The 57671-nt window shown below is 44.1% G+C and carries 52 protein-coding genes, 2 tRNA genes and 2 other annotated features (1 of these 56 cut by a window edge); of the genes, 3 read left to right on the forward strand and 51 right to left on the reverse strand.

Annotated elements, in window-relative coordinates; genetic code table 11:
* From B3L97_RS05760 to B3L97_RS05805, 10 genes are all read right to left on the reverse strand, one after another.
* On the reverse strand, positions 1-396 hold a 396-nt coding region (locus B3L97_RS05760), incomplete at its 3' end, for a hypothetical protein (RefSeq protein WP_286934529.1).
* Positions 397-442: 46 nt separating this feature from the next.
* Positions 443-1441 (reverse strand): PhoH family protein, encoded by a 999-nt coding sequence (locus tag B3L97_RS05765; RefSeq protein ID WP_286846294.1) that lies wholly within the window; start codon positions 1439-1441, stop codon positions 443-445.
* Positions 1442-1458: 17 nt separating this feature from the next.
* On the reverse strand, positions 1459-2934 hold the full coding sequence (locus B3L97_RS05770; protein WP_286846295.1) for a pyruvate carboxylase subunit B: 1476 nt from the start codon (positions 2932-2934) through the stop codon (positions 1459-1461).
* An 18-nt stretch (positions 2935-2952) separates the two neighbouring features.
* Positions 2953-3801: a nucleoside triphosphate pyrophosphohydrolase gene (gene mazG, locus B3L97_RS05775; protein WP_286934531.1), complete on the reverse strand. Its 849-nt coding sequence runs from the start codon at positions 3799-3801 to the stop codon at positions 2953-2955.
* Complete coding sequence (locus tag B3L97_RS05780; protein ID WP_286934533.1) at positions 3798-6938, reverse strand: DEAD/DEAH box helicase; 3141 nt, start codon at positions 6936-6938, stop codon at positions 3798-3800. The genes mazG and B3L97_RS05780 overlap by 4 nt, the downstream gene beginning before the upstream one ends.
* Positions 6939-7004: 66 nt before the next feature.
* Positions 7005-7607, reverse strand: coding sequence for an aminoacyl-tRNA hydrolase (pth, locus tag B3L97_RS05785; RefSeq protein ID WP_286846298.1), 603 nt, complete (start codon positions 7605-7607; stop codon positions 7005-7007).
* 6 nt (positions 7608-7613) lie between these two features.
* Positions 7614-8279: a 50S ribosomal protein L25 gene (locus B3L97_RS05790; RefSeq protein ID WP_286846300.1), complete on the reverse strand. Its 666-nt coding sequence runs from the start codon at positions 8277-8279 to the stop codon at positions 7614-7616.
* Between the two features lie 49 nt (positions 8280-8328).
* A complete protein-coding gene (locus B3L97_RS05795) occupies positions 8329-9297 on the reverse strand; it encodes a ribose-phosphate diphosphokinase (RefSeq protein WP_024822435.1) in 969 nt (322 codons plus the stop codon).
* Positions 9297-10700, reverse strand: a complete 1404-nt coding sequence (gene glmU / locus B3L97_RS05800) for a bifunctional UDP-N-acetylglucosamine diphosphorylase/glucosamine-1-phosphate N-acetyltransferase GlmU (RefSeq protein ID WP_024822436.1) — start codon at positions 10698-10700, stop codon at positions 9297-9299. The genes B3L97_RS05795 and glmU overlap by 1 nt, the downstream gene beginning before the upstream one ends.
* Positions 10701-10776: 76 nt before the next feature.
* Positions 10777-10851: transfer RNA gene (locus B3L97_RS05805), tRNA-Gln, on the reverse strand.
* Between the two features lie 164 nt (positions 10852-11015).
* Here B3L97_RS05805 and B3L97_RS05810 point away from each other — a divergent pair.
* Positions 11016-11282, forward strand: a complete 267-nt coding sequence (locus B3L97_RS05810; protein ID WP_024822437.1) for a hypothetical protein — start codon at positions 11016-11018, stop codon at positions 11280-11282.
* On the opposite strand, the gene ade is transcribed toward B3L97_RS05810, so the two are convergent.
* Positions 11259-12986, reverse strand: a complete 1728-nt coding sequence (gene ade, locus B3L97_RS05815; RefSeq protein WP_286934535.1) for an adenine deaminase — start codon at positions 12984-12986, stop codon at positions 11259-11261. The genes B3L97_RS05810 and ade overlap by 24 nt on opposite strands.
* A gap of 105 nt (positions 12987-13091) precedes the next feature.
* Between ade and B3L97_RS05820 the strand changes: the two genes are divergently transcribed.
* Entirely contained in the window at positions 13092-14162 is a 1071-nt protein-coding gene (locus B3L97_RS05820; protein ID WP_286934536.1) for a hypothetical protein, read from the forward strand.
* 90 nt (positions 14163-14252) lie between these two features.
* On the opposite strand, the gene glmS is transcribed toward B3L97_RS05820, so the two are convergent.
* From glmS to B3L97_RS05935, 23 genes are all read right to left on the reverse strand, one after another.
* The gene (gene glmS, locus B3L97_RS05825; protein WP_286934617.1) at positions 14253-16085 is read right to left on the reverse strand and encodes a glutamine--fructose-6-phosphate transaminase (isomerizing); all 1833 of its coding nucleotides are present in this window, start codon (positions 16083-16085) and stop codon (positions 14253-14255) included.
* A 220-nt stretch (positions 16086-16305) separates the two neighbouring features.
* Positions 16306-17211, reverse strand: a complete 906-nt coding sequence (galU, locus tag B3L97_RS05830; RefSeq protein WP_286934537.1) for a UTP--glucose-1-phosphate uridylyltransferase GalU — start codon at positions 17209-17211, stop codon at positions 16306-16308.
* A 42-nt stretch (positions 17212-17253) separates the two neighbouring features.
* Complete coding sequence (glmM, locus tag B3L97_RS05835; protein WP_286934539.1) at positions 17254-18621, reverse strand: phosphoglucosamine mutase; 1368 nt, start codon at positions 18619-18621, stop codon at positions 17254-17256.
* Between the two features lie 29 nt (positions 18622-18650).
* Positions 18651-19880, reverse strand: a complete 1230-nt coding sequence (locus B3L97_RS05840) for a CdaR family protein (protein ID WP_286934541.1) — start codon at positions 19878-19880, stop codon at positions 18651-18653.
* A gap of 24 nt (positions 19881-19904) precedes the next feature.
* Positions 19905-20714, reverse strand: coding sequence for a diadenylate cyclase CdaA (cdaA, locus tag B3L97_RS05845; RefSeq protein ID WP_024822444.1), 810 nt, complete (start codon positions 20712-20714; stop codon positions 19905-19907).
* Between the two features lie 39 nt (positions 20715-20753).
* On the reverse strand, positions 20754-21833 hold the full coding sequence (locus B3L97_RS05850; RefSeq protein WP_286934543.1) for an alanine/ornithine racemase family PLP-dependent enzyme: 1080 nt from the start codon (positions 21831-21833) through the stop codon (positions 20754-20756).
* 8 nt (positions 21834-21841) lie between these two features.
* A complete protein-coding gene (locus B3L97_RS05855) occupies positions 21842-22684 on the reverse strand; it encodes a deoxyribonuclease IV (RefSeq protein WP_286846306.1) in 843 nt (280 codons plus the stop codon).
* On the reverse strand, positions 22675-23280 hold the full coding sequence (locus B3L97_RS05860; protein ID WP_286934544.1) for an NUDIX hydrolase: 606 nt from the start codon (positions 23278-23280) through the stop codon (positions 22675-22677). Before B3L97_RS05860 ends, B3L97_RS05855 begins: the two co-directional genes overlap by 10 nt.
* A 13-nt stretch (positions 23281-23293) precedes the next feature.
* The gene (gene pyk, locus B3L97_RS05865; RefSeq protein ID WP_286934545.1) at positions 23294-25045 is read right to left on the reverse strand and encodes a pyruvate kinase; all 1752 of its coding nucleotides are present in this window, start codon (positions 25043-25045) and stop codon (positions 23294-23296) included.
* Positions 25046-25086: 41 nt separating this feature from the next.
* Entirely contained in the window at positions 25087-28518 is a 3432-nt protein-coding gene (dnaE, locus tag B3L97_RS05870; RefSeq protein WP_286934548.1) for a DNA polymerase III subunit alpha, read from the reverse strand.
* Positions 28515-30335: a DNA polymerase III subunit gamma/tau gene (gene dnaX, locus B3L97_RS05875; RefSeq protein WP_286934551.1), complete on the reverse strand. Its 1821-nt coding sequence runs from the start codon at positions 30333-30335 to the stop codon at positions 28515-28517. The genes dnaE and dnaX overlap by 4 nt, the downstream gene beginning before the upstream one ends.
* A gap of 88 nt (positions 30336-30423) precedes the next feature.
* Positions 30424-31506: a M48 family metalloprotease gene (locus B3L97_RS05880; RefSeq protein ID WP_024822451.1), complete on the reverse strand. Its 1083-nt coding sequence runs from the start codon at positions 31504-31506 to the stop codon at positions 30424-30426.
* Between the two features lie 13 nt (positions 31507-31519).
* Positions 31520-31984 (reverse strand): flagellar export chaperone FlgN, encoded by a 465-nt coding sequence (flgN, locus tag B3L97_RS05885; protein WP_084043916.1) that lies wholly within the window; start codon positions 31982-31984, stop codon positions 31520-31522.
* On the reverse strand, positions 31971-32438 hold the full coding sequence (gene fliS, locus B3L97_RS05890; protein WP_286934554.1) for a flagellar export chaperone FliS: 468 nt from the start codon (positions 32436-32438) through the stop codon (positions 31971-31973). Before fliS ends, flgN begins: the two co-directional genes overlap by 14 nt.
* 71 nt (positions 32439-32509) lie before the next feature.
* Positions 32510-32962 (reverse strand): HPP family protein, encoded by a 453-nt coding sequence (locus B3L97_RS05895; RefSeq protein WP_286846314.1) that lies wholly within the window; start codon positions 32960-32962, stop codon positions 32510-32512.
* Positions 32963-32975: 13 nt separating this feature from the next.
* Positions 32976-33908, reverse strand: coding sequence for a 1-phosphofructokinase family hexose kinase (locus B3L97_RS05900; protein ID WP_286934556.1), 933 nt, complete (start codon positions 33906-33908; stop codon positions 32976-32978).
* 69 nt (positions 33909-33977) lie between these two features.
* The gene (trxB, locus tag B3L97_RS05905) at positions 33978-35165 is read right to left on the reverse strand and encodes a thioredoxin-disulfide reductase (protein WP_286846315.1); all 1188 of its coding nucleotides are present in this window, start codon (positions 35163-35165) and stop codon (positions 33978-33980) included.
* A 73-nt stretch (positions 35166-35238) separates the two neighbouring features.
* Entirely contained in the window at positions 35239-36105 is an 867-nt protein-coding gene (gene prmC, locus B3L97_RS05910; RefSeq protein ID WP_286934618.1) for a peptide chain release factor N(5)-glutamine methyltransferase, read from the reverse strand.
* Positions 36098-37174 carry a peptide chain release factor 1 gene (gene prfA, locus B3L97_RS05915; protein WP_024822458.1) on the reverse strand — a complete coding sequence of 359 codons (1077 nt, stop codon included), beginning with the start codon at positions 37172-37174 and terminating at the stop codon, positions 36098-36100. Before prfA ends, prmC begins: the two co-directional genes overlap by 8 nt.
* Positions 37158-38099 (reverse strand): DUF1385 domain-containing protein, encoded by a 942-nt coding sequence (locus B3L97_RS05920; RefSeq protein WP_024822459.1) that lies wholly within the window; start codon positions 38097-38099, stop codon positions 37158-37160. The genes prfA and B3L97_RS05920 overlap by 17 nt, the downstream gene beginning before the upstream one ends.
* Positions 38100-38103: 4 nt before the next feature.
* The gene (gene thyX, locus B3L97_RS05925) at positions 38104-38799 is read right to left on the reverse strand and encodes an FAD-dependent thymidylate synthase (protein ID WP_024822460.1); all 696 of its coding nucleotides are present in this window, start codon (positions 38797-38799) and stop codon (positions 38104-38106) included.
* Positions 38800-38849: 50 nt separating this feature from the next.
* The gene (gene rpmE / locus B3L97_RS05930; RefSeq protein ID WP_024822461.1) at positions 38850-39089 is read right to left on the reverse strand and encodes a 50S ribosomal protein L31; all 240 of its coding nucleotides are present in this window, start codon (positions 39087-39089) and stop codon (positions 38850-38852) included.
* Between the two features lie 82 nt (positions 39090-39171).
* The gene (locus B3L97_RS05935) at positions 39172-39738 is read right to left on the reverse strand and encodes a HutP family protein (protein ID WP_024822462.1); all 567 of its coding nucleotides are present in this window, start codon (positions 39736-39738) and stop codon (positions 39172-39174) included.
* A 259-nt stretch (positions 39739-39997) separates the two neighbouring features.
* Between B3L97_RS05935 and B3L97_RS05940 the strand changes: the two genes are divergently transcribed.
* A complete protein-coding gene (locus B3L97_RS05940; protein WP_286934558.1) occupies positions 39998-40963 on the forward strand; it encodes a TAXI family TRAP transporter solute-binding subunit in 966 nt (321 codons plus the stop codon).
* Positions 40964-41043: 80 nt separating this feature from the next.
* Here the strand turns inward: B3L97_RS05940 and B3L97_RS05945 are convergent, their stop codons facing one another.
* From B3L97_RS05945 to B3L97_RS06025, 17 genes are all read right to left on the reverse strand, one after another.
* On the reverse strand, positions 41044-42228 hold the full coding sequence (locus B3L97_RS05945; RefSeq protein ID WP_024822464.1) for an alanyl-tRNA editing protein: 1185 nt from the start codon (positions 42226-42228) through the stop codon (positions 41044-41046).
* A 5-nt stretch (positions 42229-42233) separates the two neighbouring features.
* Positions 42234-43601: a sodium:solute symporter family protein gene (locus B3L97_RS05950; protein WP_286934559.1), complete on the reverse strand. Its 1368-nt coding sequence runs from the start codon at positions 43599-43601 to the stop codon at positions 42234-42236.
* 76 nt (positions 43602-43677) lie between these two features.
* A tRNA-Arg gene (locus tag B3L97_RS05955) sits at positions 43678-43753 on the reverse strand.
* Between the two features lie 88 nt (positions 43754-43841).
* A complete protein-coding gene (locus tag B3L97_RS05960; protein WP_286934561.1) occupies positions 43842-46190 on the reverse strand; it encodes an endonuclease MutS2 in 2349 nt (782 codons plus the stop codon).
* Positions 46177-46722, reverse strand: a complete 546-nt coding sequence (locus tag B3L97_RS05965) for a CvpA family protein (RefSeq protein WP_024822467.1) — start codon at positions 46720-46722, stop codon at positions 46177-46179. The genes B3L97_RS05960 and B3L97_RS05965 overlap by 14 nt, the downstream gene beginning before the upstream one ends.
* Positions 46719-46973, reverse strand: coding sequence for a cell division protein ZapA (gene zapA, locus B3L97_RS05970; protein WP_024822468.1), 255 nt, complete (start codon positions 46971-46973; stop codon positions 46719-46721). The genes B3L97_RS05965 and zapA overlap by 4 nt, the downstream gene beginning before the upstream one ends.
* A gap of 17 nt (positions 46974-46990) precedes the next feature.
* Positions 46991-47290 carry a hypothetical protein gene (locus tag B3L97_RS05975; RefSeq protein WP_024822469.1) on the reverse strand — a complete coding sequence of 100 codons (300 nt, stop codon included), beginning with the start codon at positions 47288-47290 and terminating at the stop codon, positions 46991-46993.
* Positions 47291-47320: 30 nt separating this feature from the next.
* Positions 47321-49723 carry a phenylalanine--tRNA ligase subunit beta gene (pheT, locus tag B3L97_RS05980; protein ID WP_286934564.1) on the reverse strand — a complete coding sequence of 801 codons (2403 nt, stop codon included), beginning with the start codon at positions 49721-49723 and terminating at the stop codon, positions 47321-47323.
* On the reverse strand, positions 49717-50763 hold the full coding sequence (pheS, locus tag B3L97_RS05985) for a phenylalanine--tRNA ligase subunit alpha (RefSeq protein WP_024822471.1): 1047 nt from the start codon (positions 50761-50763) through the stop codon (positions 49717-49719). Before pheS ends, pheT begins: the two co-directional genes overlap by 7 nt.
* The gene (locus B3L97_RS05990; RefSeq protein WP_286934566.1) at positions 50760-51455 is read right to left on the reverse strand and encodes a potassium channel family protein; all 696 of its coding nucleotides are present in this window, start codon (positions 51453-51455) and stop codon (positions 50760-50762) included. Before B3L97_RS05990 ends, pheS begins: the two co-directional genes overlap by 4 nt.
* Before the next feature lie 10 nt (positions 51456-51465).
* Complete coding sequence (locus B3L97_RS05995; RefSeq protein WP_286934567.1) at positions 51466-52785, reverse strand: TrkH family potassium uptake protein; 1320 nt, start codon at positions 52783-52785, stop codon at positions 51466-51468.
* Positions 52786-52787: 2 nt separating this feature from the next.
* Entirely contained in the window at positions 52788-53147 is a 360-nt protein-coding gene (gene rplT, locus B3L97_RS06000) for a 50S ribosomal protein L20 (protein ID WP_024822474.1), read from the reverse strand.
* A gap of 62 nt (positions 53148-53209) precedes the next feature.
* Positions 53210-53407, reverse strand: a complete 198-nt coding sequence (gene rpmI / locus B3L97_RS06005; protein WP_286934569.1) for a 50S ribosomal protein L35 — start codon at positions 53405-53407, stop codon at positions 53210-53212.
* A gap of 43 nt (positions 53408-53450) precedes the next feature.
* The gene (gene infC / locus B3L97_RS06010) at positions 53451-54074 is read right to left on the reverse strand and encodes a translation initiation factor IF-3 (protein ID WP_024822476.1); all 624 of its coding nucleotides are present in this window, start codon (positions 54072-54074) and stop codon (positions 53451-53453) included.
* A gap of 19 nt (positions 54075-54093) precedes the next feature.
* Positions 54094-54218: a sequence feature (ribosomal protein L20 leader region), on the reverse strand.
* A 34-nt stretch (positions 54219-54252) separates the two neighbouring features.
* Positions 54253-56157: a threonine--tRNA ligase gene (gene thrS / locus B3L97_RS06015; RefSeq protein WP_024822477.1), complete on the reverse strand. Its 1905-nt coding sequence runs from the start codon at positions 56155-56157 to the stop codon at positions 54253-54255.
* Between the two features lie 44 nt (positions 56158-56201).
* Positions 56202-56431: a binding site (T-box leader), on the reverse strand.
* A 61-nt stretch (positions 56432-56492) separates the two neighbouring features.
* Positions 56493-56933 (reverse strand): dUTP diphosphatase, encoded by a 441-nt coding sequence (dut, locus tag B3L97_RS06020; protein WP_286846327.1) that lies wholly within the window; start codon positions 56931-56933, stop codon positions 56493-56495.
* On the reverse strand, positions 56930-57671 hold the final stretch of the coding sequence (locus B3L97_RS06025; RefSeq protein ID WP_286934571.1) for a polyribonucleotide nucleotidyltransferase. It continues 1535 nt past the right edge of the window; only the last 742 of its 2277 coding nucleotides appear in the window; its start codon lies beyond the right edge, outside the window — the gene reads right to left on this strand; the stop codon is at positions 56930-56932. The genes dut and B3L97_RS06025 overlap by 4 nt, the downstream gene beginning before the upstream one ends.

Raw genomic sequence — 57671 nt, forward strand, 5'->3', positions numbered from 1 at the left:
CAAAAGCTCCTGGCCTATTTTAAAAGTGGATCGCAATACTATAGTTTTTTTTCGCTCTGAAAGTTGTGCTAAAAGGTCCTTAAGAGCCGCAGAGATCGTTGCCATTTGAAGGTCTCCTTGTTCCAAGGCCTCTAAACGACTCTTCATCCCCCTGACTGCAGAGGAATCCTTCACAAAAACTCCAGCTATGGTATCTTCCACTTTGGAGCGAAGCAACTGTGTTTTCTCTTCGTCAATATATCCCATAGGAGCTATGGCAAAATATGTACGAGGCGACGGCTTGCCTAAGAGAAAGCCCGATCGTCCTGTGTCAAAAAACCATCGAACGAAAAGCAGAAAGCAAGCAAAACAAACAAGCAAAACCACTGATGTAAAACGATAGAATCCATTTCCCACCAGTAGTTTCGCCTTCGTTTTTTTAAACTTGCGAGAAAGCTTAAGGTTATTGACGACGTTGTTCATATTCTTCGTAAGCTTTAACTACCCGTTGCACAATTTCATGGCGCACAACGTCTTTATTTGTCAGTTCAAGAAATGCTATGCCTTCAATCCCCTCCAAAATGTCTCGGACTTCGATCAACCCGGATTTTTTCCCCGAGGGAAGATCAATCTGAGTTATATCTCCAGTCACTACTGCTTTAGACCCAAAACCTAAACGGGTCAAAAACATTTTCATCTGTTCGGGAGTTGTATTCTGCGCCTCATCCAAAATAATAAAACTATCATTTAAAGTCCGCCCCCTCATATAGGCTAAAGGAGCTATTTCTATAACATTTTTGTCAACATATCTTAGGAAACGCTCTGGAGAAAAAAGATCATAAAACGCATCGTAAAGAGGTCTAACATAGGGCTCCACTTTTTCTCGCAAATCACCTGGCAAATAGCCGAGACTCTCTCCTGCTTCCACTGCTGGACGGACCAGAACGATACGACTAATAGCTCCTGCTTTGAGCAGGGACACAGCATGACATACCGCCAGATAGGTTTTCCCCGTTCCTGCCGGACCTATAGCAAAGACAATATCGTGAGTTCTCATGGCTTCAATATAAAGCTTTTGTCCTGCCGTTTTAGGACGCACAGGTTTGCCGCGATTCGTAGTACAGATAACATCATTGTAAAGAGAGGTAAGGTCAACCCGCCCTTCTATGGAAATCATATCCATCCCGTAACGAACATCAGCAGCAAGAATCTGGTGACCTTTTTTAGCGACTTTAAGCAACTCTTCCATGTAATGATATACCGTTTCTACTACATCGTTATCTGGACCCTGAACAGTCACCTTCTCTCCCCGTACTAAAATTCTTACAGGGAATCGTTCTTCTATCGTTTTAAAATTTTCATCGTTATTACCAGCAAAGCGCGCTAATATGTCCTGATCCGACACGATTATTGTTTCTGAAAAAGATTTTGGTTCTGATGCTTTTAAATGATTTTCACTCATATAGTTTTTTGATCCCTCTACACAGGATATCCAGCTCCATCAACAAAAGTCTCAAGACCTATATCCCTCTTCGTTTTCTTTGCATATTTCTTCATAAGGAAATCCTTCGCTACAGCTGGAAACATAACGTAAGAAACAGCATCTTCCGGCTGAAGCGCCCAAGGAGCCACCGCTTCCCTTGCTTCCTCCATCTCTGGAGCGATTTTTTCTCCGGGACGACACGTAATAGGAGCCTCATCGCCAATGGCTTTCTTTTGTATCTCAGGGTCAACATCTGCTGGAGGGCGCCCATAATAGCCGAGGAAGTAGTTCCGAACCTCTTTAGGAATGATTTTCCAGCGCTCTCCCACTAATACATTGAGAGTCGCCTGAGTTCCTACTATCTGACTCGTCGGAGTAACGAGAGGAGGATATCCCATTTCTTTCCTCACTTTCGGAACTTCCCGCAACACCTCTTGTAAACGCCCCAACGCATTTTGTTCTTTAAGCTGACTTACCAGATTCGAGTACATTCCGCCAGGAATCTGATAAATCAAGACATTTATATCTACGCCGGATAATCCCACAAAAATATCTTTATACTTTTCCTTAATAGACTTAAAGTGGTTTGCCACCGGCACTAATTTGTCCAAACTTAATCCTGTATCATATTCCCCGCCAGCCAGAGCTGCGGCAATAGATTCTGTAGGGGGTTGGCTTGTCCCCATTGAGAAGGGAGATATGGCACAATCCACTACATCTGCTCCAGCTTCGATGGCAGCCAGATACGCCATGGAAGCCATGCCGCTCGTATAGTGGGAGTGAATCTGAATGGGAAGTCCCGTCTTCTTCTTTATGGCTTTCACAAGTCTCGAAGCGTCAACAGGACTCAATAAACCAGCCATATCTTTAATACAAATAGAGTCTGCGCCCATCTCTTTCATTTGAGAAGCTAGCTCAGCAAAGGCGGAAAGGGTATGAACTGGAGATAACGTAAAAGACATGGATAATTGGAGATGAGCCCCCTCTTTTTTGACCTGATCAGCAGCTATCTCCATATTTCGCAAGTCATTTAAAGCGTCAAAAACACGAATGATATCAAGGCCATTTCCTACAGCTCGTTTAACAAACTCCCTCACTGTATCATCTGCATAATGGCGGTACCCCACAACATTTTGCCCCCGAAGCAGCATCTGCAACTTCGTTTTTTTGAATCTCTTCCGAAGCATTCGCAATCTTTCCCACGGATCTTCGTCTAGGAAACGCATACATGTATCGAAGGTAGCTCCTCCCCAGACTTCCAAAGAATGGTACCCGATTTCATCCATCTGTTCAGCAATAGGAAGCATATCTTCAATCCGCATCCGGGTAGCCATAAGGGATTGGTGAGCATCACGCAAGGCGGTCTCAGTAATTCCCACCTTCTGGGCATTTAATACTTCAAGCCCTTGAACCGTGGGGTTCTTCGTACTTTTGCCGTTCTTGACAGTATTTTTTCCATTTCCATCTTTCATGACTCCACACAGCCTCCATTACAGTAATGATGAGTCGCTTGCCTTTTTGTTCTTATCCGTAGCGGAATTGGAACCTTTTACATCACGCCAAAATCGATCCAGCTCTTCTAAATTATAATCGTTCCACTCTTTCCCAGCCTCATGAACCATATTTTCTACTTGACGGAATCGAAATTCGAATTTTTTATTAGCTCGCTGCAAGGCTACGTCGGGGTTTACCCCTACATGCCTTGAGAGATTCACTACGGCGAAGAAAAGATCTCCGACTTCTTCTTCTACCCTCTCTTGACTTTCCTTTAAAGATAGGGCATCACTCACTTCTTGAAGTTCTTCTTTCACCTTTTCTTGTAAGGGAAGCACATTTCCCTGCTCCCAATCAAACCCCACATGGGCGACCTTAGCCTGTATACGATATGCTTTAAGTAAAGGAGGTAAACTCTCTGGGATACCTGCTAAAATCGAAGTGTCCTCTCGTTTCTGAATATCCTTCTCTGTCGCTTTTATCTTCTCCCAGTTAGCTAAAACATCGGCACTCCCTTCCACTTTTGTTTTTCCAAAAACATGGGGGTGCCTGCGTATGAGCTTATCACAAATTTCGGATATTACATCTTTTATATCAAAAAATCCTTCCTCCTGGGCGAGCTGAGAAATGAAAACTATTTGAAGGAGTAAGTCACCTGACTCTTCTTTTATATCGTCCATATTTTTATTCGTGATAGCATCAACTAACTCATACGCTTCCTCTACTATATGGCTCCTCAGACTCTCAAAAGATTGCTCTCGATCCCAAGGGCAGCCTTCAGGAGAGCGAAGCTGTGCCATAATATGTACCAATCGGTCAAATGCTACGTCAACAGAAGTGTTCATGCTTGTACCTCCATATCCTCTCTACGTTCAGACAAGAGAGCTTTTATGGCTTTTGATACATCTGCCATTCCTCTATACCCACCTGGTCCAATAAGACGTTGTTCGAAAAGAGCCCATCCCTTACAATTCTTCAGAAATTTACGAAGCTTTTCAGCCTTCAAGATAACAATCGTCTGCTCCAAATCTGATATTATTGAAGAAATACCTGCTCGACTTCCGGCAATTCTGACCATTGTCATATCTATAAGGAAGGAGAGCGGATCTGGCAAAGGGCCAAAACGGTCACGGACTTCTCGCCGGATATGTTCCAATTCTAGCCAATCATTTTCTTTCAACAATCTTCTATAAAGAGTGATACGAATATTTTCTTGCGGAATGTACTCTGAAGGGATTGCCCCTGTAAGCTCGCTTTCCAAAGAAACTTCAGGGAAAAATTCTCCACGGACCCTCGCTATTTCTTCTTCAAGCATCTTATAATAAAAATAATACCCAGTCCTCTCCTCTTGCCCATGTTGCGAGGTCCCTACTAAATCTCCCCCGCCACGTATCTGCAGATCCTGTAGAGCTAACGAGTACCCCGAACCTACATCTGAAAAGGTCGAGATAGCATCAAATCGCTCCCTCGTCTCCTTTTGCAATGCGAGATGCTCTGGATAGAAAAAGTATGCAAAAGCTCCTTCTTCCCGCCTACCTACTCTTCCCCTAAGCTGATACATCTGGGCTAATCCTAATTCTTGAGCATCATCAACTATAAGTGTGTTTGCTCGAGGAATATCCAAACCACTTTCTACAATAGTAGTACAAAGAAGGATGTTTATTTTTCCATTATAAAAATCGAGCATTGTCTTTTCCAACTCTTTTTCCACCATTTGGCCGTGAGCCAACGCTATGGAAGCATCAGGAAACATGCTTTTTAGTTCAGAGAATTTTTCTGAAAGGCGATAGATACGATTAGAGACATAAAAAATTTGTCCCCCTCTATTCAACTCTCGTAAAACAGCACGTCTCACTGTTTCCCGCCGTCTTGGCCCCACCATCGTTACTACAGGCAAACGATTATGGGGAGGGGTCGCTATAACAGAGAAGCTCCGTAATCCTCGCAACGAGAGGGAAAGTGTGCGTGGAATAGGGGTTGCTGAAAGAGTGAGAACATCTATTCCTTCCCTCGTATTTTTTAGCTTTTCTTTGTGCATAACACCAAACCGATGTTCCTCATCTATAATCAACAAGCCAAGATTCGCAAATTCTATATCCTTTTGAAGGAGACGTTGTGTCCCAATTAATATATCTACAACTCCCTTTCGAGTATCCTCCAAAATCTTTTTCTGCTTTGATGAAGAAATAAAGCGGGATAAAACCTCCACTCGAATGGGGAACCCGCTCATACGACTACGAAAAGTATGGTAGTGTTGTTGAGCTAAAATTGTTGTAGGAACAAGTACTACCACTTGCTTCCCGGCCTCTGCCGCTTTAAAAGCAGCTCGCATAGCCACTTCGGTTTTGCCGAATCCCACATCCCCTACTAAAAGTCTATCCATAGGATAGGGACTCTCCATGTCTTCTATAATATCTTCTTCTGCCTTAAGTTGATCTGCCGTTTCTATGTAAGAAAAAGCCTCTACAAATTGACGATACATATCAGTAGATGGAGGGAAAGCAAAACCTTTTACCATTTCTCTTTTTGCATAAAGCCGAATAAGGGCTCGAACTTCCTCTCGAACTCTCTCCTTCGTTTTCTCTACAGCTTTTTTCCACCTTGTTCCTCGCAGAGAATCAAGAACTACGTCAGAAGTGGCATCTTCTGGAAGCGGCGATATTTTATAGACTTGCATAAAGGGAACAAGAAGCCTTTGATCATTGGCAAATTCAAGCACAAGAGAGTCCAAGGATTCTCCCCCAGACGTAATTTCCTCTACCCCCCTATAAATGGCTACTCCATAGTCTTCATGGACTACTAGCTGGTTCTCAGTGAGCCTTTCTTTCCATTCAGAGGGGACAGATCTCCAGGGTTTACTACTTCTAGTAGCAGTCATGCCAGCTATCTCAAAATCGGACACAACCACTATCTTTTTTCCAGAATCTATAAAGCCTCTTGAGAGAGCACCGTCTTCAAAATGAGCTATAGATTGAATTTGAGGATCATTTTTCAAGGCAGTGCCGGTAGAAAAGACATAAATAGAAAAACCTTCAGTCTTCCAATATTGGCAATTCCATCGGAATTTCTCTGCATCTCCTCTAAAATGCGGGCATTCTTGAACAGGTACGGGCACCTCTGACAAAGCTACAGCTGAACTTACTCTTATCTTAGGCCATTTCGAAAGGGATACAAGCAAATCTGTCCACTCTGAAAGGGGCATTGTGCGCGCTTCTTCCCTTAGATCCTCCCACAACCAACGATAGGATTCAGCTTGGTTTTCGAGTTGCATTGGTTCAAAAAGAACAATATGACACTCTTCTGGAAGGATAGCATCTATAGGAATTTCTCGAGCGGTACGTATACTATGAATGCTAACACTCTCGAGTCTCGCTGCGCTTATCTGGCTCTGGGGATGAAAAGAACGCAAACTTTCGACAGCTTCATCAAAAAACTCTACGCGTATGGGAAAAGCATACGACGGATCATAAATATCTACAATAAAACCTCGAACAACAAATTGACCGGGAGCCCATACCAAATCCACTCTCTCATAACCAGCCCCTTCAAGCCATCGGATAAGAGTACTTCGTATCTGATCACTCTTGACATCGATCGGGAAAAAATCTCTTCCTGTCAGGAAGGGGCACAGCAAACTCCCAGGAGAAGCCACCAAGACCCCTCCTTCTTTCTTCCATTGCAACAACACCTCTCCTCGCTGAAGGCGAAGAGATTGGCTTCGTACCCCCTCTACACTGAGGGGAGGCTCATAAAGAAGATGGCTCTTTTCTCCCCCCCACAAACAGTCCCAATCCGCTACAAAATCTTCAGCTTGACGCTGATCAGGACATACGACAAGCAGAGGTACCTCCGCACCACCAAGAACCCAGGGACGAGCTCCGCCTTCTAGCGGCAAATGTACCTGGGCTCCTCTTTTCCATACCCCTTCATTGAGACTCCATAAATACCCACTTTGATGACTACAGGTAGAGGAGAACATCATTATTCAATCTCATCCTTTTCCCAAACAAAAACAAAGAAGTGGCGAGACCAAGGCCCCGCCACTTCGCTACTTCTCTTCCAGCCCCTTGATGGGGTTTATGTTATCCCTAGAATTGATTTGGCTCATGGCCAATTGACTCTCTTCTGTCAACCAGAGTTCCACTGCATTCGCAGCTTTATGAAGGAATTCTGGCAACTGTTCTCGCTCATGTGAAGGGAATGTTCCCAAAACCCACGAAACCATATCTCGTCCCATCGGAACAGCTCCAACACCTAGACGAAGACGTGGTACGTCAAGAGTTCCAAGCGCACCAAGCACCGAGGCAAGGCCATTATGCCCTCCAGCCGAGCCTTTCATTCTCAACCGCAAACGGCCAAAAGGCAAGGCTACGTCATCACTAACCACCAAAACAGATTCAGGTTCAATGCGATAATAATGACATACCTGAGAAACCGATTTGCCACTTAAATTCATATAGGTAAGGGGTTTTAAGAACAAACAATCCATCACCCCTACTTTTTGTGGCCCCCAAAACATACCATCATACTTCAAAGAAGACTTGCCAAGAGAAAAACGTTGAATGACCTGGTCAAGCGCAAGCCACCCTATATTATGACGTGTCCAAGCATATTCTGGCCCTGGATTACCTAAACCAACGACGAGACGCAAAGGATTCTACTCCTCTTCTTCCTCCGCTTCCTTGGCCTTACCCTTAGCCACCACTTCAACTTCACCGGGAGCCACTTCTTCCTCGACTTCGGGCTCTTCTTCTATCTTGGGTAAGCCTACGGTAACTACCATATCTTCAGGGTCTACAAGCAACTCAGCACTTTCCGGAAGAGGAAGCTCTTTTAAGTAAACACCCTCGTTCAAATCAAGATCTTTCACGTTTATAACGATAGAATCAGGAATTTCCTGAGGCAATACATCTATCTCCACCTCATATAACAGCTGCTCTACTACTCCGCCAGATTTCAAGCCAACACAAACCTCTCGTCCCTCAAGAACGATAGGAACATTAATACTAACCTTGCGGCCTCTCATGAGCTGGAAGAAATCCACATGAAGAATATCGTCATTCAGGAAGTTCTTCTGCACATCTCTCATTAAGCACATTTCCTCTTTGCCATCAGGAAGAGTTACATTAAAACGAACAGTTTCCCAATGTCCCGAACGGACGATTGCCGCAATATCCAAAGCTTTTACCTTAACAGGAACAGACTCCTTATATTCGGGGCCATAAAAAACAGCCGGAATGTATCCTGTCGGCCGAAGTTTCTTTACGGCTTCTTTCCCTTTCTCATTTCTCGCCTCGAGAACTAACTTGACCATGTCAGCCATCTACAAACATCCTCCTTCTACAAAACAAATCGCTGCTGCGAACAAATAATTAGCTGAACAAACTGCTCACAGAGCGGTCACTATGCACTCGGGCTATAGCTTCTGCAAACAATGGAGCAATGGACAACTGTGTAATTTTATCTAACTTTTTGCTTTCAGGCAACGGGATTGTATCTGTAAGAATAACCTTATCGATATCAGCTTTTTCCAATCTTTCAATAGCAGGCCCTGACAAAACGCCATGGGTAGCACACGCATACACTTTATCTGCTCCTCGCTCTTTCAAGGCAGCCGCAGCATTGCAAATAGTACCAGCAGTATCGATAATATCGTCAATAAGGATAGCTACTTTTCCCGTTACATCTCCTATGATCTCCATCACTTCACAAAGGTTGGCCACATCATGGGATCGTCGTTTATCCACAATAGCCAAGTCAGCATTGAGAGTCACTGCAAAACGACGTGCACGAACCACTCCTCCAACGTCTGGAGCTACAACTACTACTTCTTCCCTCTTTATCTCGCTGGGGAACTTCTCTTTAAAATAGTTAGCCAGAAGGGGAACGCCAGTAAGATGATCCACAGGAATATCAAAAAAGCCCTGGATCTGCCCTGCATGTAAATCAGCCGTGATTAACCGACAAGCACCGCTATGCTCCATCAGGTTAGCCACGAGTTTGGCAGATATAGGATCACGAGCCTTTGTCTTACGATCTTGACGAGCGTATCCAAAATAAGGAGTTACCACGTTAATACGATAAGCAGATGCCCTTTTCAAAGCATCTAACATAATAAAGAGTTGCATAAGATTATCATTCACCGGTTCACACGTAGGTTGAACTACAAAAACATCTGCTCCTCGAACACTTTCTTCAATCGATAGCCCTATTTCTCCATCTGAAAAGCAGTAATGTTTGGCCCGGGAAAGCTCTACCCCCAGCTCCGCGCAGATTCTTCTGGCGAACTCCGGATGGGCGGTTCCCGAAAAGATTTTTAGATCCCTGGAACTGGAACCCATCACTCCTTACCCCCTTCTTTTCTGTTGCCTTGACGGCGTACAACCCAGTCCTCTACGTTTTTCTGTCTAGCTCTAGCAACAGCCAAAGCCCCCTCGGGCACATCTTGTGTAATAACAGATCCTGCTGCCGTGAAGGAGTTGTCGCCAAGAGAGACAGGGGCTACAAGCATTGTATCGCTACCTACAAAGCATCTATTTCCTATATGCGTCGGGTTTTTGTTGGTTCCGTCATAATTACATGTTATAGTTCCTGCCCCAATATTAGTATCGCAACCAATTTGAGCATCGCCAATATAAGAAAGGTGCGGAACCTTGCTCCCAGAACCAATGGTGCTTTTCTTTATCTCAACAAACTTACCTACAAAAGCTTTTTCACCAACACAAGCATTATCTCGAATAAAAGCAAACGGGCCAATTGTAGCATGATCTTCTACACAGCTAGACTGAATTGAAACAAAGTGAATAATATCTACAAATTGACCTATTTTCGTATCGCGAAGAATTGTGTGGCTGCCAATGTAGCTCCCTTCTCCTACTTCAGTGGAACCATAAAGTTGAACAAAGGGATCTATCCAAACGTCCCCTTTAAAAGAAACCCGCGGTCCGATAAAAACAGTATCCGGACTGGGACATTTTACCCCTAACTCCATCCAATAGTGCACTATGCGTTTTCTTACAATAGCAGTAACCGCTGCTAATTGTACAGGGCTGTTGACTCCTTGAAAATCTTCTTCATTGTCGAAACAAACAGCCTCTACATGCTGCTTTTGATCTGATAGAAGTCCTACCACATCAGGAAGGTAATATTCTTTTTGCGCATTCTCATTTGCCAAAGAGTCTATATGAGAAGCCAAAGCCAAAGTATTAAAGAGGTATATCCCGCTATTGACTTCAGTTATTTTTCTTATCTCTGGAGTTGCATCTTTTTCTTCTATGATCGAAATAGCACCGTTAGTACGGGTAACTCTTCCATATCCGGCAGGATTTTTAGCGTGAAAACTGGCAAAAGTGCACAGAGAAGAAGACTCAAGATGGGTACGAACTAAAAGGGATAAGGAATCAGGCTGTAACAGAGGGGCATCGCCAGGTATAACCAGTACGTCTGAAAAAGAACTCCACCACTCTCTAGCTACTTGAACAGCATGCCCAGTTCCTAACTGCTCATGTTGCCAAATGGAACAAACGTTTGGACATGCTACAGAGAGATACGACTCCACGTTCGTACCACCATGTCCAATAACTACTGCTACGTCAGAAAGACCTGCGTTATGCACTGCCCGAAGAGGATAAAAAAGAAGGGGCTCTCCTAAAATTGGTTGCAGCACTTTGGGTAAATCACTTTTCATTCTCGTTCCTTTCCCCGCAGCGAGAATTAATACCCCTATAGAGCGATGATTAGACACGTCCCCATCCCCTTTTCTGTCGGTTAAAAAGCACAAAAGAGGGGAACCAACGGTCCCCCTTGCTGAAATCCTAAAATGGCTGGGGTGGCTGGATTCGAACCAGCGATCACGGATCCAAAGTCCGCCGCCTTGCCGTCTTGGCTACACCCCAGTATGAACGCCGGTAAATATACTAGCAGAGGTTTCTGTCATGTCAAGAACTGGTTTCAAAAGTTTCTCTTTTTTTATAAGAAAAACATTATCTTTCTTGAATGTCAATACACAAAGTTAGCTATATACTAAAAGAGAATTCTGCTCTTACCTGGGGGGACAATTATGTTTAGAGCTTTCAACTCTTTTTTAATGCCTGCAAAAACATTGCTTATTTGCAATGTTGCTTTTTTTATTCTATCACTTATTCTCGCAACTATAGGTTATCGATCTAAAGGTAAAGGGAAAATGCTTATTTCCATAGCCCTTTTCCTCTTTTTTGCGGGGCTTGCTACCACTTCTTTTTATTTATTCATCTACGTAGCAAAATGGATTGCCTGGGCTCCCCTCATCCCAGGTTTGCTTCTTCTACTTATCCTCCGCAAAAAGTGACATTGCCCCTCCTCTATTAAGATCCACATATCCCTGGTCAGTAATTTTTAATTCAGGAATGACACTAAGCGATAAAAAACTCATGGCCATAAAAGGATGGGGCAGCTTTGTTCCAAGAGAAAGAGCCCCTTTCTCCACTTCATTCAAACCATTAATAACATCTCTGGCAGAACCATCGCTCATCAGACCTCCTACTGGAAGAGGGAGATCTGCTATCGTCTTTTGTCCACGAACGGCTAGCAACCCTCCCCCCAGATAGGATAACTCGTTAAGGGCATAGCGTATGGATATATCATCCATACCAGCAGCAATATAGTTATGAGCGTCATGCGCGACAGAAGATGCAATAGCCCCCTCTTTAATACCAAGTCCCATAACAAACCCTACAAAAAAGCGATTGCTCCCACTATTTTTATCTACAACCACTATCTTCGCCAGATCTCTATTTGCATCAGCTACAATCTGCCCTTTGTGAACAGTAGGGGTCTCTATACGATGATCTGTAACTACTTGTCCTGCTTTGAGTCCCAATACCCGTATTTGAGAGGATAAAGACGATTTTACGCGAATTTCTTCAAGAGATGGGATGTGTAAAGCTCTTGACGCTAACGGATACGAATGACATCTGGGAAATGGCACATTCAACAGGGCGGAGTTACGCACAACAAACTCTCCATTTTTCCAAACATGTATAGGCTGACAATTTTCCAAACTATCTAGTAATACCATATCTGCTTTATAGCCTGGTGCAATTGCGCCTCGATCCCATAGCCTAAAATATTGCGCTGGTGATAAGGTAACCATACGAAGAGCTGTGAGAGGAGAAAGCCCTGCTTCTATCGCAAGGCGGACCTTTTGATCCAAGTGACCACATGTTTCTATGTGGTTCGCTGTAAGATCATCACTTACAAACATGGCATGAGAGGATCGAGCTTCGTTCTCTTTGATAATAGGTAGAAGTTCTTGAAGGTTATGCTCAGTCGCTCCTTGACGAATCATAAGCCACATTCCCCTTCGCAACTTCTCTACGCCCTCTTTACAAGTAGAACTTTCGTGATCACTAGCGCATCCACTTAACAGATATGCACACAAATCCTTTCCTGTCACACCGGGAGCATGTCCACTTCGTACCTTATTCCATGATACCAAAATTTTCCCCCAAACGCTCTCTTCTCCATGAATAACTCCTGGATAATTCATCACTTCGCCTAATGACTTGCACCAGCCTTCCTCATAAGAGTTTTTAATAGCGAGTGCGTCCAATGGCTCTTTGGGGGTTTCAAAAGGAGATGCCGGTACACAAGAAGGCGCCGCAAAATAAATATCGATAGGAAGGTCACGAGATTCAAGGTACATGTATTCTAATCCCTTCATACCGCAGGTATTAGCTATTTCATGAGGGTCAGCCACTACCGTTGTTGTGCCGCAAGGCAACACCATCTCGGCAAATCCAGCTGGAGTAAGCATCGTGCTTTCTATATGGCAATGCCCTTCAATAAAGCCCGGAGCTAAAACGGCCCCCTCTGCATCGACTTCCATTAAACCTTTATACCCCTTACCTACCCCCACGATGGTACCATCATATATAGCTACATCGGCTTGTTCATAATCTAAGCTGAACACATTAGCGATGCGGCTATTTTTGATTACAAGGTCGCATGGAAGCTCTCCTCGTGCCGCCGAAAGCATCTTTTGAATGTTCATTTTAAAAATCACCTCTCAAATAGTCTTCTAAAAAGCTGTTTATCTTTTGATATTTCCTTATAATAGACTATAACAACGTTAACGGTGAAAGAAGGGATAGAATATATGCGTCATCTCAAAAAAATATTCGTTATGACTTTTTCTCTCTATCTATTAGCTACCCTCCCCTCCTGTGTTGCAGCAGAAACGTTACTATACACACTTTACATACCCTGCAAAATTGGCGCTTCTGCATATGCTATAAGACCTGACGGCTCCAAAACAGACTTGGGAACCATTTCGTCCATACCAGAAACAACCCGATGGCCCAGTTACACAGCCAGCGGGTGGGGTAAGCCAGGGACAGTATGTGCTTCAGCTGTTAATGCTATACATTTACTCTGCTCCATCGAAGATGAGAAAGGCCGGACCATCAGCATTTTACCTCAGACTACTGTAGCTCCAGCGGCAGGGAAAAAAACTTTTTTTACTGTACGTTCTGATGCCGGTACAGGAATTTTCGGCGGATGGGCACCACCTGTAGGTACAAAGGTTTATGTCCGCCGCCCAGACGATAGACAGGCTCTTCTCTCTTGTGAGAATATGCCCGTAGAGGGCGATATTCTTGTTATTCCTGTGGAAGAAACAGCCTCTCTTCCGTACATCGTGGATATAGAAAATCGTCCAGGTGGTCGTATTATCGCTTGGTACTCTCAAGGACCTCAAATCATAGCTAGAGTCATTCGTCCAATTTACGGGACCGGCCGTTTTGAAGGAACCCTCTTCCAACGAGGAAGTCGCATACGAGCTAACCATACAGGAGTCATCGATATAAGCACATCACCTCGGGGAGAAATTGGAGGGTTTCAGATCATGCCTCTCCTTCACGGTGCCTCTTCTGAAATGGCTTCTGCTTGGCAATTGACCCAATGGATGATTATTGCTTCTACGAGTCATAATATCCTAGTGGGTACGACACCTCTTTTCTCAGACGGTCTAATCCCTGGCACGCAACTTCAAGACAAGCTTTGGGATATATGGTCCACCTATGAACGCCGACCTCTCATTCTCTGCCGTTTAGATGGTGGCCCATGGCAATTTTTCCCTTCTGTTTCTGGTCGGCAAGATAAGGCTCTTTACAATATGACTCACATTAGAATATATTACCCTGCTACCAAAGAGCCTCTACAAAAGTAGTCTCCACAAAGAAAAGATAGGTATATAACAAAAAGGCTTCTACCTAAATACACGAGGCAGAAGCCTTTACTTTACTGCAAAAGAGCTTTATTACTCGACTGTAACGCTTTTGGCCAAATTACGAGGTTGATCGATGTCGCATCCCCGTACACGAGCCATATAATATGCAAAAATCTGCAACGGAATAACCGTCATAAAAGGAGTTAGCTCCTCTTCTGTTTGAGGCACAGAAAAAACATGATCTGATATTTCATCTACGTTTTTATCCCCCAAAGTACCTATAGTAAAAATTGGAGCCTTTCTGGCTTTCGCTTCTAAAATATTCGAAAAAGCTTTTTCATAAAGTTTATCCCGTGGAGCAATCACTACCACTGGTACATCCTTTTCAAGCAGAGCTATAGGACCATGTTTCATCTCGCCGGCAGCGTAAGCTTCAGCATGCACATATGATATTTCTTTTAACTTCAACGCCCCTTCTAACGCTATGGGGAAAGAACGGCCACGACCGAGATAGAGAAGATCCCGAGATGTTGCATATCTCTCAGCTATACGTCGAAGCTCTTCCTGTCGTTCCAGTATCCCCTCTATCTGATATGGCAATTTCTGAAGACCATCTACAAGCCTTTTCTCCTCAACTGAAGAGAGAGTCCCACGCAGTTTAGCAATATAGATAGCGAGCACGTATAGCACCGCAAGCTGCCCGGTAAACGTTTTCGTAGCTGCTACTCCTATTTCAGGGCCTGCTTTCAGCAAGAGGACATCGTCTACTTCTCGAGCCAAAGATGATCCTTGAGCATTCGTCACCGCCAAACATCGGGCTCCTCGACTTTTAGCCATCCGCTCTGCAGCAAGAGTATCCGCTGTCTCTCCAGATTGAGATACAAAAATCGCCAACGTATCTTCTCCTATAGAAAGAGGTCTGTATCGATACTCAGAAGCCACATCCACACGAATATCTAGGTCCGTAATCTCCTCAAGAAGCCTTTCCGCTACCAGTGCCGCATAAAACGAAGTACCACATGCCACGATATGGAGGCGCCTCCACTTTTGAACCGAAGAAGCGGGAACATGGAGCTCCTTGGAAAGATCCACTTTTGAATTGTAGATACGCCCCTCTAGAGAACTCCTTAAAACAGCACCCTGCTCATTGATTTCTTTAAGCATAAAGTGCGGATAGCCACATTTATCTACCATGGAAAGATCCCATTCTATACGATGGAATTCTTTTTTTATAATTGAACCAGACTCATCCCAAAAGGACACTCCCTTTGGGGAGAGACAGGCAATATCCCCGTCGTTCATATAGTACACATTTTGCGTATATGGCAGGAGAGCAGGGACATCGGAAGCACAAAAAGCCTCTCCCTCACCGTTACCCACAATGAGAGGAGAACCCTTTCTAACACAATAGATCGTATCTGGCATGTCCTTAACGAGAATAGCTAGCGCAAAAGAACCCCTTAACTGAGCTCCTAGCTCCACCAAAGCCTGAACCATATCTTTTTTACTTCCATAAATTTTAGCAAGAAGCTGGGCAACTACTTCCGTATCTGTTTCAGTTAAGAAAGAAACGCCCTCTGATTCAAGTGCTTTTCTTATTTCAATATAGTTTTCGACAATTCCATTATGTACTAAAACAATCTGCCTTTTGCAGTCGCTATGAGGATGAGCATTGACCTGAGTTACACCACCGTGGGTAGCCCAACGAGTATGGCCAATGCCAAGATGCCCACCGATACTACGGGTAGAGATAGCCTTTTCAAGCTCAGAAACCTTTCCCACCTCTTTGAGCACCTGAATATCTTTACCGTTGTTTACAGCAATTCCAGCCGAATCATACCCTCGATACTCCAAGCGCTTCATGCCATCTATAAGAATATCTGGCGCATTACGCTGCCCTACATATCCAACAATCCCACACACTGAACAGTGCACCGCCTTTCGTACAGGCACACGAAAACCATCTGTTCTTATTGTCCCGGAGATCGCTCCCCGGTTTTGTAGAACAGTTTATTGGCTTGGCTTTCAGAGCCATGGGGGCATCCGCCGAATATTCGATAATCCCCCAACCTCGTCAACTGGCCATAAAAACCAGTCCTGGCGCTACCTTCTCCCGCAATAATTTTTTATTGCCTCAGCACGTTTATTTGTTTTCGCTATTTGTACATTTCTCACCCCTTTCATAGTTTTCCACACTTTCTAACACTAATTTCCGCAGGTCTGGGTCTTTGAGAGCCATCTCCACGTTAGCCTTGAGCCAGCCCTTTTGTGTTCCACAATCAAGCCGTTGCCCTTTATACACGACACCCCATAACTGTTGTTCTTTTGCTAGCTGTCTTAATGCATCTGTAAGTTGAATTTCACCTCCTGCACCAGGTTTTGTATTCTTAAGAATGGAGAAAATTTCTGGAGCAAGAATATAACGCCCCATAATCGCCAAATTGCTCGGCGCTTTTTCAGGCGAGGGTTTCTCCACAAGATCGTGAATTTTGAAGAGGCCTTCTGACACTTTTTCTGCCTGAACAACTCCATAGCGAGCTGTCTCCTCAGAAGGAACTTCTTCCAAGGCTATAACACTTCCACCCCATTTTTCATGGACAGCAATCAACTGGGAAAGAACTGAAGGCTGGGCTACCATCACATCATCAGGAAGTATGACTCCGAAATACTCCCTGCCACAGAAAGGTTCCCCACACAGAACCGCATGCCCTAACCCTAACGGTTCAGGTTGCCTCGTATATACGACCCTAGCCATTTCAGGTATTTTTCGCACAAGACGGAGCATATCCATCTTTCCTCGTTCTTCCAATATCTTTTCTAATTCCCAAGTTCGATCAAAATAATCTTCAAGAGATCTTTTTGACCGGCTGGTTATAAGGACAACGTCTGTACACCCAGCAGCTACTGCTTCCTCTACCCCAAAAGAAATAATCGGCCGGTCTACAAGCGGTAACATTTCTTTAGGAATATCTTTTGTTGCGGGTAAAAATCGTGTCCCCAATCCCGCAACTGGGAAAAGACATTTTCTAACTGTTTGGAATTCACCCATAAGAAAAAATTTCTCCTTCCAGCCTCTATCAGACAAGAAATGCTAACAGCACTTCAACTGTATCTGATCCACTAGATCCTTTGAAACTTCTCGCATTAATTGAGGATCTTTAGCCTCCACAAGAACCCTCATGAGAGGCTCAGTCCCTGACGGTCGAATGAGGACTCTGCCCTGCCCCATCAGCTTCTGATTTGCTTCCTGAGATATATGGGATATAAAAGCTGGATCTACCGAACGACTCCTAGAAATTTCTACATTACGAAGGAGTTGGGGATAGCGATCAAACGTATCAACAAGTGAATCTATGTTTTCTCCTAATTCGCTACATGCCCTCAGGAAAATAAAGCCTGTACAAATTCCATCTCCTGTAGATGTAAACTCGCTAATTATAACGTGCCCAGACTGTTCGCCTCCAAGGCAAGAATCCCTATGTTTCATCATTTCAAGTACATAACGATCCCCTACCGGACAACGGAAAACCTGAATCCCATCCTTCTTCAAATGCTCTTCAAGAGAGAGGTTGCTCATAACTGTAGCAACAACGCCACTACCCAATTCCCTTTGAGAAGCAAGCCAGCGAGCTAAAACCCAAAGGATAATGTCTCCATCCAAAACTCGCCCTAAAGAATCGGTAAGCAAAACTCGGTCGGCATCACCATCATACGCTATTCCTACCTGAGCATTTTCCTCTTTCACTACTGAAGCAATATGGGCCATATTCATAACGCCCACTCCTTCATTAATGTTTAACCCGTCTGGAGCATCGCCAGTAAGCATCCAAGAGGAAACGCCTCTATTTTTATTGATAACATGTAAAATGTCGGAAGCCGCACCATGAGCACAATCAAAGGCGATCCGACTATCTAGGAGGGGAATAGACGAGGCAAGAGAAGCGAGCCACCGTGCATACGATTGCGCGATATCAGGACGCTCTACAACCTCCCCAATAGAAGCTCCTGTAGGACGCCAGTCATCTATAAGATTATCGCCAAGGTATTCCTCAATGGAAGCTTCAGCATCATCGCATAACTTGTGCCCATCACTGTTTAAAAACTTAATGCCGTTATATTCTGCTGGATTATGAGATGCGCTCACAACCACACCGCCTTGCGCTTTTACCTGTTTTATTGCAAAACTCACTCCAGGCGTAGGTATAACACCTAGGGACAAAACCTGCGCTCCCGCAGAAAGCATTCCTGCCACAAGAGCATTCACAAGCATATTCCCTGACCTACGGGTATCCCGTCCAATAACAATCCGGGGACGAGGAACACCCCTTTCCGTTAAATACAGCACGTAAGATCTTCCTAGACGCAATGCCATTTCTGGAGTCATGACCCCTCTGTTGGCTACATCCCTAACACCGTCTGTACCGAAAAGGCAGCGAACCTTTTTTTCACTCTCTTCCAAACCTGTTCACCTTCCCCGCTCCTCTTTTCTTACTCCACGTCCGCCCGCACTGTTACGCGAGAAGGTTCAACCTTGACAACATGAATGCTCCGTGAAGTATTTCTAACCTGTACAGGAACCATTAATTTTCTTGACACAATATTCGTTACATTCACATAGGGCTGAATAGGGAAATTCGATTCGTCTATTTTTTCTACTTCCGACGGCGTCCCCTCAATAGTAATATTCACAGCAGAAGGATCCACTTTCCACCCTGGATAGATACTATTCCCTTCCACCTCTACAGCTACATTTGTCAAAAGTTTTGAGACCGTAAAAGGCTTAAGTAATATATTTACCCGTACAGAAGATGCACCCGCATATTTTAAAGTTCCATCGTCAATAGGCTTGAGCGGCACAATCATACTTTGTTCCTGAGACAACCCTGTGATATCAATGGTCTCGGTCTCAACCTTCGGCAAAGCTTCTAATTTATTATAGGGCCCTTCAACCTCCACTTCCGAAGGCTCTACTATTATGGCCTTTACTGAGAAGTCCGAATTCGGCTCTCCTATAACTTGGACATTAACTGGAACTTTCTTCTTCGGAAGCCCTTTGGCTAGTACAGCTGTCAAGTGAACTTCCTTGGGATCTATATCAATCTGGTCTTCAAAAACTTCAGATTTGTTTACTTCCACCGGCAAAACAACATCCTCACCACTCTTTAATTGATCAAGGGTAGGGGTAATACGAACACCCTTAATTCGCGCTAAATCTTTTTCCACCCCTCGTACTGTTACATCCTTAGGTGTGATGTGGACCGATTCAAGATAAAGACCTGGAGGCAATCCATCTTTTACGACAACATCTACTGGGATCATACGATCGATATATCGTACCATCTCTATAGCTATTTGTGCTGGATTAATACCCACGACTTTAACATCTTTAGGAACTATAGCACGAACAGCAAGTCGATATTTTCCAAGGGAAAGCCCTTTTGTGTCTACCTCACAAAGAATTGATCCTTGCTTAAGCCCATCAAGCATAGTTCGGCTACCGGACACGCTTACTTCCACTTCCCGAGTTTCTGCTCTCAATATAGTTTGTTGAGGAACATTAGAAAAATCCACCGGGCAACGGAAGGTTCTAACAACTTCTCCTCCCCGATCTCCTGCTACATAGAACCAGAGAAGTATAGCTATAACCACAGAAATAATCCTCAGGAAATGAGGAGAAGTTAAGAGAACATCAATTTTTTTTGATTCTGGCGCCAACATACAACGACCTCCTTATTCCCATCCCTATTGCCACAAAGAACGAATATCTTCTTGTACCCGATCAAGGATAGATCGTTTCTCTTTCTCTTCTGCGCCAAAGTAGTGGAGAAGAAGTTTATACACTTGATTCTCTTTTAAATTTCTGGAGAGATGCCCATTAATAGCTAGAGATATCTCTCCTCGCTCTTCTGAAACCACCAAAGCTATAGCATCAGATACCTCCGACACTCCAAGAGCAGCTCTATGACGAGTCCCTATCCAACGAGAAAGATCTGTATTTTCAGTTAAAGGGAGGTAGGTCCCTGCAGATATAATCATGTCTCGATCCACAATAACAGCCCCATCATGGAGGGGGTTATCCGGCCAAAAAATAGCTATAAGAAGTTCCTGCGAAATTTCAGCATTCAATTTAACAGCCGTACTCCAGAAATCTTTCAACCCTGTTTCTCTCTGAAGCACCATAAGTGCTCCGATTTTCTGTCCTTTAAGATACCCTAATGCACGAGTGATTTCCTGACTCAAAGCCTCAGCTCTCTTTTGAGCCCTTTTGCGTCTCCATATATTGCCTCGTCCCAATTCTTCCAACATTTTACGAAGTTCCGGTTGAAACACGATCGGGATAGCTATGATCAATACTCCTAAAACTTTCCCCAAAAACCACGACAACGTTTTCAGTTCAAAAAACCTGGCCAAAGAAGCTACGACTCCTAATATAAGCAACCCCTTCACAAGCTGCATTGCGCGGGTGCCGACCAGAAGCAATAAAAGGCGATGAATAATCACCGCTATAATAATTATGTCTAAAAGATCGTGCCAACGAAAAAAATCGAGCATCCTTTTTCCTCCACTCTCAACCTGAGATGGCAAACAAAATTACCTTATCATATGTACAGAAACATAGGGAGACGTGGTAAGAGCTAACATAGCACTATAATCGACAGAAAAATGGAGCCTGTCTCCAACATGCAGCTGTCGTTCAGATTCTTCTACATCAAGCACCATATGGTCACTGGTAGCCCCAAGAATCTCTATCCCCTTTTCCAGAGGAGCTAATCCCTCGATTTTAACATCTTGTCTTCCTACCGCAGTTATTGCTCGCAACCGCCATCCTCTATCTGTAAAAGCAGGGATCTCACCGAAAGCATTGGCCATCGCCCTGCCCTGTGGCAAACTAGGTTTGCGTTTTATTTCTATTATCTCTGTCTCAAGAACCATTGTTCCCTGATGCAAATAAGGAATTACTCTCATCCCTGAGGAATCTGTCCCTAAAAATATACCTTCGCCAATACGGAGCGAATTAACACATCGAGGCATCGTCCCATCCTCCAGCAAAAACAAGGATGAAGTTGCTCCACCAGAACAAAGCTTCATAGGATAACCCAATTGGCCTTCCAACTGCTGGGAGAGGCACCCTAATTCCCGTAGCTTATCCGAAGAGGGTAAGATCCCTCCAAAACAGGCAAAGTTTGCTCCCACTCCCATACAGTGTACATATCGACATTTTTTAAAAGCAGCGGTTATATTCTCTAATTCATCCGGCCAAATGCCCTCCCGTAGATCCCCTAGATCAATCATCAGAAGGACTTTATAATCTTGCTTCCCATGAAAACTACATTCCTGGTCCAAGGCTCTAATTGTCTCGACCTCAGATACAACGGAACTATCGCAATATTCCACAACCTCGCTAACTTCATTTAACATCGGGGTCCGGAGCATCATAATTGGGATAGTAACACCCATTTCTTTTTTCATACGATAGACATTCTCTATACGGCTATCTGCCACGCCTTCACACCCATTTTCCAGAAGGATTCGTACAATGTCTTTCTGTGCGCATATCCCTTTCGTAACCCCATAAATGCCAATATTCCATTGGCGACACAAGGAAACTATCCTTGCCGCATTATGAGCTATTTTATCGTGATATACCATAAGGCGGGGCCAGAGGCTCATGAGAATCCCTACCTTCCCCTTAATTTACGTAAGATTGTTAAATTCCCCTCATTTCCTATTCCATTTTGGGGCGTCTCAAGAAGAGCCGGAACATGGTCCCAGCGAGGATCGTTCACTATAAAAGAAAAAGGGGAGAGCCCTAACTCTCCGTCTCCTATATGCTGGTGCCGATCTAAGCGGCTTCCCTTTACATGTTCACTATCATTTAAATGCCAGCAACCAATACGTTCAAGTCCTATTTTGCCCATAAGAGTTGCGACAAACCGCCCATATGCCTCTTCTGTTCTGAGTTCGTGTCCCGCTGCAAAGAGATGACACGTATCAAGACATACCCCCAATTTTTCAGTATACCCTATTCTATCTAAAACAAACTGTAATTCATCAAGAGAGCTTCCAAGTATACTTCCTTGCCCCGCCATAGTTTCAAGCAAAATTCTAACTCTCATCATAGACGTGGCATGAATAACTTCTTTAAGACTTTTTGCCAGGCGTTCCAAACCATCTTCTTTGGGTGTTCCCCGCGAAGAGCCTGGATGCACCACCAGTTCTTCTACTCCGAGCATATCGCAACGTTCTACCTCTTCTATTAAAGCAACAACACTCTTAGCCCTGGTCTCATCCGGAGAGGCTAGATTGATAAGATATGATGCGTGGACAACTACTGATTGGATGGAACTATTTTTCCACGCATGGAGGAATCTCTCTGCCCGAGAAATTGAAATCGGAGCACTATGCCATTGGAGTTGATTCTTTGAAAAAATCTGGATCGCTTCACATTCTAAAGCTTCTCCTCTTTCTATGGCATGTTCTAGCCCTCCAGCAATGGAAACATGAGCACCAATTAAAGGCATGAATACATATCTCCCTTGCGTATAAAATATATAAATCGCCTAAGGATAAAGGCTGTTGCTCCCCAAATGATCCTCCCATCTGGGAGGGTATATTGAGGTGTCTCAAAAATTTTGCCATTATCGTGAAGGACCCGATAAGTCTGAGAATTATCTGGGATAGAATCAAGAGACCACAAAGCAAAGTCCGCCACTTCTCCAGGAGAAAAACGCAAGTCGCTCAATGGTGATCGACCCCGAATAACTCCCGCAACAGGATAAATGGTAAATCCACTTTTCACGGTGTGTTGAGGGCTCATTATACATACTGGTTGAACAAATTGAGGGGAGAGCCCTATCTCTTCCTCTGTTTCCCGGAGAGCTGTCTCTAAAGGACCTCTATCATTAACCTCTCGTTCTCCCCCCGGGAAACACATTTCTCCTCCATGATCTTTCAAGAAAAGAGGGCGTTCCAAGAACAACACCTGCACATCTTTCCCTTTCTTAAAGAGAGGAACGAGTACAGCACTCAAACGATCTTTATGCAGGAGAAATTCCTCCCATCTCGGGAAAGAAGCCGCCATAAAGCTATATGCTCTATTTCCCTCTGTACTTTTCATTAAGATATTTTCCTTATGCTCTCAATCGAACACTGCCAGCATATACAACGCCTCGCACCCCATCTACTGTTACAGCCATACCGTCATGAAGGGTGGCAAGGGCATCTGCTGCACTCACCACACAAGGTATGCCAAGTTCAAGAGCTACGATAGCTGCATGACTGGTAAGCCCTCCCTGTTCCGTTATAATAGCAGCGGCTTTCCCCATAGCTGGAACAAAATCTTTATCTGTTTGCTCTACCACAAGAATATCCCCTTGTCGCATTTTTTGATTCGCTTCTTCCGCCGAGCGGGCTGTCCGGACAAATCCATACGCTTCTTTCTTAAGAAGAGAGAGCCCCTTCACCAAAATGTGGCCCACTGTATGGACCTGTAACATATTGGTAGTGCCAGGAATGCCCATGGGGACTCCAGCTGTAACTACAACCAAGTCTCCTTCCTTGACAAATCCCCCTTCAAGAGCAGCAGACAGAGCATTATCCACAGCTTGCCCCTGATCATTGATTTCCTCTACCAAAAGAGGTTCCACTCCCCAATATAAAGAAAGCTCACGCCATGTTCGCAAAACGGGAGTCGCCCCCACAATAATACAGGGAGGACGGTGCTTGCTCACCATTTGAGCAGAACTTCCACTTCGGGTCAAAGAAAGAATAGCGGCAGCCCTCATCTCCCGAGCCACTTCTACAGATGCTCCGCTCACAGCATCAGGAACTCCTGCACTAAGCTGCTCTCGATGTAAAGGGTGTTGCCATAAATCCAAATCTTTTTCTACTCTGGATACAATACGATACATGGTTTCCACAGAAGGGAGAGGATATGCCCCTTTCGCAGTCTCCCCCGACAACATAACAGCATCTGCCCCATCTAGAACTGCATTTGCAACATCGCTGGCTTCTGCTCGAGTAGGGCGTGGGTTTCTAATCATAGAATCAAGCATTTGCGTAGCCACAATGACAGCTTTCCCGCGAGATTGACAGAGATCTATAATCTCCTTCTGAACTAAAGGAACTTCTTCTGTAGGAATTTCGACTCCAAGATCTCCCCTAGCAATCATAACTCCATCTACTACATCTAAAATTTCGTGAATAGAGTCTACAGCCTGGCGGGTCTCTATCTTAGCAATGATTTTCATCACGCCGCCAGCTTCTTCTATAACCCGCCGAACATCCATAATATCCTTCTGGTTTTTAACAAAGGAAACTGCAATATATTCTAATTTATTCTCTAATCCCCAATGTATATCGGCCTTATCCTTATCCGATAGAGCAGGTAGAGATATCTTAGCTCCAGGAATATTAACCCCTTTCCTTTCCCCAAGCTCTCCACCTACAATAACCTTGCAATGGACATCAAGCCCAGAGATTCTCTGAACCCTGAGATGAAGAGTTCCATCATCTATAAAAATATCTTGACCTGGAGTAACTTCTTCTGACAAAGCTGGATAATAAACGGTTACTTCGTTTTCATTACCGTCTACCTCTCTGGTGGTCAGAATTATATCTTGACCTTTCTTCAAAAAGGCAGAACCCCCACGAAGAGTTCCGGTCCTAATCTCCGGTCCTTTTGTATCTAGAAGCGTTGCTATAGGGCGTCCCCTGTCTCTTTCCACTTTCCGGATAAGATCAAGTCGTGCTTTATGCTCTTCATAAGAGCCATGGCTGAAGTTAAATCGAGCGACATTCATACCCGCTTCCGCCATAGCGTAAAGCATTTCATAATTAGAGCAAGCCGGTCCAATAGTACAGACAATTTTAACTTTTTTCATCCTTCAGACCCCTTTCACAATACAGCGCTTCTCTTCCAATTTTAACAGCACACTTTATAAGCTTCTTCCGACAGAAGGGGAGCAAAGCCCTTTTCTTTTACACTAGGACCGTCCACTTTTACTCCATCTAAAAGAATTACAGCACTACCAACCCCATTCCGGACTTCAAGAAGTACTGGAGAGCGGCCCGGAAAACTTTTGAGGGACCGGAAGAAACCTTTTAACGCATCCATGGGGAAAAGAGATGCTTCAAGAACAATACGAACATAGGGAGACACGTCCTGCTGAGCTTCCTGAAGAGAAACAACATCTCGAGCTATAACACTGTTTTCTCCCCGCTCGTTAAGAGTTCCACGAATAATGCAAATATTTCCAGCCTCTATATTCCCTTTTATGGAAGCCCATGTTTTAGGAAAACAAATAACCTCCACCTTTGACTCTGCATCTTCTAATTCCAAGATTCCCATAGGATCTCCCTTTCGGGTATATTTTTCCTGAACAGAGAGGATCATCCCACCTATCTGTGGACACTGATTCCTCCCTCTCCAATATTTCAAATCGCTGATCCGACACGTACAGTATCGGGAAACTAAAGGTTCATATTGAGCAAAAGGATGCCCTGATATATAGAGTCCCACAACTTCTTTTTCCATATCTAGCCGTTCATAGATGCTGAATTCTTCTATATCCGGAAGTTCTGGCTCAACTTCTACTCCATCCTCACAATCGTCAAAGAGACTGAGAAGGGAACACTGATTCTTTTCTTCATTTTGTCTTTGAGCCAAAGAAATGAAATCAGGCAGAGCTTCCAGCAACTGGTGTCTATTCTGAGAAAGATTATCAAAAGCTCCGGCTTTAATGAGGTTCTCAATAACTGACTTATTGACCGTTCTTAAATCCACACGACAGACAAAATCCCATAAAGAGGAAAAAGCCTTACCGCTATCTCGTGCTTTTAATATAGCCTCTACCGCAGTATGACCCGCTTTAGCCACAGCTCCTAGACCAAAACGGACCACTTCTCCTACAGCGGTAAATGATTCCATGGACGAATTAACGTCTGGGGGAAGGACTTCTATGCCCGAATTGCGAACTTCACGGACGTAGCTTGCCATAACATCTTTCTTTGAACCAATCTGGCTTGATAGATAGGCGGCCATAAACTCAGACCGATAGTTACATTTTAAATACGCCGTTTGGTAGCTGATCAAAGCATAGGCAGCGCTATGAGATTTATTAAAACCATACCCGGCAAACTCTTGAATAATATCGAAAATTTCTTCGGATTTTTTCTTGGCCACTCCATGTTGGGCACAGCCCTCCACAAATTTTATCCGTTGCTGCTCCATAACCTCTACTTTTTTCTTCCCCATAGCGCGCCTTAAAAGGTCGGCCTCACCGAGAGTGTATCCTGCTAACTTAGCTGCACACTGCATAACCTGCTCCTGGTAAAGGATAACTCCATATGTTTCTTTTAGCACCTCAGATAAGGCTGGGTGAAGATACTCTACAGAAGCCCGGCCATGCTTTCGTTCTACATATTGGTCTACCATGCCACTACCTAACGGGCCCGGACGATAGAGCGCCAATACTGCTATCAGGTCTTCAAAACAGTCCGGCTTCATCTTTCGAAGAAGCTGACGCATTCCTGTAGATTCAAGCTGAAAGACCCCAAGAGTGTCGCCTCTTTGCAACATGGAATATGTCTCGGAATCATTGAGAGGGATACGGTTCAGATCTGGCGCTGGTTTCCCATTGAGGCGGATATTTTCCACTGCTTCCTCAAGAACAGACAGGGTTTTCAATCCTAAAAAATCCATCTTTACAAGCCCCAGCTTTTCTATGGGCTCCATGGGATATTGGGTAACTATCTGATCATCACCAATTTTGCGAACTGGGACAAGATCAGTAATAGGCATTGGCGTAATAACAACTCCAGCGGCATGTTGTGAGCAGTGGCGAGCAAGTCCTTCTATTTTAGAGGCACTATCAAGTAACCTCTTCACCGCTAAATCGCTATGAACAACTTCTTGAAGATCTGAACTCTGTTCCAGGGCTTCTGGTATGGTTTTAACGCCTTCCGGTATAAGTTTGGCTATTTTATCTACATCGCCATAAGGCATGCCAAGCGCTCTTCCAACGTCTCGAACAGCCGCCTTGCTTTTCATTCGGTCAAATGTAATGATCTGTGAAACTCTGTCCGCTCCATATTTTTGCACAATGTAGTGCAGCAATTCTTCTCGGCCTTTATCAGATACGTCAGTATCAATATCGGGCATACTGATTCGTTCGGGGTTTAAAAAGCGTTCGAAGAGGAGGTTATATTTTAAAGGATCCAATTCCGTAATCCTCAAGCAATAAGCTACAAGAGAACCAGCAGCAGACCCTCGGCCTGGGCCTATAGGAATGGCAAGATTCTTTGCTGCCCTTATAATTCCAGCAACGATAAGAAAATATCCTGCAAATCCCATTTTTTTAATGATTGAAAGCTCGTATTTAAGTCGTTCACTATATTCTTCGGGAACTAGGTTCGTGCTAAGGCGCTCTTTTAAACCGGCCCATGCTTCTTTTTCCAAGTTAGATTCAAGGGTTTCACCCTCAGGAAGGTCAAAGCTTGGCAGTTTGTAATCTCGAGTTCCTAATTCAAAACGTACAGAACATCGCTCTGCAATAGCTACCGTGTTATCCAGTGCGTCAGGAAGATCTCCACCGAGCAGCCTATCCATCTCTTCTGGCGAGCGAAGATAGAAATCATTAGTGGAGAAACTCATCCGATCTTGATCGTTTATAGTTGCGTTCGTCTGAACACATAAGAGAATCTCATGCCAATCATAATCTTCCTCATTTAAATAGTGAGCATCATTAGTAGCCACTAAATTAAAGCCATTTTTCCGCGCCATCTCTACTAAAGCTCTATTTATGACGGCCTGCTCAGGAATTCGGTTATACATAATCTCAAGAAAGAAATTGTCAGCTCCCATAATATCTCGATACATTTCTGCTCGACTTAGCGCTTCTTTTTCTTTCCCTTCCAAGATCAGTTGAGGAATTTCACCTGCAATACAAGCCGAAGACGCTATAATTCCGCTACTGTAACGGGAGAGAAGATCGTGGTCGATTCTTGGCTTGTAGTAAAATCCATCTGTATTGGCGATGGAAACCAATTTAACTAAATTATCGTACCCCTGCTGGTTTTCTGCCAAGAGGAGGAGGTGGAAACTCTTGCCCTTCCTCTCTCTGGACGTATGTCCATCAGGATCTACGTACACTTCGCAGCCAATAATAGGTTTTATTCCAGCAGCTAAACACTTATCATAAAATTCAACGGCACCATACATCGTTCCATGGTCAGTGAGAGCTACTGCTGGCATGCCCCAGGAAGCAACCTTTTCTGCTAGTTCTCCGCAACGAATGGCACCGTCAAGAAGGCTATACTCGCTATGAACATGTAAATGTACAAAGGGGCGTGTCATTCCTCTGTCAATCCTCCATCCAACTCATCTGCTTCTTCCTTCCTTACCCAAAGAACCTCTCCTCCTCCTAATCGAAGAACCGCCTCCACTAATCCTGAAAAAACTGTTTGTTCCTCTAACGGATCGTCATCCTGCTCAGATAGTTCCTGAGAAGGCGAAGGAGGCATTGGAACATCGTCAAAAGGGAGTTGGGGAATGGACTCTCTTCCATCAAAAAAAGGACCTATTGGTACATTATCGATTTTTTCTTCGTTTGTCCCTTCACGTTTTATAATTTTTTCCCCACATATAAAAGATAAAGACAAATGCCCATTGAAGATTTCATCTATCAATCGTTGCAATAGGAAAGAATTTCTCTCTATTGTGAGCAACTCAAAAAGATAAGTGCACTGTTCCGGCAAAGAGATATGTATCTCCTCATTCATAAAAACAACAGATGCAGGTATCAATGCACTATGAAGGTGGATCTCGCTATCTAAGAGTCTTGTCAGTACTTCTTCCCATTTATTTTCCAACTCGCAATCGCACGGAACTTCTGGCGAAACCTTTGCTACAGAGGTTTCTTCTACAAGAGAAACAACTAATGCTTCCTCTTTTGCTGGAATATTGGGAGCTACTGACATTGTAAAAGAAGCTGAAGGGAGAGGAGCTTCCTCGTTTAATCCCTTTAAAATGTCGTTTTTTGTTGTTTTTTTCTCTTCCGACACCATAGTTGTATTATGGGAGATAGTGCCTAGAGACATTAACTTATTCAAGAAAAGCCCAGACAACACATCGGTCCGCATCCCCATCCGTACTTGCGGAAGAACTCCCACACAAAAATCCATGAGAGACAGCAGCTCTTCCGGGCTCCAACAACGAGCTTCTTTTTGGAGAAACTCTGTTTCAGCAGAAGCTCCCTCTATTATTTTTAAAGCTCCTTTTCCCCACATTGCAGTAATCCATAAATCTCGAAAAACAACGAAAAGATCTTCCACCACTTTAAATGGAGAAGCCCCTCTCCTGAACATATTTTGTAGATCCGCCAAGACATCAGGGCCACCGTCATGAAGACGAGAAATCCACCTCTCTAATTCAGGGCGACTTCCTCCTCCCAGGAGATGATCTACAGCTTCCATTGTTATTTCTTCCCCTGTCAAAGCCATGACTTGTTCAAGTAGAGAAAGCGCATCTCGCAAGGCCCCATCAGATTGTCGTGCTATTTCCCAAAGAGCTTCTTCCTCTGCTAGACGACCTTCTTTAACCGCAACTTCTTTAAGATGCTTCTCAATATCCCCTGTGGCAATTTTTCTAAAAGGAATATGCTGACATCGAGAACGAATAGTAATAGGGACTTTGTAAGGCTCAGTTGTAGCTAGAATAAAAACCACATGGGAAGGGGGTTCCTCTAACGTTTTCAACAACGCATTAAAAGCCGAGAGAGAGAGCATATGAACTTCGTCAATGATATACACTTTGTAAGAAGATGCAAAAGGGGACAAGGAAACATGAGTTTTAAGCTCTCGGATTTCATCTACGCTATTATTAGAGGCGCCATCAATTTCTATCACATCTAAGCTTTCGCCTCTATTTATAGCCTCACAACTGGAGCAGCTATTGCAAGGTTCTGCTCCTTCTCCTCGCGAAGTACAATTAAGGGATTTGGCAAGAAGACGCGCTAAAGTGGTTTTACCACATCCTCTTGGTCCCGAGAAAAGGTATGCATGACTTACAACCCTTTCCTCTAATGCTCGAGTTATAACATGAACAGCAGCTACCTGACCAACTATCTGATTAAATTGTGTTGGCCTGTAACGACGATAAAGTGACACGGACATATAAAGCTCCCCTTTCGAGGATATAAAACTATCTATGTTATTCTATCACCTAAAGGATTCGGGGGAAAAACAACAGAATCGCAAAAATTTAATGCAGGTAATCTGCGATAGGGTGAGCGTTTTTTGCTTTTAATAGAATTTCAACTAAATTAGAACGAAAAAGCTCCAAAGATTCTACTCCCTCTGGTAACGGTTCAGACGCAATGATCATATTCCCAATTCGCAATCCCTTGTTATGCGTCTCTGGCAACTCAATAACTTGCAATTCATAAGGTGGCAATTCCATTTGAAACGATATATCAAGTTTTTGCTTTGCTTCCAGGAAAAAATCTTTTACTTCCGGGCAAGCTGGGCCACTCCATACTTGGAATTCATCGACAAGCAACGCCATCCTTCCACGTTGCTCCTGAGTAGTGACGACAAGCTTATGAAGAGCCTTCTTACGTTCAAGAGGCCAACCATTCTTTCGAATTTCCTGCGTAAGATATGCAACTCGTTCTTCAACGTAAGGGTGATCCATAAAAATCCCTGGATCTACATATGGATGGCGTAATTGCTCTTCCGCCAATCCTTCCATAACTGTTAACATGGCTGCTGACGGATATCCTGCCTTTACGAGAGCTTGCAATCCTTCTACATCTGCTTCGCGCTCTAAATCTCGGCTATAAGAGTTTGTTATAGCTATCTGGGCCATGCTCGCTAAAAGAGAAGGTGCGGCTTGACCGCCAGTGGCAATAATAAGGGCAAGAGCAATAACAGAGATACGTTGAGAACGAGCCATTTGCACCATAACATGGCTACGGTCCGCATGTATCATTTCATGGGCAAGAATAGCTGCAATTTCGGCATCGCTATGTAAAAAATCAAGAATACCGGTAGTCATATAAATAGTTCCGCCAGGGAGACTAAAGGCATTCACCGAATTTTCCTGGATAATGCGAACATCATAGGGAAGAGAACGGGTCATATGAAATTTAAGCTTTTCTAAAATCATGGACAAACGAGCAGTTTTAGCAGGATCTGAAATCCTTTCCCAACGCTTCTCCACTTCAACTGCTACCTTCTGCCCCAATTTAATCTCTTTCTCCATATTTTCCGCTGCAAACGTTCTTACAGAGAGAGAAAAGATTAAAAACAGAGCCGCACTAAGAATTCCAATCCTATTTTTCATACATTGCCTTTCCTCACAAAGCTCCGCCAGATTTCATGTAGCCATGAAAAGCTGCTTTCCCCTTGTTCAGGCGCCCCATTTCCTTTCGCAATTCTGAAATGTGTTCCTCCAATAGCGCTTGCACATGCTCTTCTTTTGCTAAGACAGAAGTTACTAGCTCTCGAATTTGAACGATGAGATGTGAAAGAGAAAGGAAGCCTTGCGACTCCATATGGTGCTCTACAGCAGACCAAAAAACAGGCCCTTCACGCCCTTCCGTCACGCCTAACCCTAACGCAACCTGCTCCCATTGTTCCTGAAGAAGTTGTTGCTTAGAAATCACACCTTGTTTCTGCTGAAGAATCTCCAGAAGCTTCGCCATATCTCCTTTTTGAACACAATCCAACTCTTCATCAACATATTCTTCTAGTTGACGATAAAGGGAGATTTCTGACGACAGCAACTCGACAAGTCTGGATTCGAGATTATCCGGCAACATTAAACCCCCCAGCTGTAAGCCCTGAACTGGGCTTGTTTTCAACAGAAGCTGCTTCACTGCGTTCAGTCACTATCTTCTCAATCGCCTGCTCCCATGTATCTCGCAGCTCTTCTAACATTCCCCGAACGAGGGAGATAATATCGGGGGCTTTTTTCATATTACCCTCTATTAATTGACGATACATAAAGTCATATAAAGACAGCAAATTCTCCGCTATTTCTCCGCCTTTATCTACATCTAACGTTATAGTAAGCTCCCTCACAACCTCTTGAGCCCTGAGAACACAAGAATTTGCTTCCTCTAGTTCCCCTTTGCTCAACGCTAACTCTGCCGCTCTACAGTTTTTGATCCCAATATCATATGTAATAAGGAGAAGCTGCTCTTTAGAGGCAGTTTGAATTTGCGTTACTAGATATTGATTAATCTGAGCATTTCGGCTGTTATTCATGACCATTATAAACTCCTCCCCTCATTTTATATTTGTCGGCTGTTTGGAGGAAAGGGTTTATCCTTTTTACTCTTGATTTATTCTTGAGGTTCTTCTCTCATGATGTATTCTATGAGATGAGCCCTACTTACAAAACCTAAGAGAGACCCATCCTTCCTCACTACTGGAGCCATTTTAAGTCCTTTTTGTATAAGAGAAAGGGCGACATGAAGATCTGAATCATCTTCAGAAAAAGCGATGACCTTTCGAGTCATATATTTCCCTACAAATTCGTTCCCTTTTTGACGGAGTTTTTCGCTCAATTGGTTAAAATCCGGAATAAAAGCTGCTCCTGACAAATAATCACAATACCCTGGCAAAGAAGCTTTAATAATATCTTTCTCACTAATAAATCCAACCAGAATTCCTGTCTCGTCAACAACTGGCAAACCTGTGAGATTGTGTTGAGACAGAATTTCAATGGCCTCTCGCAATGTAGTATTTTCAGTTACAGAGGTAAGATCTCTATCCATAAGTTCCCCGATTCGCATAGCATTTGCCTCCCTATTCAAGACGCTCTAGTTGAACGCGTGGCATCAATGCCTCAATAGCCTCTCGACTTGTAAAACCTTTTTCTACATGCATAGCATCTTCCCATGCACATGCCATGGCGAATCGAATGCGATCCTCTACAGCCATCCTTTCTTCCCCTCCAACTATAAGACCTGTTATAAGAGCATCAGCTGTCGCAAAGAGAGAGAGAATAGAACGACGATCGGACACTGCTAAATATATACCCTGAGGTGTAAAAAACACGTCTCCATAGACATGATACGATGTAACTGCCCATTCCACCCCTTGGTCATGAAGTTTCGAAACAACCTCTATTATATTGTCTAGAGAGGTAAGGGATATTCCCGACATTCTTGACATAAAACGATGATCAATTTTTGCTATTGTAGGTCCAGCCTCAAGAGCTGACTGTAGGGAAGGACCAGCGGCATCTACTATGGTTGGGATATTAAACTCTTTCGCCATGCGGATGAGAACCCCATAAACGTCTTGAGGAATACCATGAGGTAAGGATCCCCCTAAAACGAGGAGTCGAGTCCGTTGAAGCATCCTCTCGAAATTTCGAAGGAAACGATCATAAGCTTCTTCAGGAATATAAGGACCGGGTTCGGATAAGCCTGTTTCTACATGTCCCGTTTCATCAATAATATAAACATTTGTACGAGTCTCACCCTTGACGTGCACAAAATTCGTAGTGAGCCTCTCTCGTCGCAATGCATCTCGTATATAAGCACCATTAAAACCAGCAAGGAATCCCATAGCGGCTGACTCGTATCCAAGTTGTCCCAACATCATGGAAACGTTAATCCCCTTGCCGCCGGGGGTTCTAATAGCATTTCGGGAACGGAACCATCCGCCAGGTCGAAACTCCGAAACGACAAACTCCTCATCTACAGCGGGATTCAGCGTAACCGTAACTATCATTCTTTTCTCCCCCCATGAGATAAAAGGGAAGGCAGATAGACCCACCTTCCCTTTACTAAGGACAAGAGGCTATTTCAGGAGTTCAGAGATTTCAGAAACGGAAGAAACAACCTTCTTAGAAGCAACGACTCCTTTTTTCAGTTCTACGACTACGGGCATCTTCTCCAATGCTAGTTTCCCTACCATTCTGGCATTGCGGTATCCGTCTATCAGGGCAACCTTTTTCCCTGTCTTTTTACTCATTTCTTCCACTTCATTGGAGAGCCGGACCTGTGCTTCATCAATGCTCGAATAGAAGAAAGCCACCACTCTTTCAGGGTCCAAAAGAGTAGATCGAAGGTGAACCTGCTCATTAATATATGCAGATGCAGTCATGGCCGCAACAGCACCATCAGCAGCAGCAGTAACTACCTGTCGGAGCCCCTTATCTCGAACGTCTCCGGCAGCAAAGATACCCTCTACAGAAGTCTCCATGTTGTCGTTGGTTACAATCCAACCGCCTTTTTTGGCCTCTACGAGTCCACGAATACACTCATCGTGAGGAGCCTGGCCTACAAAAACGAAAACCCCTGCTACGGGAAGATCAGAAATTTTACCTGTCTTCACGTTCTTCAGCACTAGATTTTCAACCATGCCATCGCCTTCGATTTTTTCAACAACGCTGTTCCAAATAGGCTCTATTTTAGGATTAGCCAAGGTTCTGGCAATAGCAGCTCTATCCGCTCTGAACTCGTCACGGCGATGGATAATGTAAACCTTAGACGCAAAAGTGGTAAGATAATTTGCTTCCTCTACCGCCGTATTTCCACCACCTACAACAGCTATAACCTGATCTTCAAAGAAGGCTCCGTCGCAAACGGCACAATAACTGACACCAGCCCCAATGCGCTCTGCCTCCCCCTCACAGCCCAGCCGACGGAAATAAGCACCTGTAGCAAAAATAACCGCCTCGGCTTCTATTTCTCCTTTATCTGTTACTACCACTTTAGCTCCATCGCGAACCTCGATCTTCTGAACTTCGGCATCTCGGAACTCTGTGTTAAATTTCTCAGCATGTTCACGGAACATATTTCCAAGCTCCTGCCCGGAAGCATGAACAACTCCTGGCCAGTTCTCAATTTCCGCTGTGATATTAATCTGACCACCGGCAACTCCTTTTTCGATAAGAAGCACATCGAGCCCAGCCCTACGACCATAAATAGCGGAAGTCAAACCAGCAGGGCCAGCTCCGATGATCACGAGCTCTCTTTTTTCCATACCAACATCTCCTCCTCAGCTCTATCCTGAAATGGAATAAATAATATATGATCCCCATAGATCACCTGGGTCATTATACACGACACCAAACAGCGATGCGATAGAGACCATTATGGTCCTTCTTTAAGTGAGAAAAACGGAGATGATCTACCGACAAAGAGGCCAAATGTTCTGCTTGTTGGTCATCCCCTACCTCTACAATTACAAATCCTCCACGTTTAAGCCATTGAGGCGCTATGGCTAACAACATATAATAGAAAGAAAGTCCGTCAATACCGCCATCCAGAGCATTTCTCGGCTCATATCGGGACACTTCTTCCATAAGATTACCTATTATGGCAGTTGGGATATAAGGTGGATTACTAATAACTATATCCAAACTCCCTTCAGAGATAGGAATATCTTCTGGTATTTGAGTATGCCATAAAAGACATCGATGAAGGACGTGATAATTACGTAAATTTCTCCAAGCCCAAAAGAGGGCTTGCGGGCTTACATCTGCAGCTATCCCCCGAGAATCGGGGCGTTCCAGAAGGATAGTAGCGGCAATACAGCCACTCCCTGTCCCCCAATCTAAAAAGCAACCTCCAGAAAAAAGACTCAAAGCTTCTTCCACAAGAAGCTCTGTTTCTGGCCGTGGAATAAGACATCCCGCACCTACTAAAAAATCCCGCCCCCAAAACCCCTCATATCCCATTATATACTGCAATGGCTCATGTTGGAGTCTCCTATCCACCATAGATTCTAATAGGAACCCCTCTTCTTCTGAAATAAATATCTCCCGTTCACAGGCAAGGAGCTCTCCTCTGGTTATTTTTTTCAAAGAACAAAGAATCCATTCTGTCTCGTTAAGCGGATTGGGGAAGCCTGCTTCTTGTAAAATCGCAACAATACTCTCTTTTGTTTGTTCAAGAGAGCAACCTATGAAAGATTTATGCACTTTCAAGTCTTTTCAGCTTCTCCGTTTGATCCGCCATTGTTAGGGCATCAATCATTTCGTATATATCCCCATCAAGATACTGATCCAGCTTGTATAAAGTTAAACCAATTCTATGATCTGTAATACGGTTTTGCGGAAAGTTATATGTTCTAATCCGTTCTGATCGATCTCCCGATCCAATCTGGTCGCGACGCTCTTCCGCAAGCTCTTCCGACTGTTTCTCTTCTTCCATATCATACAATTTGGCTCGCAGATATGCCATGGCTTTAGCTCTGTTTTTAATTTGAGAGCGCTCATCCTGGCATGTCACAACAATTCCCGTAGGCAGGTGAGTGATACGAACAGCTGAATCTGTCATATTAACATGCTGACCACCCGCTCCACTTGAACGATATGTATCTATCTTCAAATCTTCTGTGCGAATCTCTACATCTACAGCCTCAACTTCCGGCAACACGGCTACGGTAGCTGTTGAAGTATGAATGCGCCCCCCAGCCTCTGTAACCGGCACTCTCTGTACTCGATGAACGCCTCTATCAAATTTCAATTTACTATAAGCGCCATGTCCATCTATTCTAAATATAATTTCTTTAAGGCCACCAATACCCGTTTCATTCGATTGGATAACCTCTATTTTCCATCCCTCTCGCTCACAGAAACGGCTGTACATTCGGAAAAGATCTGCCGCAAAAAGGGCTGCTTCTTCTCCCCCTGCTCCTCCCCGTATTTCCATAATAACGCTCTTCTCATCGTTAGGATCCACAGGCAATAACAACACATGAAGCTCTTTCTGTATTTCTTCAAGAAGAGCTTCTTTCTCTTTTATTTCTTCTTTAGCCAAGTCCTCCATCTCCGCATCACCTGAATGAAGCAGTGACTTAGCCCCTTCTATATCCTCTTGAACCTTCTTATACTCTCGATACTTCAAAACAGATGGCTCCAAATGAGCATGTTTTCGGGCTAACTGCTGTATCTCTTTAAGATTAGCGGCTATCGCCGGAATTGCCATCTGGCGTTCTAGTTCTACATATGCTTGCTCTAACTCTTCAAGTTTATTCTCCAAATTCATTATTTCTTTCACCTCCGGAATAATCATCAAACACCCTGCCAAGAGCCTCTTCAAGCGCTGCTATCGCTACTTCTACCTGTTCGCGAGACGGCTCCCGTGTCGTGAGATACTGAAAAGACAAAGCAGGCCACAAGATGATCTTCCCAAACGTTTTTACAGAAGAAGCTGCCCGAATGATCTCATAAGAAAGCCCCACAACTACTGGTAACAACAAAATTCTCATGAAAATCTTCCAGAAAAGACTTCCATGCCCTGCTATTGAAAAAACTATAATACTCACTATCACTACAATCAAGAGAAAAGATGTGCCACACCGAGGGTGAATTCTGGAACAGGACATAACATTATCCGGCGTCATGGGAAACCCAGATTCGAAAGCATTAATAGTTTTATGTTCAGCCCCATGATAACGAAAAACTTGCCGGATGTCCTCCCACATCCCAATCGCCGCTACATAGGCTACAAAAAATCCCCCCCGAACAAACCCCTCAATAATATTGCGCACGACTGAAGATAAATTCCACGCCTCGCTCGTCCAATGAGCAAACCACACAGGAAGGGCAACGAAAAAAACAATCACTGCAGCCAGGGCTACTAAAATCGACCCAGCAAATTCCAACGGGGTAATAGTATCATCTTCGCCTAACGCTATTTGAGCTGATCGATTTAAAGCTCGTATCCCTATCTTCAACATCTCAAACATAACAACGAGCCCTCGAAGAATAGGCAATTTCCAAGGGAAGAGTGCTGATCGCGCCACAGCGTCCCAATGCTCTCTCGCAATAGAGCCATCATGCTGACGAACAGCAAGCCCCCACATTTTGGGGCCACGCATGAGGACTCCCTCTATAACCGCCTGTCCCCCTACTGGCATTCGAGAATCTTTCCCGGAAAGAGACGGGCGGGAATCCTTTTCAGAATGCAACTGTTTATTCCTCCTCGAGAAGTTCCTCCACGGAACGGAAAGGTTTTCCACATGGGCGTGCTTCTCCGCACACCCCATTGACAACACAGGAAGGTCCAGCAAGAGCAAAAATAACGGGAGATACTTGACGAACCTCTATAAGCATTTTCCTTGCCAGCTCTTGGATTTCCCACTGGGCACGACGGCAAAGCCGCAGAGAGAAGAAATGTAAAAGCTCTCTGGCATTCATAGTCATTACCAAACTGGTAGTCCACCCATGGGGTAAAATATATCGCGCATCTTCTTTCGGCACACCCCGCTTTAGAAGTGCCAAATAGGTATTATGCGCACTTTCTACCTGATGGACAAACAGATCGGTCGCTTCTTTATCTGCTGCTACAGTTGGTGGAAGGACCACATCAGGTTCAACCATAGAGACATAACGCTGACTTCTTTGGCTGTAACTAGCAATGCGATGGCGAACCAGCTGATGGCTCGTCACTCGACTTATTCCGTCTAAAGAGAATGTAAAAGAAGCATGCTCCAAGGGCGAGAGATGTCCGCTTTTTCGAAGATGTGTAATAAGAGATACTACAGAATCTGAATTTTGCTCCTCCATTATGGAAGAGGCTGGGACAGCGCTATAACAGAGACGGGCCGCTGCTGCCACAATACGATCAGGATCAGGAGTGTGCCCGAGCAAAATTACCTGACACGCCATACATTCATCAACTCCTGTCATGTAAAAAAGGGGAGCAGTGCTCCCCCTTACTACTCCTCGTTTCCTTCTTCTCGCTGACCGTAATTAATTCCTTCGTACTTCCTGCGGAACCTCTCAAGACGACCAGCTTCGGAAGCAACACGGCTTCCTCTTTTACCTGTGTAAAAAGGATGACACTCAGAACATACCCCAACTCTGATTTCAGAAGCTGTAGATCTAGTTTCAAAGGTATTTCCACAAGCGCAGGTAACCTTACATTCCTTATATTCAGGGTGAATATCTTTTTTCATCTATGTTGCACCTCCAAAAACATTTCTCTACATGAACAAATACGAACTTTACCATAGGAAATAAAGACATGCAAGCAGAGATTTAAATATGCATCACTCCAAGCCCACATCGTTCATGATGAGCCACTGCATGATAAGCAGTATCTCCCATAACTGCAACAGCAATCCATCGATCGTTACGAACTATCGCGATCTTCGCTCCCACACTGGCTTCAAGCATCCCTACAGTAATAAAGCCCTCCAGAGCTTCCACTGCTGCGTGCATAAGAGCATGCATTTCGTTTCTGGATTTTTCAACCACCCCTGCATTTAATGACGCTCCGACTAAAGCCCTTGTAACTTTTTGTGGCAAATCCCCTGCCAATCCCCCCACTTCTGTAGCAACAGATCGCCAACCATATTGTGCCAGCTCTTTCTTGAGACTGTTTTCTGATTCCGGAGTAGTAGTAGAAGCTAGTAATAAAGCCGCACGGCCAACCTGATTCTCATCGTTCAGATGTACGTGAATATTCAATTCCAAATCGATATTCTCAACAGGAGTACAAATATCCATTTCCGTAACATCCCCCCCTACCATATTTCCCCCCGCAACCCCTCCCTCTCCTGTCATTAATTCTTCCTGATTATTAAATATCTTTTTCCACAACATCCCCAACATCTCCCCTCTCAGGTACTTTTATTACTATAGCATATTTGGTACGCTCTTCGTCTAAATCTATGTTTGGCAAGAATTAATTCAGTTTTAGATATAAAAAGCAGTCAATTCTTGATACTCTTTCAGAAGAGCCGTATACTTGTAAGGAAAAATGTAAAAGGAGGTGTTATTCAAAACTTTCTTTAAAGCGTTTATCCTTATCAGATTCAAAGCGGAAGGAGCCGAAAAAACTCTTTGAGGGGGAATGTGTAAAATGACAAGAAGAACACTAATATTGGTAATTGTATTTTGTCTTTTGTTGACAGCCTTCGCTGGCGCCGCTTCAGCGAAGACCTTTGTTTCCATCGCTACTGGTGGAACAGGCGGTACTTATTATCCTTTAGGCGGTGGTATAGCGGATATTCTCACTCGGCATCTTGGTGATGTTCAGGTAACATCCGAAACAGGAAACGCATCTGTGGCTAATATTAACCTTCTTGGCACTCATCAAATTGAGATGGTCTTCGCTCAAAACGATATCGCTTATTGGGCTGCAAAGGGAATGGGCCCTTTCAAAAAAGGTGCATATGACAATATTCGAGTCGTGGCCTCTCTCTATCCCGAACATGTACACTGCATTACCCTGAAAGGCAGCGGAGTAAAAGATATTATGGACCTGAAAGGGAAAAGAGTTTCTGTTGGCGCCCCTGGCTCTGGTGTACAGGGCGACGTTTCTGCTATCCTGAATGTAGCTGATATAAAATATAGCGACATGCAAACTGATTTTCTAGATTTCAACATTACAACTCAACGATTTAAAGATGGACAGCTTGACGTAGGTTTTGTCGTTGCCGGTTATCCCACAACCTCAATAATGGATTTGGCTACCACACATGATGTAGACCTTGTAGAATTCAATGATAATTTTACAGATAAACTCGTTAATGAATTCCCGTACTTTGTGAAAAGTGTTATTCCAGCTGGTACCTACCAGGGAATAGACAGAGATATTAAAACTCCAGCTGTTATGGCCCTTTTAGTCTGTGATGCAGACCTTCCTGAGGAATTAATCTACCGCGTTACTAAAGCTCTCTGGGATAATATTGACGAGTTACGTCCCGTACACGCAAAAGCTCAGTTGATCACCCTGGACACTGCTCTTGATGGCGTTTCTGTCCCTCTACATCCTGGCGCAGCAAAGTATTACAAAGAAGTAGGGATGAAACTGCCCACCTTTTAACTAAAAATAGCTCCAATATAAAAGAAATGGAGACTGTCTCGTTGAAGGACAGTCTCCATTTCTTCTCTTTTTATATGTATTTAAAGTGACATCATATAATCAATAATTTTACCTACCCAGACAGATGGATCTTCGCAAAGAGTGTAGCCACGGACCCAACTCTTCTGGCCTCCACCCCGTACCTTTAATTCAGAGGTATCCCGCAGGAAAAGGCGGAAATCTACCTCTACTTTTTCACCTGCCCCTAAGAAAAACTGGCTGCCCCCTTTCCCGTGGTCATAAAGGAGAAATAAACACGTGATATCGGGCCGTTCTTTTAACAGGCGACTTACTGCTGAAGAAGCAACCTCTTCTGGAATTCCAGATACGTCATACCAAAAAAGTGACACTCCTCCTACCCTCTCTTCCTTCCATGGGAAAGCCACAAAATCTCTTAGTCTGTCCATCTTCTTAACAAAGGCTTTATTCTCCTCTTGCAGATGTCTATATACGTCCTGTAATTTATCTAAAGGACAGCCAATTTCTCGTAACAACATTCTCGCAGCTCGGCTTTCTCTTTTTAAAACATCCTCTACATGAACAGAAAATCGAAATTCCCATTCAGGAGAGTGACCTCTGAACCCCTCTATCACAACTCCCCCTATTTCAGATGTTTTTGTAACGTGAGTGCCAGAACATGCAATCGTGTCAAAATCTGGAATTGTCACAATTCTGATAGTTTCCTCATCTGAGATTCTTTCCCAATTTGCCTTTAATTCTTTCATATTCATGGCCTCTTGAGGGGATAGGAAAGAAATATTTACAGGGAGATTCTGTTTGATGACAAGGTTTGCCTCGTCCTCCGCTCGGAAAAGCATCTCCCAAGAAAGTTCACCGGGGTAGCGAAGATACACTGTTGAGAACTCCGCCCCAATAGCCACTTTGTAAATATGCAAATCAGGCCATGCCCGTTCCAAAGCCCGGGAAAGCACGTGCTCCCCAGAGTGCATGCGAGAAAAAAGCCACTGACGCTCCATATCTACCTCCACGTCTACAGGGACACCCTCTTTCAGCTCGCCATGCCGGACTTTAATAAGCAGTATCATTTCTTTCCCATCTTTTACACAATCAAGGACAGTGGCTTCAAAATTATTTTCGCCATAAAGATGTCCAGTATCTCCAGGCTGTCCCCCACCCGCTATATGAAAAGGATTTGGCTCTATTACAACTTTTGCTTCCTTTTTAGCATAGCTTACAATTTTCTTTAAGAAAACGTGCTGTTTCAAAAAGTTCACCTCCCGACAAATAGCCCTACAAATGTCAGTATTCCTGAAAGTAAAAGTCCTACAAAAAGCGGCTCTACTGAATGGGAAAAAAGAGGGGTCATAAGAGCAGCACCTAACCCAGCAATGGCAGACAGAAAAGCCCAGAAAGGAGACAACGCTCCAGGGTAAAGGAGAGCCACAATGAGAGGCAAAAAAGTACCTACTCCCCGTAAACTCATGCTCAAATAGCTCCAATTTAAAATGAGGTCGCCTCTAAAAACAATTCCCAGACAGGCTGCACTAACGACAATAACAGCAACTGTTGCACGACTTAAAAGGAGTCCCTTCGCTCCCTTCATCCTTTGTGAAATATACGATATATTGTTAAGGAAATCTTGTACTAAATTAGTGGCGACGCCAAAAGAGAGACCTGCTGCAGCTCCGACAACTGTAATAAAAATCCCAGCTAAAAAAACGCCTCCAACAACAGGTGGGAAATGAAGACGAATAAAGATGGGCAACGCGTGAGCTGGGTCTATACTACCTCCAATACTTCGCATATAGAGGCCAATGTAAACCCCCATCAAACCTAAAGGTGGAATTAATACGCCGGCAAGCAATGCCCCTCTACGAGCTACTTGAGGATCAGATGCAGCAAAAATTCCCTGGAGATAAATTTGCGTGCAAAAAACACCGACAATCATGGAAAAAAAGGCACCAATCCCCTTCGAAATCCCTGCGCCGAAAAAATTGAAAAAGGGAGACGAAGGCATGCTCTTTATCAGGCAAAGAGGCGTAGCACCTTGAATAAAAATCAAAGCTGCTGACGATCCCAAAGTAAGAAAAAGCATTATGATCTTCACCTTGCCAATAAGGCTATAGCTCTTTAATCCCCCGAGATAGAGAAAGCCTAAAACAAAAAATACCACTATCATCGATGAAACAAATGGAGATAAAGGGAGGATACTCTGCAGCAAGGCGACTCCAGAAAGAAACTGGGCAACAATAGCAATATAAGTGCCTAAGGAAGATGCAATCATGGAAACAATGCTTACAGACATTCCGTAGTTTTTCTTCAAAAAACCTGGGATTGTCGTTACATTTGCCTCACGCAGGCGGGAAGCGAAGCCTAGACCAAGGATAATACATCCTACACCGCCTCCAAGTGTAAACCACCAAGCAGAAAGACCATATTTGTAGGCCATTTGAACTGTACCTACAGTAGAAGCTCCTCCCATTAAGGCCCCCATAATCACCCCTACAACTCCTGAAACACCCGCTTTTTTCCCAGCCACTGTATAATCTGAAACATTCCCTACTTTTTTAGAAACTGCAATCCCAAGACCTAAAACAGAAAAGACCAGCAATGCAGCAGAAAAAGTTAAGACGTTCAAATCATCAGATCCTTTCAATAACATACAATAAAAAGAGCCGAGTTGCCTTCTCGACAACCCGGCTCTATATTTACAATGGCGTGCCTGTGGGGATTCGAACCCCAGACCCTTGGCTCCGGAGGCCAATACTCTATCCGCTGAGCTACAGGCACATAATGAACGCCGAGAATATTACCACGTACCAGGTAATCGCGCAACTTCCACGTATCAGATCGTTCTTTATTGTATGCAAATACATATCTATTTTTTAAAGGTGATAATGGTTACCCCATACCCGCCTTCGCCAGGTCCCCCCAGTCGATAATTTTCTACATAACTAAGATGGGCACAAAGGGTATGTACTTCCCGACGTAAAATTCCTTCTCCTCGGCCATGGATAATTTCCACGCTCCCGTACCCCGCTCTCATGGCCTGGTCCAAATACTTTTCCACGAGGGGCATTGCTTCATCTACAGTCATGCCACGAACCATAAGGGAGTTTGGTACTCCTTCCGGCCTTACTATCTTCGGGGAAGGAGGCAACATGGCTTCCCTCGCTGGTTTAGAGGCACGAGTTAAAGTGCTTATAGGAACTTCCATGCGAATGGCCCCTGCCAAAACCTCAGCTTTTTTCCCTTTTAGAGTAACAATTGTACCAGTAATATCTGTTCCTGATATTTTTACTGTATCCCCAACTTCGGGATGAAACCCTTCACTTTTCATCTTTAAAAGCGCCCTCTTCTCCTCTCTTTTCTCCAGCTCTTTTCTCTTCTCCCTAATTTTTTCTCGTTTAGGGTGCAATGCTCGTTGCACAGCAGACTTGGCCGATTCATCAAGAGCCCGAAGCATACGTCGCGACTCTTCTTCAGCTGCGACCAATATAGAAGTAGCCTTTTGTTCAGCCTGCGAAAGAATTTGTTCCTTCTGTCGCTCAAAACAAGCTTCTTTTTCCTGAAATTTTTCCCGTCGTACCGCAAGCTCCTGTCGGGCTTTCTCTATCTGTTTCTGTTCGGTGTCCAAATGAGCTTTTCGTTCTTGTAGATCTGTTATAATATCTTCCACCGAAACTTCTTGTTCTTTAAGAGCCAATCGAGCTTTCGCGAGGACATCGACAGGCATACCATACCGTTCAGCAATATATAAGGCGTTACTTCGACCGGGAATACCCATTAACAAGCGGTAGGTGGGAGCGAGAGTCTCAGCATCAAACTCCATACTAGCCGTTTCTACATATTGCGTCGTTAAAGCATATCTTTTAATAGGGTTGTGGTGAGTCGTCGCCAGGGTTACACACTTCTTTTCTCGCATTGTGTCAAGTAATGCTACTCCTAAAGCTGCCCCTTCCTGAGGATCGGTCCCAGCCCCCAACTCATCAAGCAACACAAGAGAATGACTATCAGCTTCCTCGATAATATGGATTATATTTTTTAAATGGGAACTAAAGGTCGATAAGTTTTGTTCAATACTCTGTTCATCGCCAATATCAGCATATACGACATTGAGGTTCCCCACAAAAGAACCTTCCTCGGCAGGTATGGGCAACCCGCACCATGCAAGAATAGTACCAACACCTACAGCCTTTAAAGTCACTGTTTTCCCACCTGTATTAGGGCCAGTAACTACTAATATGCGAAAATCCCGACCGCATTCTATAGAAAGAGGAACGCCATGCTCGCCTAAAAGGGGGTGGAGCAATGAATGGAAAGCAAAAAGAGGTTTCTCGGCCAATAAGGGTAACTTCCATTTTTTTTTGTCCATAACAGTTGTTACAGCATAAAGTAAATCTATTTGGCCAAGAACCTTCTCTGCATCTAAAATAGCCCGCTCACGTGAAAGAACCTGGGCTGTGATCTCGCTAAGAATTCTTCGCTTCTCTTCTTCTTCGTCTCGAAGAAGAAGAACGAGGCGGCTGTTCAGATCCGCCATACTTCGAGGTTCCATGTACACTGAATTACCTGATCCTGAACGATCAACAATAGTTCCAGGGAATCGGGAAGCAAACTCCTGTCGAACAAGAACCGTAAAGCGGTTTTGACGATAGGATAAAATCTTTTCCTGCAACATAGAATTAAACCGAGGATTTGAAAATATCGACTGAGCGCGGGCGCGGATAGTTTGCCGCACAGAATCTTCACTCTTCCTAATTCTAGACAGATCCGGTGAGGCTGAATCAAAAAGGTTACCATCCTCATCTAAAACAGAAAGAGCCTTCATTTCCTGCGAAAAGTCACGAATTTTACGCAAAAGCACCCCAAACGGTGGAACTTCTTCTTTAATAGAACTAAGAGCTGCCTTTATTTTTTCTGCAAGAAGCAAAAGAGTACGAACGGAAAGAAGCTCTCTCCCCAAAAGAAGCCCCGTTTTTCGTGCCGATAAGAGAAGATCTTCAACGCTATCTACATTTTGTGTCCAAGGGAAATCCCCGCTACGGTCTACATAATCTCTATACGCTCGTAAGAGCTCTTGTCGTTGGTAAAGATTTTCAAGATTCTCGCTAGGAGCCAAATGAGCTAGAGTCTGGAGTCCTAAATTACTTCGTACATTTGAGGCAAAAATTGAAAGGACCTTATCCATTTCGAGAAGGCGCCATACGTCCTTATGAACTTTCATGTGGGAGTTTTTCCCCTCCTGTAATATATTGCATATGATATTCCATGTTGCTCCTTCCTTCAAAAAATGAATAGATATACGGCCAAGCAGAAGAAGCAACTCGCATAGAAATACTTTTTTCCATCCATTGGAGAGAAAAGAACGGGGACAAAGCTAGAAGGATAGCATAGAGAAACATGACCAAAACTATGGCTTTTAAAGCTCCGGCAATAGAGCCTAATATACGATCCACAAAAGAAAGGGCCGTCCAGCGGAGGAAAGCCTGAACAATACGGCAAAGGACAGTACTAGCCACTACTGCTACAAGAAAAAACAACACCATGGCAAGAATCATTACTATAGAATGATTTCCAGGCCATTTAGTCAGATACCACGTAGCTACACTTGGGGCAAAACGCCAAGCCAAAACAACTCCGCCTACTGTCCCGAGAAGAGAAAAAAACTCTCCTGAAAGACCTCGAAACAGCCCGCGAAGACAAAAGAACACTATTAATATGGCAACAGCGACGTCTACACCTAAAGCAAAGCTCATGACGAAACCGAGTCTCCTTCAGCCTCTCGAAGAACTTCCTGCAAAGACACTCCCACGCGGTCGAGACAATAAGCAAGATGAAGGCTGACCAGAAGCAAAAGATGCTCCTGGGCAACCTCCGTTCCTATAGTATTGGCAGCTTCATTCAGCAAGGAGAGAACCCGACGATACGTTTCTTCATCAAGCGCTGTCTTTAGATTATATTGCCGTTTCCCTATTTTGAGAGTTACGTCCCGTAAAGGGATAGACAAAGGATCCAACTCCTCCACTAAGAATTACGCCCTGATTCCAACTCTTCTGGAAGAAGAGCGTTGAGCTTATCGTAAACGCTCTTGACCTGACTGTCCAGTTGCGCTTTATCTTTTTGAAGAGCCATTTTTTCTCGTTCCAGCAATTCTATGTTACGCTGAAATTCTTTCGTTTCCCTAATATGCTCTAATTCTTTTTCAGAAACCTTATTTCGAAGCAGAGATGCTTCTTTCTTCAGCTGCTCATTCTCATCTTTAAGCTTAATAATAAACTCTGCTAACTTTCCAGCCAATTGTTCTATGGAATTAAGCGTTACCATTCTATAACCCCCATTCCTCTCTCTGCAAAATTATCGAAGGGTATAGCCTTGTACAACCATTTCTTCTCTAACTTTATTATGTACAGCATCCACTTCTTCATCACTGAGGGTACGAGCTGGATTACGGTAGGCTAAAGAAAAAGCCAAACTTCGTGTCCCTTCCGGGATACCCTTCCCTACATAAACATCAAAGAGTCGAAGGTTCCATAATAGTTCCCCTGCCGCCTTGCGTATCTCCATTTCCACATCACCCGCTAATTTCTCCTGAGAGACAATAAGAGAAATATCGCGATGTACCGCCGGATAAGGCGGATTTTCAACAAAAACAGGCTGGCGTTCCGTCAAAAGAGGCTCTAACGCCAACTCAAAGACATAGATGGGAGATCCCAGATCGAGCTCTCTTTCCAGAGAAGGCTTAAGACGTAGCAAATATCCCACTCTATTCCCATTAACGAAAACATGGGCCGTCTGACCACAATGGCCAAAAGGCTCTGTTCCAGGAATAAAACGGCATGCGTACCCCCGACTAGATATAATGGCCTCCACATCTCCCTTAACTGAAAGGAAATCTTCCAAATCACTATCTTTGTGAATTTTTCTTATATCTCGACCAGGGTAAACGAGGCCGGCAATGTGTTCTTCTTCTTTTATGCCACTCTCAGCTTCAGCATCTTGCAAGAAGACCCGTCCTTGTTCAAAAATACGCACTGCCTCTCTCCAGCCGGTACGTAACGATGAAGCAAGCGCATTTAAGAGACCAGGTATCATAAAAGTTCTCATAACAGATAATTCTGTGCTCAAAGGATTAGAGAGCGCAGAAAGATAAGCCCTTCTATCGTCTTCTGGAAGACAGAAAAGCTTGGTATAGGATGGAGGAAGGAAACTATATGTTATGACTTCCACATACCCACGAGCTAAAGCTATCTGTCGTAGATGAGACCGAAGTTCCATTAAAGCGCCATGATCACCCCGGCTACTCATATTGCGAGGGAGACGACTCGGCATATCATTGTAGCCCCGAATTCGAGCTACTTCCTCCACAAGATCTTCCTCTATGGAGACATCAGGCCGATACGAAGGGACCTGAAACTTTCTTATATTATCCTTCTTCTCTTTCTCTATAAAACCCAAGCGATTAAGAATGCGAGAAGATTCTTCCAAATCATCCCAGAGCAAAATTCTTTGCAGTTTCTCTCTCGTTAAAGCGACATCCCTGCTTGCTGGAATATCATTGATTGCCGACAGCACATTCCATTCTGTATGAGCAGCTCCCCACTCCTTTAGAAGAGACAAAACACAAGCCATAGCTGGGTAGACAAGCTCTGGATCTACTCCTCTAGCATACCGGAACGACGCTTCGCTATTCAACCCTAAGCGGCGAGATGTTCGACTGACCCGAACAGGATCAAAACTGGCACTTTCTATAACCACGTTTTTGGTAGTATCACAAATTTCAGTGCTTTCTCCTCCCATGACTCCAGCAAGAGCAATAGGGACACCGTTACTCGTAATGAGGAGGTCTAACGAGTCAAGCACTCGCTCTTTCCCATCAAGAGTTGTCATATGCTCTCCGTCCTTCGCGGATCGCACCGTTATTTCCCGTTCAGGCAAACGGTCTAAATCAAAAGCATGGAGAGGTTGCCCCATAAGAAGCATTACTAAATTAGTCGCATCCACAACATTCGAGATCGGACGCATCCCCATGAGAGAGAGAAGGATCCGTATAGGTAGTGGAGACGGCCCTATTTTCACATCTGTAGCGAGCCCCAGAAGATAGCGGCGACACCCTCCGTCCTTAAGAGTAGGTGTACGAAAATCCATCGGCCAAAGTTGTCCTTCATCGGGACGATTTTTCATATTTTTTCTTCCTACGGCATCGGGGAAAAGAGCATAAATTTCTCTAGCTATACCAAGTGCACTGAGTAAATCTCCTCGATTAGGCGTTACAGAAACATCTAAGACCGCATCGTCTAATCGAAGATATTTTTTCAGGTCTGCGCCTACAGGAGCATCGTCTGGCAAACGTAAAATGCCAAATTCATCAGCAATATCAGGTAATCCAATTTCTTCGGCAGAAAGCATCATTCCCTGGCTCACTATCCCATCAAAATCTCGCTCAGACAACACTGTCCCGTCGGCAAGTACTGCCTGCGGAGGAGCATAAGGAATCAAATCTCCCTCCTTAAGATTGGTAGCAGCCGTTACACAATAGGCTTCACCTTTTCCATAATCCAACTGAACTACAAAAAGAGAGCTTTTATTAGGATGAGGTTTAAGGGATATAATTTTCGCAACCCATACTCCAGATAATTCTTCACAGGGATAGGTAATACCTTCTATCTCACAGCCAGTTACCGTAAGTTTTTCTGCTACATCTTTTAATGAAGCAGGAATAGAAACAAGACTATTTAACCAATTCCAGGACATTAACATGATTTATTCCTCCCGGAAAGAAGATAGGGAACATTCCCTTCAAAAAGTACGCGGAGGTCCGTTAATTTGTACTTCAATAAAGCTATACGATCAAGCCCCATTCCCCAAGCAAATCCACTATAAACTGATGGATCTATTCCGCCAGCTTTCAATACGTTAGGATGAATCATTCCAAGTCCGCCAATTTCCAACCACCCAGTTCCCTTACAAATTCGACAATGAGGATTTTTCCCAGAACACTCTATACATTCTATGTCTAGTTCAAGAGAAGGCTCGGTAAAGGGAAAATAACTTGCCCGGTAACGAGCAGCCAACGGTCTGCCGAAAATACTACGTATGAGAACTTCTAGACATCCTTTCAAGTCTGCAATAGAGACATCGCGGTCTACTAAAAGTCCTTCTACTTGATGGAACATAGGAGAATGGGTCGGGTCACTATCGCGACGATATACTTTCCCCGGGCAAATAATCCGCAGTGGAGCTCCATATTTCAGCATGGAACGAACCTGCACAGGAGACGTATGGGTACGAAGCAAGTGTTTGTCATCAAAATAAAACGTATCCTGCATATCTCGAGCGGGGTGATAAGAAGGAATGTTCAGAGCCTCGAAATTATGAAAATCATCTTCTATCTCTGGACCAAGAGCCACTGAAAACCCTAAACCAGAAAGAATGTTAATTACATCCATAGTAACCTGAACTACTGGATGGAAGCTTCCCCATAAACGTCCTCGAGAAGGAAGTGTTACATCTATCTGATCTTGCATTTCAGCAATCTCTGCTTCTCGTTTTTCCAGAGAGACCTTACTCGATTCCAGATTTTCTTCCAACTCATCTCTAAGTTTATTAACGAGCTGTCCTACTTCTGGCCTTTTCTCGGGAGGCAACGAACCAAGAGTCTTCAACAGAGCAGTGACTTTCCCTTTTTTACCGAGGAAGTGAACCTTTATCTGCTGTATCTCATCTGCCGTTCGAGCCTGTCTAAGCTGGTCGAGGAAATCTTTTCTACACTTTTGAATGTCATCGTATATTTCACTCACGCCCCATTACCCTCCCTTTTTCGTTCTTCCTGAATAATTTCAAGCAGTATATCCAGGTCTTTCTTTTTACCGGCTATCAAAAGTCGGTCATCCTTTTCAACAACTGTATCGGCAGAAGGAAGGAATCTTGACCCCTTCCTATCGAAAAGCAACACCATTGCATTATACTTTTTCCTAAATTCCTGTTCTGCCAAGGTCTTACCTATCATCTCAGCAAGAGGAAAAATTTCACCCACAAGATAATCCCCGCCGGGAAGTTGGGAAAAACTCGTCAACCAAGGGTGAACAAACTGTTCCGCTACCCGTTGCCCCATATCTCTCTCGGGGAATATGACTCTATGGGCTCCAACACGGGAAAGCACCCTTGCATGGAGAGCTGTTTGGGCTCGTGCTACAACGAGAGGGATATTAAACCCCTTAACAATTGTAGTGGCCAAAATACTGGCTTCCACATTCTCCCCAATAGTAACAACGGCTATATCCGCCTCTTTAGCGCCTACTTTTATAAGAGCGTCTTCGTCGGTAGCATCTAACTGAGCTGCTAAATCTATAATATCCGCCACTTCTTCTACCTTAAGAGGGTTTGCATCAACACCTACAACATATTGATTCAATGCAGCCAGTTTCTCGCAGAGAGAAAACCCGAAACGCCCCAAACCAACTACTAATATCATTTTTCGCTCTTCGGCCATAACAAGCCTCCTAGCCTATCGGTATATTCGTTGTAGCATAGCTTACATTATCTCTCGTCTCATGACTCACTATGCCATACATGAATGTAAGGATACCAACCCTCCCCCAGAACATCAACAAGACAAGGATCATTTTACCTATAGAAGAAAGGGAAGAAGTGACACCCAACGAAAGGCCCACTGTCCCCATAGCGGAAAAAGCTTCAAAAACAAGGGTATGGAAAGGAACTGATTCTGTTATAGATAGGGCAATCAAACTCATCAAAACTGTACTGAAATAAAGGACCGTAAGCGTTAGTGCCCGCCGTATATTGTCAATAGGAACAGCTCTATTCCACAGAACAATATGTTTTTTTCCTCGCAGCTCTGCGAAGGTGGATACTATAAGCAAGCCAAACGTTGTCGTTTTTATGCCACCACCAGTAGATCCAGGAGAAGCCCCTACAATCATGAACAAACATGTTATAAACAATCCCAGAGAGGAAAATTGCGCTTGATTAATTGTATCAAATCCCGCTGTACGAGGAGTAATACTTTGGAAAAGAGCGTTCCAAATTTTCAGAACAGGAGACAGCCCTTGAAACGCACCATTCCAGTCTGAAATAAGGAAAAGAGTCGTTCCAACAGTTATCAATCCTGCCGTAACAATCAAAACAAAACGGCAATGAGGGGCTAAACTCTCACCCCGAATGGTGTATCGCCAAACTCCAGATAACACAAGGAATCCTGCACCACCAGAAACAATAAGAAACATAACAGTCGCCGGAACCCAAAACGTATTGGCATACCCCTCTAAATTGTTGGAGAAAAGAGAAAAGCCTGCGTTACAGAAAGCACTTATACTGTGAAAAACAGCGAGGTACAGTGCTCGAACAGGAGAATAGTCTTTAACAAAAGCAATAAAGAGAGGGATGCAGCACAGCCCCTCTATGAGAATTGTCATTTTAAGTATTTTCATTAAAAGGCGAACTGCTCCGGCGGGAGTATCCAAACCTAATCCCCCAGCAAAAAGGAGCCGTTGACGGATCCCTATCTTTTGACGCAGCAGCAAAAGAAGAGCTGTAGCGGCAGTCATAACCCCTAACCCCCCAAGTTGTATCAGGGTCAAAACAACCCACTGAGAGGCTAAACAAAGGTCCTGTCCAGTATCCACAACAGAAAGCCCAGTAACACACAAAGCAGATGTCGCTGTAAAAAGAGCATCAACAAAAGCTATAGGCTTCCCCCACGCCATATTGAGGACCCATATAAGGAAGGTTCCTACCACGACTAGCGATAGGAACCCTCCAACAATTGCCCTCTCTACTCTGAGAGAACTATAGGTTTTCAAAATTACAGCCCCAAAGCGTCTCTAGCCTGCTCCACCAATCTTACAAAGGCTGGCATATCGTTAATAGCCAACTCAGAAAGCATCTTCCTATTGATAGAGATGCCGGCTTTCTTAAGCCCATTCATCAGGGTGCTATATGACATCCCCTGAGCACGTGCCGCAGCATTAATACGAGTAATCCACAAACGACGAAACTCTCTTTTCTTAATCTTACGATCATCATAAGCCCTTGAAAGGGAATGAAGGAAAGCTTCTCGTGCTCTTCTGTAAACATTTTTCTTTCTGCCCCAATATCCTTTTGTAATGGCAAAAAGTTTCTTTCTTTTCTTATTGCTTGTGCTACCACCCTTAACACGAGGCATAGCATGTCACCTCTTTCAATCTATCTATTAAAAGTTTTAAAATCTATGAATGCATCTTGCCCCTAGCTATAAGGAAGCAGCCGTTTCATATCTGTAGCCAATGCATCAGAAACATATCCAGCCTTACGAAGACGACGAATTCTGCTTCTGCTCTTCCCTGTCAAAAGGTGCCCTCTTCCATTTTTCCTATAAGCAAACTTTCCAGTACCTGTAGCTGCAAATCTTTTTTTCGCACCAGAATGGGATTTCAATTTAGGCATAATAAATACCCCCTTCCAATAAAGAAATATAATCCTCCAACGTTTATTCAGTTTTTCCAGAGGAAGAACCCTGGTTCGGATTATCGGTGTTTTGATTGTTCTGGTCTTTTTTCGGCTGTTTATTACTCCCTTCCTTGGGCTTTACCGGCCCTGCAGGAGTAATCATTATCCTCATGTAGCGGCCTTCCATTCGAGGTTCGCCTTCATGTTTCCCCAAGCCTTCGCAATCGCGAATCACTCTCTCCAAAACCTCCCGCCCCTTGTCAAGGAAAGCCATCTCACGACCACGGAAGAAGACAGAGACCTTTACTCGATGCCCATTCTTCAAGAAATTCTGCACAGCCCGAACCTTAAAATCATAATCGTGCTCATCAATTTTCGGGCGCATCTTCATCTCTTTCAAGGTCTGGCCCTTTTGTTTTTTCCTTGCATCCTTTTCTTTTTTCTGCTGCTGATAACGATATTTACCGTAGTCAAGAATGCGACATACAGGCACTTTAGCCTGAGGAGCAACCTCTACAAGGTCCAACCCTCTTTCTTCAGCCATTCGTAAAGCTTCTTCTACAGCAGTTACACCTATTTTTACTCCGTTTTCATCGATCAGCAGAACTTCCCTCGCGGTAATTTCCTCATTGACGCGGGGTTCCCCTTCTTCTCTCTTGGCTATAACCTTTCACCTCCGTGATAAATATAAAAAAGGGCCGATGGAAAACCACCGGCCCTCATACTGTACGCACATAAATCTTTTACAGTCTAACCAGGCAACAGCTATTTGCGTCACCAGGTGAGAGGGTGGCCTCTACTTTGATAGAGAGAACTATATCACAGTCTTCTAAATATAGCAATTACCTACAAACAAGAGGGTTAAACTCCTCTTTAAGTAATATATTTAAGAACTTTTCTATAGACATGGCACCGAGATCTCCTTTACTCCTCTCTCGAGGAGCCACTTCTCTATTTGACATCTCCTTTTCCCCAAGGACTACCATATAGGGAATCTTCTGCATTTGAGCGTCACGAATTTTCTTTCCTAACTTCTCATCTCGGCTGTCTACTTCCACACGAATACCTTTATTTGCTAATTGCTCCTGCACTTCCTTGGCATATCCCAAGAAATCTTCAGAAATAGAAAGTAATTTCACCTGCACTGGGGCCAACCAATAGGGGAAAGCGCCGGCATATTGTTCTATAAGTATGCCAAAGAATCTCTCCAAACTTCCTAAAATAGTCCGATGAAGCATTACCGGACGGTGCTCTTTTCCATCAGCGCCTACGTAAGATAGGTCGAATTTCTCAGGCATCTGGAAGTCAAGCTGAATCGTTCCACATTGCCAGGTCCGACCAATACAATCCTCAAGATGAAAATCTATCTTCGGCCCATAAAAAGCCCCATCTCCAGGATTTATATGATAGTCCATATTAGTTTCCTCTAGCGCCTCTTGCAACGCCCCTTCTGCTACACGCCACTGTTCCTCTGATCCCATGGAATTCTCCGGCCGGGTGGAAAGTTCCATTGTATACTTAAAACCAAAAACGTCTCTGTAAATATACTGACATAATCTCATAATGCCCTTTATTTCATCTTTAACTTGATCTGGCGTACAGTAAAGATGAGCATCATCTTGGGTAAAGCATCGAACCCTCATTAACCCATGCAACACTCCTGATCGCTCATGTCTATGTACTGTGCCAAGCTCCGCCATACGCAACGGGAGATCCCTATAACTTCGGATCTGGTTTTTATAAATAAGAATTCCACCAGGACAATTCATAGGTTTAATAGCAAAAGGCATCTCATCAATCTCTGTGAAATACATATTATCTCGATAGTGATCCCAGTGCCCAGAGCGGATCCAAAGGCTGCGGTCAAGTATAAGGGGCGTTCTGATCTCGCAATATCCGTTTCTTTCGTGCACCTGCCGCCAGAATTCCGTCAATTTATTGAGAATCACCATACCCTTGGGGTGGAAAAAGGGAAAGCCAGGCCCTTCAGGCTGAATACTAAACAGATCAAGTTCCTTCCCTATTTTCCGATGATCCCTGTTTTTAGCTTCTTCAATTTTTGTAATATACGCTTCCAACGACTCTTCATCAGCAAACGCAGTTCCGTAGACACGAGTTAACATTATGTTTTTCTCGTCGCCCCTCCAATATGCCCCTGCCACTGAAAGAAGTTTAAAGTGTTTTATCCAGGATGTATTGGGGATATGAGGGCCACGACATAAGTCTACATAATCTCCCTGCTTATAGAGACTTACTGTAGGAGCATCTATCTCTTCTATAAGCTCTACCTTATAGATCTCATTGCGCTTCTTAAAAAACTCTATAGCCTCTTCTTTAGAAAGCTCAACCCTTTCAAGAGGAAAAGCTCGCTTCGCTAAGCGATGCATCTCCTTTTCTACTTTTGGAAGATCTTCTTCCGATATAGTTTCCGGCAGTTCCATATCGTAATAAAAGCCATCTTTAATAGAAGGCCCTATCCCAAAACGACTCTCAGGATAAAGAGTCTGGAAGGCCTGTGCCATTAAGTGCGCTGTTGAGTGGCGAAGAATTTCTAACCCTTCCTCGCTCTTTTCATCAACAACTTCAAGCGTTCCGCTCTCATGAATATCTGCCGATAGATCTAGAAGCTGACCATTCAGCTTGGCTGCCACTGCCCCTTTATGGGCACCCCACTTCTTTAAAACGTCTAGAACCTTTCCTTCTTCCAGAGACAATTCCTTGGCATCTGGCCCTTTCAATTCAAACATCTGAATACCTCCCTGCTGAAAATAATCAAGCCCACATCGCTCTTTCTGGAGACGATGTGGGCTTGATCGCGGTTCCACTCCAGTTCCAACTTTTTATTAAAAGTTGGCCCTCTTTGCACTATAAGGGGCACTCCCCTGCACCTTATCCTTTAAAGGCTTCGATGCCGACTCCAGGATGGTTTTCGTAAAAGTCCGCTGGAAGAGGCTTTCAGCCTATAACCTCTCCTCTCTGTTCAGCTTGAACTTAAACTACTCTTCCCTTCATTGCCGTAGATATTCAGATACGCCTATTTGGCGAGATTTATACTACCTCTGCGCCAGAATGTCAACCAGCATCAATTCATTCCAGTACTTCCAAAACCGCTCTCTCCCCGCTGTGAAAGAGAGAGATTGGAAACTTCTTCCCATTCTAGCTGCGCTACGGAAGCTAGAACCATCTGAGCTATTCTATCTCCTGGTTTTACGTGGTAAGGAGACTCACCGTGGTTAATCAAAATAACCCGTATCTCTCCACGATAATCGCTATCAATAGTGCCTGGAGCATTAAGCACCGTGACGCCCGAGCGTAAAGCTAAACCACTACGAGGTCTCACCTGAGCCTCATAGCCTTCAGGTAACTCTATGTACAGTCCAGTCCCTACGCTTCCCCATCCTCCTGGCTGTAGCACCAACTCTTCTGAAGCCCTAAGATCCACTCCTGATGAATAAGGGGTCCCGTATTCCGGTAAAGGGATGTCCTTACTTTGCCGGACAATTTTTACCGAAACTCGTCTCATCGGCGAGGGTCTCCCTGAGAGCGGCGATCCTGCCCCCCTCTTTCTTTTCCACTGCGATCATACCCACCGGTACGGCGCCCAGTGCTTGTGGGACGAGTGGCAGCGGCAGCCGCCATCTGAGAAGCAATAAGAGTTTCTCGTGTTTTTTCTTCGTTTAAAGAGGAGGCGAATCCTTCTTTTACCACCCGATCTTCTTGGTCAAAAAGTTTTTTACGAGTCAAATTCGTCCGTCCCATATCATCTATTTCCTTTACCATGACAAGGACAGCATCCCCCACAGAGAAGACATCCTCTACTTTCCCTACACGATGAGGGCTTATCTCGCTTATATGCAAAAGCCCCTCTTTTCCAGGGAGGCACTCTACGAAAGCACCAAAATTCATTATTCTGGTTACCTTCCCGAGATATATCTCTCCTGGCTCTAACTCCTTCGTTAGCCCCCTGATCATAGCAAGAGCTTTTTCTACCCCTTCGCTGGTCGTACTCGCTATATAAACTTCCCCTGAATCTTCTATATTAATTTTCGCACCAGATTCTTGCGTAATGCTGCGAATCATCTTACCACCTGGCCCAATAACATCTCGTATCTTTTCAGGATCAATATGAGTAACGTAAATTCGAGGAGCATACGGAGAAAGTTCCGTAGGCTGGGAAATGGCCGATCCCATAATATTGAGGATAGTCATTCGACCTTCTTGGGCCTGATTCAAAGCTTTCTTAAGGATATCTCGCGTAATA

This window comes from Aminobacterium sp. UBA4834, assembly GCF_002400205.1.
Classification (GTDB): Bacteria; Synergistota; Synergistia; order Synergistales; family Aminobacteriaceae; genus Aminobacterium; species Aminobacterium mobile.

Bases quoted from the DNA above. Each gene is read 5' to 3' on its own strand.
- B3L97_RS05860 (WP_286934544.1), bottom strand. From the start codon at position 23,280: ATGAAAAGTACAGAGGGAAATAGAGCATATAGCTTTATGGCGGCTTCT.
- rpmE (WP_024822461.1), bottom strand. From the start codon at position 39,089: ATGAAAAAAGATATTCACCCTGAATATAAGGAATGTAAGGTTACCTGC.
- pyk (WP_286934545.1), bottom strand. From the start codon at position 25,045: ATGAAAAAAGTTAAAATTGTCTGTACTATTGGACCGGCTTGCTCTAAT.
- flgN (WP_084043916.1), bottom strand. From the start codon at position 31,984: ATGTTGCCGGATAATCTCGAATCCAGACTTGTCGAGTTGCTGTCGTCA.
- B3L97_RS05790 (WP_286846300.1), bottom strand. From the start codon at position 8,279: ATGGCTGACATGGTCAAGTTAGTTCTCGAGGCGAGAAATGAGAAAGGG.
- ade (WP_286934535.1), bottom strand. From the start codon at position 12,986: ATGAACATTCAAAAGATGCTTTCGGCGGCACGAGGAGAGCTTCCATGC.
- B3L97_RS05880 (WP_024822451.1), bottom strand. From the start codon at position 31,506: ATGAAAAATAGGATTGGAATTCTTAGTGCGGCTCTGTTTTTAATCTTT.
- B3L97_RS05895 (WP_286846314.1), bottom strand. From the start codon at position 32,962: ATGCGAATCGGGGAACTTATGGATAGAGATCTTACCTCTGTAACTGAA.
- pheT (WP_286934564.1), bottom strand. From the start codon at position 49,723: ATGTTAATGTCCTGGAATTGGTTAAATAGTCTTGTTTCTATTCCTGCT.
- B3L97_RS05850 (WP_286934543.1), bottom strand. From the start codon at position 21,833: ATGAGCCTCTGGCCCCGCCTTATGGTATATCACGATAAAATAGCTCAT.
- mazG (WP_286934531.1), bottom strand. From the start codon at position 3,801: ATGAACACTTCTGTTGACGTAGCATTTGACCGATTGGTACATATTATG.
- thrS (WP_024822477.1), bottom strand. From the start codon at position 56,157: ATGTTTGAATTGAAAGGGCCAGATGCCAAGGAATTGTCTCTGGAAGAA.
- B3L97_RS05765 (WP_286846294.1), bottom strand. From the start codon at position 1,441: ATGAGTGAAAATCATTTAAAAGCATCAGAACCAAAATCTTTTTCAGAA.
- rpmI (WP_286934569.1), bottom strand. From the start codon at position 53,407: ATGCCTAAATTGAAATCCCATTCTGGTGCGAAAAAAAGATTTGCAGCT.
- dut (WP_286846327.1), bottom strand. From the start codon at position 56,933: ATGAGACGAGTTTCGGTAAAAATTGTCCGGCAAAGTAAGGACATCCCT.
- galU (WP_286934537.1), bottom strand. From the start codon at position 17,211: ATGGGTGAATTCCAAACAGTTAGAAAATGTCTTTTCCCAGTTGCGGGA.
- cdaA (WP_024822444.1), bottom strand. From the start codon at position 20,714: ATGCTCGATTTTTTTCGTTGGCACGATCTTTTAGACATAATTATTATA.
- B3L97_RS05990 (WP_286934566.1), bottom strand. From the start codon at position 51,455: ATGGCCGAAGAGCGAAAAATGATATTAGTAGTTGGTTTGGGGCGTTTC.
- B3L97_RS05855 (WP_286846306.1), bottom strand. From the start codon at position 22,684: ATGCCTTTAATTGGTGCTCATGTTTCCATTGCTGGAGGGCTAGAACAT.
- dnaE (WP_286934548.1), bottom strand. From the start codon at position 28,518: ATGACACGCCCCTTTGTACATTTACATGTTCATAGCGAGTATAGCCTT.
- B3L97_RS05780 (WP_286934533.1), bottom strand. From the start codon at position 6,938: ATGATGTTCTCCTCTACCTGTAGTCATCAAAGTGGGTATTTATGGAGT.
- rplT (WP_024822474.1), bottom strand. From the start codon at position 53,147: ATGCCTCGTGTTAAGGGTGGTAGCACAAGCAATAAGAAAAGAAAGAAA.
- B3L97_RS05770 (WP_286846295.1), bottom strand. From the start codon at position 2,934: ATGAAAGATGGAAATGGAAAAAATACTGTCAAGAACGGCAAAAGTACG.
- prfA (WP_024822458.1), bottom strand. From the start codon at position 37,174: ATGAATTTGGAGAATAAACTTGAAGAGTTAGAGCAAGCATATGTAGAA.
- B3L97_RS05935 (WP_024822462.1), bottom strand. From the start codon at position 39,738: ATGTTGTGGAAAAAGATATTTAATAATCAGGAAGAATTAATGACAGGA.
- B3L97_RS05900 (WP_286934556.1), bottom strand. From the start codon at position 33,908: ATGATAGTTACGGTTACGCTGAATCCCGCTGTAGATGAGGAGTTTGTC.
- B3L97_RS05960 (WP_286934561.1), bottom strand. From the start codon at position 46,190: ATGAAAGTTCATAAGGACGTATGGCGCCTTCTCGAAATGGATAAGGTC.
- B3L97_RS05795 (WP_024822435.1), bottom strand. From the start codon at position 9,297: ATGGGTTCCAGTTCCAGGGATCTAAAAATCTTTTCGGGAACCGCCCAT.
- B3L97_RS05965 (WP_024822467.1), bottom strand. From the start codon at position 46,722: ATGAGCTTTGCTTTAGGTGTAGACGTCGCTGTTGCCATATTAATAGTG.
- B3L97_RS05940 (WP_286934558.1), top strand. From the start codon at position 39,998: ATGACAAGAAGAACACTAATATTGGTAATTGTATTTTGTCTTTTGTTG.
- fliS (WP_286934554.1), bottom strand. From the start codon at position 32,438: ATGGTCATGAATAACAGCCGAAATGCTCAGATTAATCAATATCTAGTA.
- dnaX (WP_286934551.1), bottom strand. From the start codon at position 30,335: ATGTCCGTGTCACTTTATCGTCGTTACAGGCCAACACAATTTAATCAG.
- trxB (WP_286846315.1), bottom strand. From the start codon at position 35,165: ATGGAAAAAAGAGAGCTCGTGATCATCGGAGCTGGCCCTGCTGGTTTG.
- B3L97_RS05820 (WP_286934536.1), top strand. From the start codon at position 13,092: ATGCGTCATCTCAAAAAAATATTCGTTATGACTTTTTCTCTCTATCTA.
- thyX (WP_024822460.1), bottom strand. From the start codon at position 38,799: ATGGCGTGTCAGGTAATTTTGCTCGGGCACACTCCTGATCCTGATCGT.
- B3L97_RS05810 (WP_024822437.1), top strand. From the start codon at position 11,016: ATGTTTAGAGCTTTCAACTCTTTTTTAATGCCTGCAAAAACATTGCTT.
- B3L97_RS05975 (WP_024822469.1), bottom strand. From the start codon at position 47,290: ATGGTAACGCTTAATTCCATAGAACAATTGGCTGGAAAGTTAGCAGAG.
- B3L97_RS05840 (WP_286934541.1), bottom strand. From the start codon at position 19,880: ATGTTGGCGCCAGAATCAAAAAAAATTGATGTTCTCTTAACTTCTCCT.